39 protein-coding genes, 1 other RNA gene and 1 pseudogene (1 of these 41 only partly in view) are annotated in these 57671 nt (G+C 46.8%); 10 read left to right on the top strand and 31 right to left on the bottom strand.

The genetic code is table 11. The annotated features are described in order from the left end of the window. The 3 genes from L21SP3_RS09105 to L21SP3_RS09095 form a co-directional block, all read left to right on the top strand. Positions 1-76, top strand: the 3' end of a protein-coding gene (locus tag L21SP3_RS09105; protein ID WP_077540806.1) for an LpxI family protein. Its footprint begins 779 nt before the window's first position; 76 of the gene's 855 nt are visible here — the last part of the coding sequence; the start codon falls outside the window, past its left edge; it ends in the stop codon at positions 74-76. A gap of 105 nt (positions 77-181) precedes the next feature. After that, a complete protein-coding gene (gene hisD, locus L21SP3_RS09100) occupies positions 182-1492 on the top strand; it encodes a histidinol dehydrogenase (RefSeq protein ID WP_077540804.1) in 1311 nt (436 codons plus the stop codon). Between the two features lie 24 nt (positions 1493-1516). After that, complete coding sequence (locus L21SP3_RS09095) at positions 1517-2314, top strand: ABC transporter ATP-binding protein (protein WP_077540802.1); 798 nt, start codon at positions 1517-1519, stop codon at positions 2312-2314. Here the strand turns inward: L21SP3_RS09095 and L21SP3_RS09090 are convergent, their stop codons facing one another. Genes L21SP3_RS09090 through L21SP3_RS09075 form a run of 4 tightly spaced genes read right to left on the bottom strand, consistent with a single transcriptional unit; the run spans position 2315 to position 8454 of the window. Further along, entirely contained in the window at positions 2315-3640 is a 1326-nt protein-coding gene (locus L21SP3_RS09090) for a TolC family protein (protein ID WP_077540800.1), read from the bottom strand. It lies immediately after the preceding gene. A 15-nt stretch (positions 3641-3655) separates the two neighbouring features. After that, positions 3656-6694, bottom strand: coding sequence for an efflux RND transporter permease subunit (locus tag L21SP3_RS09085; protein WP_077540798.1), 3039 nt, complete (start codon positions 6692-6694; stop codon positions 3656-3658). Continuing rightward, on the bottom strand, positions 6691-7791 hold the full coding sequence (locus L21SP3_RS09080) for an efflux RND transporter periplasmic adaptor subunit (RefSeq protein WP_077540797.1): 1101 nt from the start codon (positions 7789-7791) through the stop codon (positions 6691-6693). Before L21SP3_RS09080 ends, L21SP3_RS09085 begins: the two co-directional genes overlap by 4 nt. Before the next feature lie 21 nt (positions 7792-7812). After that, positions 7813-8454, bottom strand: a complete 642-nt coding sequence (locus tag L21SP3_RS09075) for a TetR/AcrR family transcriptional regulator (protein ID WP_077540796.1) — start codon at positions 8452-8454, stop codon at positions 7813-7815. A gap of 284 nt (positions 8455-8738) precedes the next feature. On the opposite strand from L21SP3_RS09075, the gene ffs reads away from it, so the two are divergent. Next, positions 8739-8836: signal recognition particle sRNA small type (gene ffs, locus L21SP3_RS09070), an RNA gene on the top strand. Between the two features lie 22 nt (positions 8837-8858). Here ffs and aroF read toward each other — a convergent pair. The 7 genes from aroF to L21SP3_RS09035 all read right to left on the bottom strand — a co-directional run bounded on the left by aroF (position 8859) and on the right by L21SP3_RS09035 (position 16558). Next, positions 8859-9878 (bottom strand): 3-deoxy-7-phosphoheptulonate synthase, encoded by a 1020-nt coding sequence (gene aroF, locus L21SP3_RS09065; protein ID WP_077540794.1) that lies wholly within the window; start codon positions 9876-9878, stop codon positions 8859-8861. A gap of 97 nt (positions 9879-9975) precedes the next feature. Beyond that, a complete protein-coding gene (gene wecB / locus L21SP3_RS09060) occupies positions 9976-11070 on the bottom strand; it encodes a non-hydrolyzing UDP-N-acetylglucosamine 2-epimerase (RefSeq protein ID WP_077540792.1) in 1095 nt (364 codons plus the stop codon). Between the two features lie 4 nt (positions 11071-11074). Continuing rightward, on the bottom strand, positions 11075-11587 hold the full coding sequence (locus L21SP3_RS09055) for a class I SAM-dependent methyltransferase (protein ID WP_077540790.1): 513 nt from the start codon (positions 11585-11587) through the stop codon (positions 11075-11077). A gap of 8 nt (positions 11588-11595) precedes the next feature. Beyond that, the gene (locus L21SP3_RS09050) at positions 11596-12531 is read right to left on the bottom strand and encodes a lysylphosphatidylglycerol synthase transmembrane domain-containing protein (protein ID WP_077540788.1); all 936 of its coding nucleotides are present in this window, start codon (positions 12529-12531) and stop codon (positions 11596-11598) included. Between the two features lie 22 nt (positions 12532-12553). Beyond that, positions 12554-13702, bottom strand: a complete 1149-nt coding sequence (locus L21SP3_RS09045) for an RNA-binding domain-containing protein (protein ID WP_077541921.1) — start codon at positions 13700-13702, stop codon at positions 12554-12556. Between the two features lie 18 nt (positions 13703-13720). Next, complete coding sequence (locus L21SP3_RS09040; RefSeq protein WP_077540785.1) at positions 13721-14722, bottom strand: glycosyltransferase family 2 protein; 1002 nt, start codon at positions 14720-14722, stop codon at positions 13721-13723. After that, complete coding sequence (locus L21SP3_RS09035; protein ID WP_077540783.1) at positions 14723-16558, bottom strand: TIGR03960 family B12-binding radical SAM protein; 1836 nt, start codon at positions 16556-16558, stop codon at positions 14723-14725. It lies immediately after the preceding gene. A gap of 516 nt (positions 16559-17074) precedes the next feature. Between L21SP3_RS09035 and L21SP3_RS09030 the strand changes: the two genes are divergently transcribed. Next, entirely contained in the window at positions 17075-18037 is a 963-nt protein-coding gene (locus L21SP3_RS09030) for a dockerin type I domain-containing protein (RefSeq protein ID WP_077540781.1), read from the top strand. Here L21SP3_RS09030 and L21SP3_RS09025 read toward each other — a convergent pair. From L21SP3_RS09025 to L21SP3_RS08995, 7 genes are read right to left on the bottom strand one after another with little or no spacing between them, the layout of a single operon-like run. Further along, positions 18034-18543, bottom strand: coding sequence for a shikimate kinase (locus L21SP3_RS09025; protein ID WP_077540779.1), 510 nt, complete (start codon positions 18541-18543; stop codon positions 18034-18036). The two genes, L21SP3_RS09030 and L21SP3_RS09025, sit on opposite strands and share 4 nt — an antisense overlap. Next, positions 18540-20429: a family 43 glycosylhydrolase gene (locus L21SP3_RS09020; RefSeq protein WP_077540777.1), complete on the bottom strand. Its 1890-nt coding sequence runs from the start codon at positions 20427-20429 to the stop codon at positions 18540-18542. Before L21SP3_RS09020 ends, L21SP3_RS09025 begins: the two co-directional genes overlap by 4 nt. Positions 20430-20486: 57 nt before the next feature. Continuing rightward, a complete protein-coding gene (locus tag L21SP3_RS09015; protein ID WP_193791084.1) occupies positions 20487-22241 on the bottom strand; it encodes a hypothetical protein in 1755 nt (584 codons plus the stop codon). Continuing rightward, positions 22231-23586, bottom strand: a complete 1356-nt coding sequence (locus tag L21SP3_RS09010) for a Fic family protein (protein ID WP_077540775.1) — start codon at positions 23584-23586, stop codon at positions 22231-22233. Before L21SP3_RS09010 ends, L21SP3_RS09015 begins: the two co-directional genes overlap by 11 nt. A 60-nt stretch (positions 23587-23646) precedes the next feature. After that, positions 23647-24615 (bottom strand): thioredoxin-disulfide reductase, encoded by a 969-nt coding sequence (gene trxB, locus L21SP3_RS09005; RefSeq protein ID WP_077540773.1) that lies wholly within the window; start codon positions 24613-24615, stop codon positions 23647-23649. Next, positions 24602-25912, bottom strand: coding sequence for a hypothetical protein (locus L21SP3_RS09000; RefSeq protein ID WP_077540771.1), 1311 nt, complete (start codon positions 25910-25912; stop codon positions 24602-24604). Before L21SP3_RS09000 ends, trxB begins: the two co-directional genes overlap by 14 nt. After that, positions 25890-27086 (bottom strand): THUMP domain-containing class I SAM-dependent RNA methyltransferase, encoded by a 1197-nt coding sequence (locus L21SP3_RS08995; RefSeq protein WP_077540769.1) that lies wholly within the window; start codon positions 27084-27086, stop codon positions 25890-25892. Before L21SP3_RS08995 ends, L21SP3_RS09000 begins: the two co-directional genes overlap by 23 nt. Before the next feature lie 339 nt (positions 27087-27425). Between L21SP3_RS08995 and L21SP3_RS08990 the strand changes: the two genes are divergently transcribed. After that, positions 27426-28448 (top strand): ParB/RepB/Spo0J family partition protein, encoded by a 1023-nt coding sequence (locus tag L21SP3_RS08990; protein WP_077540768.1) that lies wholly within the window; start codon positions 27426-27428, stop codon positions 28446-28448. 12 nt (positions 28449-28460) lie between these two features. Further along, positions 28461-29222, top strand: coding sequence for a tRNA threonylcarbamoyladenosine dehydratase (locus L21SP3_RS08985; protein WP_077540766.1), 762 nt, complete (start codon positions 28461-28463; stop codon positions 29220-29222). A 648-nt stretch (positions 29223-29870) separates the two neighbouring features. Here L21SP3_RS08985 and L21SP3_RS08980 read toward each other — a convergent pair. Both L21SP3_RS08980 and L21SP3_RS08975 read right to left on the bottom strand, forming a co-directional pair. Continuing rightward, complete coding sequence (locus L21SP3_RS08980; protein ID WP_123785175.1) at positions 29871-30467, bottom strand: PEP-CTERM sorting domain-containing protein; 597 nt, start codon at positions 30465-30467, stop codon at positions 29871-29873. Positions 30468-30649: 182 nt separating this feature from the next. Beyond that, positions 30650-33877 (bottom strand): DUF7901 domain-containing protein, encoded by a 3228-nt coding sequence (locus L21SP3_RS08975; RefSeq protein ID WP_077540762.1) that lies wholly within the window; start codon positions 33875-33877, stop codon positions 30650-30652. A 1561-nt stretch (positions 33878-35438) separates the two neighbouring features. On the opposite strand from L21SP3_RS08975, the gene L21SP3_RS12390 reads away from it, so the two are divergent. After that, positions 35439-36788, top strand: a complete 1350-nt coding sequence (locus tag L21SP3_RS12390; RefSeq protein WP_077540760.1) for an SMP-30/gluconolactonase/LRE family protein — start codon at positions 35439-35441, stop codon at positions 36786-36788. A gap of 74 nt (positions 36789-36862) precedes the next feature. Here the strand turns inward: L21SP3_RS12390 and L21SP3_RS08965 are convergent, their stop codons facing one another. The 6 genes from L21SP3_RS08965 to L21SP3_RS08940 form a co-directional block, all read right to left on the bottom strand. Next, the gene (locus L21SP3_RS08965) at positions 36863-39841 is read right to left on the bottom strand and encodes a UvrD-helicase domain-containing protein (protein ID WP_077540758.1); all 2979 of its coding nucleotides are present in this window, start codon (positions 39839-39841) and stop codon (positions 36863-36865) included. Beyond that, complete coding sequence (locus tag L21SP3_RS08960; protein WP_077540756.1) at positions 39838-43017, bottom strand: PD-(D/E)XK nuclease family protein; 3180 nt, start codon at positions 43015-43017, stop codon at positions 39838-39840. The genes L21SP3_RS08965 and L21SP3_RS08960 overlap by 4 nt, the downstream gene beginning before the upstream one ends. Before the next feature lie 12 nt (positions 43018-43029). Next, positions 43030-43674 (bottom strand): riboflavin synthase, encoded by a 645-nt coding sequence (locus tag L21SP3_RS08955; protein WP_077540753.1) that lies wholly within the window; start codon positions 43672-43674, stop codon positions 43030-43032. Between the two features lie 110 nt (positions 43675-43784). Continuing rightward, positions 43785-44231 carry a nucleoside-diphosphate kinase gene (ndk, locus tag L21SP3_RS08950; RefSeq protein ID WP_077541919.1) on the bottom strand — a complete coding sequence of 149 codons (447 nt, stop codon included), beginning with the start codon at positions 44229-44231 and terminating at the stop codon, positions 43785-43787. Positions 44232-44407: 176 nt separating this feature from the next. Continuing rightward, complete coding sequence (locus tag L21SP3_RS08945) at positions 44408-45241, bottom strand: alpha/beta hydrolase (protein WP_077540751.1); 834 nt, start codon at positions 45239-45241, stop codon at positions 44408-44410. A gap of 77 nt (positions 45242-45318) precedes the next feature. After that, positions 45319-45822 (bottom strand): PH domain-containing protein, encoded by a 504-nt coding sequence (locus L21SP3_RS08940; protein ID WP_077540749.1) that lies wholly within the window; start codon positions 45820-45822, stop codon positions 45319-45321. A 464-nt stretch (positions 45823-46286) separates the two neighbouring features. Between L21SP3_RS08940 and L21SP3_RS08935 the strand changes: the two are divergent. Further along, positions 46287-47509, top strand: a pseudogene (locus tag L21SP3_RS08935) (IS4 family transposase). Positions 47510-47703: 194 nt separating this feature from the next. Here the strand turns inward: L21SP3_RS08935 and creD are convergent. The 4 genes from creD to L21SP3_RS08915 form a co-directional block, all read right to left on the bottom strand. Next, positions 47704-49035, bottom strand: a complete 1332-nt coding sequence (gene creD, locus L21SP3_RS08930) for a cell envelope integrity protein CreD (RefSeq protein WP_077540747.1) — start codon at positions 49033-49035, stop codon at positions 47704-47706. Positions 49036-49270: 235 nt separating this feature from the next. Further along, positions 49271-50227, bottom strand: a complete 957-nt coding sequence (locus tag L21SP3_RS08925) for a substrate-binding domain-containing protein (protein WP_077540745.1) — start codon at positions 50225-50227, stop codon at positions 49271-49273. Between the two features lie 65 nt (positions 50228-50292). After that, the gene (locus tag L21SP3_RS08920) at positions 50293-51288 is read right to left on the bottom strand and encodes an ABC transporter permease (protein WP_077540743.1); all 996 of its coding nucleotides are present in this window, start codon (positions 51286-51288) and stop codon (positions 50293-50295) included. Next, positions 51285-52811, bottom strand: coding sequence for a sugar ABC transporter ATP-binding protein (locus L21SP3_RS08915; protein ID WP_077540741.1), 1527 nt, complete (start codon positions 52809-52811; stop codon positions 51285-51287). Before L21SP3_RS08915 ends, L21SP3_RS08920 begins: the two co-directional genes overlap by 4 nt. A gap of 420 nt (positions 52812-53231) precedes the next feature. Between L21SP3_RS08915 and L21SP3_RS08910 the strand changes: the two genes are divergently transcribed. Beyond that, on the top strand, positions 53232-54317 hold the full coding sequence (locus L21SP3_RS08910; protein ID WP_077540739.1) for a glycoside hydrolase family protein: 1086 nt from the start codon (positions 53232-53234) through the stop codon (positions 54315-54317). Positions 54318-54501: 184 nt separating this feature from the next. Here L21SP3_RS08910 and L21SP3_RS08905 read toward each other — a convergent pair whose 3' ends face one another. Next, entirely contained in the window at positions 54502-57234 is a 2733-nt protein-coding gene (locus L21SP3_RS08905) for a hypothetical protein (RefSeq protein ID WP_123785174.1), read from the bottom strand. Positions 57235-57671: the final 437 nt, after the last annotated feature.

The following is a 57671-nucleotide window of genomic DNA, read 5'->3' as shown; positions in this document are numbered from 1 at the left end:
CAAGACATTCATAATCGATAAGCCCGAAACACTCGCCATGGCTGACAAATTAAAAATCCCCGTGTACGGGCATTGAGGTTTGGTAATGTTTCACAAGATTGCGCCGAATCCGTTTGTTATAATCGGTGTATTTTACCCGCCAGTTGACAAGTAAAAGAAAATACAGTGGGAGTAGATAATTATGTATAACTTCAGCAGCATACTTACAAGCTGGAAAGACAGCGATTTTGATGATAAGCTCGCAAGGCTTCGAAGAGAGCATTCAATGACCGAATACCTCCTTCACAATCAGGACATCGCGGGACGGGTGCGTGATGTGGTTATGGATGTTGGCAGACGGGGCGATAAAGCGGTATGCGAATATACCGAGCGGTTTGATAATATACGTTTCGAGCCCTCGGAGCTTCGCGTGTCTGAGGAGGCGATGCACGTTTCGCATGAGCATCTGCCCGAGTCTCTTCTGCATAGTATGCGTCGGAGCATAGAGAACGTTCGTGATTATCAGAGCCGCATTTTTGTTGGCAGCTGCTCGCAGGAAGGGACAGTTAAATACACCCCGCTCAAGCGGGCGGGGCTTTGCATCCCGGGCGCAAGCGCTCCGCTTCCTTCCACAGTAATAATGACAGCAGTTCCAGCTATTGCAGCGGGGGTGGAGCAGATAGCTGTAATCTCGCCGCCGAGGTTCGAGGGTTCGATTCATCCGGTAATCCTCGGGCTCTGCTGGGAGCTTGGAATCAGCGAGGTTTACCGTATTGGCGGGGCTCAGGCTGTGGCGGCGCTTGCCTGGGGCACTGAAACCATACCGAAGGTGGATAAGATTGCCGGTCCGGGCAATGATTACGTGCAGCTTGCAAAAAAGGAGGTTTTCGGGCTTGTGGATATGGATTCGTTTGCCGGCCCTAGCGATGTTTTGATTATGGCAGATGAGAATGCAAATCCCAGCTGGATAGCTGCTGATATGCTCAGCCAGGCAGAGCACAATCCGGGAGCGGGAATCGTTGTAACTTACAGCGAGAGCCTTGCCAGAGAGGTTGTAAGTGAGGTTGAGGCTCAGTGCAGCAGGCTCTCGAGAAGCAGCGAAACAGCCGAATGCCTTGAGAAATACAGCGCTGTTGTGGTGGTGGAGGATGAGAAGGCCGTTATAGATTTTGCGAACAACTTTGCAGCTGAGCATCTCGAGGTGCAGTTTGGCCGGAGGAGCAGGGAGATTGCAGAAAAAATCCAAAACGCAGGGGCAATTTTCGTTGGCCCATACAGCCCCGTAGCAGCGGGCGATTATTTTGCCGGCCCGAGCCACACACTGCCAACACGTCAGAGCTCCAAATACTTCTCGCCGCTTTCAAGCAATGATTTTGTGAAATCCTCGAGCATTATAGATTTTTCAGAAAAGATGCTGAGCGAGGGGGCGGATGATATAATCCGCCTTGCTGAGATTGAGGGTCTCGATGCGCATGCCAAGAGCGTTAAAATCAGGCTTGGCAAGGCAGATTAAACTTACAGCTCATCAAAGGAAAAGATGGAACTGAAAGCAGAAAACATCAGCTTTTACTACGGCAGCTGGAATATTATAGACAGCCTCAGCTTTGCCCTGCCCGCAGGGGGCTTTATGAGCATAACCGGCCCGAACGGGTCAGGCAAAAGCACTTTGATGAAGCTGATTATGGGTTTTCTTACGCCCGCTGAGGGCTGTTTCTTCTGCGGGGGCGAAAGCCTTTCGGGAAAGAGGGTTGAGCAAATAGCCGGCAGGATAGCGTATGTCCCGCAGGAGTATGTGCCTGCTTTCGGATATACCGTTTTCGAGACAGTTCTGATGGGCAGAACAAGCAGTTTCGATCGATTCGGCTTTGAATCGCCTGAAGACAGAGATGTTGCTATGCATATGCTCGAGATCACCGAAACCAACCACCTTGTAAACCGCCCGCTCGACAAGATAAGCGGGGGCGAGAGGCAGAGGGTGTTCATAGCCCGAGCTCTTGCGAGAAAGACGCCCGTTCTCCTGCTGGACGAGCCCACAAGCTTTCTTGATATGCGCCATCAGGTGGGAATTTTTGATATCCTCAAGCGGCTTCAGGTTGAGGAGGACAAAACCATAGCGGTGATAATGCACGATATAAACCTTGCGATTCAGTATGCAGACTATTCGCTTATGTTCGACGGCTGGGGCGGGATAAAGATTGATTCGCCTGAAAACCTCTTCACAGAAGAAAACATCAGAAACAGCTATCAGGTTGAAACCATAAAGGCCAGCCGAGACGGGATACCAATCTTTATACCGGCCGGCCGGCTCTCCCGAAGCAGCCGCCTGAAGGAATAATTATTCAAACTGCTTTAGGATCTCTCCTGTTTGAGAGCTCAGCTCGACAAGCGATATTCTGTACTGAATCTTTGATGCCTCTAAAGCGCCAGCAGCATTCACCATATCGGTCTGCGCCTCATTGAGCCTCGTAAGAGAAACTGCCCCTGCTTTGTAGCTCTTTTCCACATCATCTCTAATCTTTTTTGTGAGCTCATATATCTTTTTGTTTCGAAGGCAGGTTTGATAATTTATCTCGGCCGTTTCCGCTGCCTGCCTCACAGAAGACTGAATCGAGAGCACCTTGAGGGTTTTCTGCTGTTTTAGCCGGCTGAGCTCAGAGCGTGCCTGATTCACTCTGCCCGTTCTTGCGCCGCCTGTATAAAGCTGCCATACTGCATTCACTCCGATGTAGGAGGTGTATTCATCCTGATCGTAGTCGCCGGCGTTTGTCTTTGAATAATCCACTCCCGCCACAAGTGCTATCTCAGGTGCAAACTCAGATTTTTGTTTTTTGATATTCTGCCTGCCTGCCTCGATCTGATAATCAATCGCCTCAAGATCCGGCCTTGATCTTAAAGACTCAGCTATAAGCTTTTCGGTATTGAGCTTTTTTGATTTCACTTCTTTTCCTGAACGAATGGGGTACATCTTTTCGGGCAGCTCAGAACCCGGTACAGCAAGCAGTTCAGCCAGGGCAGCCGCTATCACTCTGAAATTCTTCTTCGCCTGCAGAAAATCTGTTTCAGCCTTGAGCGCCTTCACTGAGAAATTCATCGCCTCGGAAGCGGCTATGGTTTGTGCGGCTAATTTTTTCTCAGCATCTTCTTCAAGCAGTTTGTTGAAGTTTCTGTTCTGCCTTGCAATCACCATATTCTCAACAGCAAGCTGGGCTCTGAAAAAAGCCGAGCTCACAGCCTCAAGCAACAGCCTCTTTGTATCGTAGAGCTTTTGAGACTGACTCTTGGAATAGCTTTTCGATTCAAGTATTGAGGCCTTCCTGCCGAATCCGTCGAACAGGAGAAAGCTTGCTTCAAGGCTCAGTGATTTTTCATTGAAGGCCTCACGCTGATGGGTGTATGGAGCCCAGCCGGGCTCTTCGGCTGAATTGAGAGCCTGATATCCCGCCCCGCCCTTTACGGAGGGGTAGTTTGAGGCCTTTGCCTGCTTAACGATTGCCTCAGCAGCCTTGATTCTCTCAAGGGCTGCATCAATCTGAGGGTTATTCTCCAAGGCGATTTTGCAGGCCTTTTCGATGGTGAGGCTGCCTGCCGGAAGCTCAAAATCTGCCTCTCCCGCAAAGAGCGAGGCTGTTAGAATCACAATTGCTGAGATTTTTATTTTCATAATATTACCTGTCAATTACAGTTTACTTTCATCAGTCTTTATTCTGTAGAATATGCAGTACTGCACTGGCACAAGGATAAGCGTCAGGAATGTAGCGGCGAAAAGCCCGCTCATTATAGTCGCTGCCATACCTGAATACAGCGGCTGAGGCACGAGCGGTGCCATTCCGAGAATTGTAGTTCCGGCTGCCATTATCACGGGTCTGAAACGGCTTACAGAAGAATCCAGCACAGCTTTGTAGGGCTCTTTGCCTGAGTTGAGGTCTATCTCTATCTGATCAATAAGGACGATTGCGTTCTTGATGAGCATTCCTGAAAGCCCGAGAAAGCCGAGAATCGCCATAAAGCCAAACGGCACATTCATCAGATACAGCCCTGTACCTATCCCTATAACCGAAAGCGGTATAGTTAGAAATATAATCAGCGGCTTTCTAACCGAGTTGAAGATCCAAACCACGATCACAAACATTCCGAGCATACAAAGCGGAAACGCCTTTTTGAGCGGGTTCTGGGCCTCTTGCGTGCTGTCGTATTCGCCTTCCCATTCAAGGCTGTAACCCGGGGGCAGTTCGATCGCTTCTATTTTCTCTGCAATCTCCTGCCTGAGGGCTTCAGTGTTGCCCGAAGCATTGCACTGGGCTTTTACGCTTTTCTGCCTGTTGAATCGCTCGATAATAGGCCATTCCCATTCCGGCTTAATCTCAGTTACCACCTGCCTTATCGGGAAATAGCTTTTGGCAGTGGAGCTCCATACCTGAACCTTTTCTATATTCTCCGCTGAAACTCTCTGGTCTTCTGGAGGTCTGGAGAGGATCGGGATAAGCTCATCCCTCTCGCGGTACAGCCCCACTCTAAGCCCGTTGAAGTTCCACTGCAGAGAGCTGGCCAGATCGCTCCTGCTCACACCGATGCGGTGTGCCTGATTTTCCGAAAATTCAGGCCTTATCACCTGCACCCTCTGACGCCAGTCTTTACGGATATTTTTTGCTCCTGCGCTCTCCCGCATCACTTCAACTGCCTTGTCCGCAAGCCTGTGGAGGACTTTCGGGTCTTTCCCGCGGAATCTGGCTTCTATCTTATAGGGAACTGTCGGGCCTGTCCCGATTTTCTGCACCATCGGATCAGCATTCGGAAAATTATCCACCAGATACTTCTTCACCTCTTCCTTAAGCCGGTCAATTTTCTTGTAGTCATCCACTTCCACAAGAAGCTGGCCGTAGCTTGAGTTTGGGGTTTGATATTCGTAAGAAAGGATGAATCTCAGAGTTCCCTCACCTGCAAATGTGCTTACATTTTCAACCCCGTCTATTGTGGATATGTATTTCTCAATAACACGCATATCTTCGGAAGTCCGATTAATGTGAGTTCCCTCAGGTTTCCAGAAGTTTACGTAGAAGTAGGGCTTTGTGGAATCCGGAAAGAAAGATTGAGAAACTTTACCCATAAAATACAGACCGCCTGCAAGGGCAAGTCCTGCAGCGGCCAGAGTAAGCCAGCGATACTTTATCGCGGCATGTAGTAAACGTCTGTACCTTCTGTACATCGGCCTGCTGTATGGATCGAAGCCTTCCTCAGTGTTTGGAATTCTAAGAAACCAGATGCAGAAAAGCGGTGTAGCTGTAACAGCAAGCACCCAGCTTATCGAAAGCGAAAGCGCCATTACATAAAAAAGGCTCCTGCAGAATTCTCCCACGCTGCCCGGGGCAAATCCGATAGCGGTAAATGCGAGTATTGCCACAAGGGTTGCCCCGAGAAGCGGCATGCCGGCAGTACGCACCATATCAACTGCAGCCTCTTCACGCCTCTCGCCTTTTTCAACCTTCACGAGAATGCCGTCTGCTACAACGATTGCATTATCCACGAGCATACCGAGAGAGAGAATCAAAGCACCCAGCGAGATCTTCTGAAGGTCTATATCCATCAAATACATCCCGAGAAATGTGCAGAGAATTGTCATCAGCAGTATCACGCCTATCAGAAGGCCGCTCTGCCAGCCCATGAAAATCATCAGAAGAATGATTACAATCGCTACAGCCTCAGCAAGATTCAGCAGGAATGTGTTCACCGCTTCGTTTACGATTTTGCTCTGGTAGTATATTCTGTGAAGCTCGATTCCTTCGGGGCGTTCGGATTTGAGGGCCTTTAATTTTTCCGCAACGGCCTTGCCCATATTAACAACGTTCCCGCCGTCAACGGTGGATATCCCGAATCCAATAGCCTTCTCTCCGTTGAAACGCATCATATTTCCTGGCGGGTCGATGTATCCGCGTTTTACCTCGCAGATATCCGAAAGCTTAACGAGACTTTCGGCTCCGCCTATGAGAAGATCCTCAATCGCCTCAACGCTCTGAAATTCTCCCGTCGGCGTTATTCGTACATACTCCCCGTCGATTTCCACCTTCCCGCTTCTTTCAACGAGATTCTGCGACTGAAGAGTGCCGTATATCTGCTCGGGGGTTATCCCGAGTTCTGAGAGCTTTGCCCTGTCGAACTCTGCATAGAGAACTTCCTGCTGTGTCCCCCAGAATTCAATCTTTGCAACATCCCTGCACAGAAGCAGCTCTGTTTTCAGCTGGTCTGCATAATCCTTCAGCTCAGCGTATGTTTTGTCTTCGCCTGTGATTGCGAAAAACAGGCCGTAAACATCGCCGAAATCATCATTTACTACCGAATGTCCTGCCCCGGGCGGGAGCTCGGGCTGTGAGTCTGCAATTTTTTTTCGCAGCTCATCCCATATCTGCGGGAGCTGCTCATGGGTGTAGGTGTCTTTCATATCAACATACACCACCGAGAGCCCCTCTCGGCTGGTGGAGTAAATCTCCTTTACTTCTCCCATCTCCTGAATCGCCTCTTCTATCACGTCTGTTACCTCCTGCTCCACTTCCGAAGGCGAAGCGCCGGGGTAAAGCGTTGATACAAGAGCAGTCTTTATTGTGAAGGTAGGGTCTTCAAGACGCCCGATCCGCTGATATGAGAGGATCCCTGCGCCTGTGAAGAGGATAATCAGCACCACCATAACTGTTCTTCTGCGAAGGGCGAATGCTGCTAAATTCATCTTACCTCCGAGCGGGCTGAACTGTCAGTGTTATCTGCGGATTTGGTATTGCGAAGCTCTGTGTCTTCTGTAATAAAATCAGCTCCTTTTGTTACGATAATCTCGCCGCCTTTAAGGCCGCTTTCTATTACCACTTTAGATGATCCGTAGAGCCTTCCGGACTGAACCTCTTTCTTGGAGGCTTTTCCGTTTTCTTCGCTGTAAATCCAAACTGCGCTTCTGTTATCCCCGAGGCTTACAACCGCGCCGGCAGGGACTAAAGTTTTGCCTGTCTGCGAGTTTGTTCTCAGGCTCAGCTCAGCTGTCATTCCAGGAAGAAGCTGGCTGCCCTCTGGATCGAGTATGAAGGTGAGCTGATACGTTCTTGTCCTGTTCGAAGCAGACGTGTTCCATTCTGAAAGCGATGCGCTGAAGAGCTTTTCGCCGAAAGCGGGAAATTTAACGCTCGCCTCTTTGCCCCTTTCGAGCTCATAGTTTACAATCTCATTCTCCGGAACGTTGATATCCACCTCAAGCTTCGAGATATCCTGCATAGCCATAACCACCTGCCCCTTCTGAATCATCTCGTGATTCTCTGCGAACTGCTCTGTGATTACCCCGTCGTATGGGGCGGTAAGCGAGGCATCCTCAAGCTTATGCCTTGCGATTTGGAGCTGAGCCTGCGTACTCCGGATAGAGGCCTCTGCAATATCATAAGCGCTTTTGGCGGCATCGTAATCTGCCTTTGGTATCACGTTTTGGGAAAACAGTCTTTTCGCCCTGTCGTAATCGAGCTTTGCCTTGTTTTTTTCTGCCTTTGCCCGTTCCAAATTTGCTTCTAATTCGTTAATGCTGTCTTTGTAGTCTCTGGGGTCTATCTGCATAAGCAGCTCGCCCTTTTTTAACCTGTCTCCCGGGGCAGCCTCCACCTTCACAAGAGGCCCGGAAACCCTGAAAGAGAGCCTCGTGTTCTCGCAGGGTTTTACTGTGCCCGGATAACTGTTCCCCGTGTCCAATTCCAGCTTCTGAACTTCTGCAAGCTCCACATTACGGATTTCCTGAGCAAAAAGCACTGCCGCAGATACCAGAATTGTTACTAATATATACTTTGCCTTCATTTTTTCCCCAAGTTAGGTTTTTTATTTATCGGAAGGAAGACCCATTGCGCACTGGGTCTGGTATGTAATAACATCTTCAAGATAGTTCAAATATTCTTCTGAATACTCGTCTTTACCAAGCTTGTCCTTGATTGATTTGCTGTAATCAGCGTGGAAATAAACAGGTATTCCCATAAGCAGGGCATGCTGAAAGGCCTTCTCGTCGGTAAGAGAGGGCTTTACCTTCTTGAAAAATGCCTTAAGAGCAGTCAGCTCGGGGTCTATCATTTCCCTCTGGACGATATCCTTCAAACGCCATTCGGTTTGGAGTACCTGAAATACCGCTCTTGAATGCCATACGGGATTCTCGCTTCGAAACATATTGTCTATGTTTCTTCTTACAAGCTTGCGTATCATCTTGGCCTGAGAATCCTTTGTCTCCAGCTCGCCTCCCTCTTTGAGTACATTTCGAAGGAGGTGTCTTTTCTTTTCGATCACCTCATGCACAACCGCCTCAAGCAGCTTGTCCTTGCTTCCGAAGTGGTAGTGTATCGTTCCAATGTTCTCTCCCGAAAGCCTTGCAATGCCCCTTGTGGTTACATTCGGGAAGCCTACCCTTGCCGCAAGTTCGCCTGCGGAATTGATAAGATTTTGTACTGTTAATTTGCTTGTAGAGTATCTCATTTTTTACCTCGAATTAGTTTGGTCGTCCGGACAAATTTATTCGAACGTTCAACTTTGTCAACCTTAATTATTGTTTTGGAGGAGTCTATTATATTGGCGAGGCCGTTAAGCAAGCATTCAGACCGCTGTAGCAAGCAGAAATTTGAGCAGAATTGCGTTTATAAAACTCTGTCATACAGAGATTTACTGAACAGGGTAGAGGCAAAGTATGCGGGGATTTGTAATTTATTTTTGATGGCGGTTGAAATTTAAACAGATTTAGTGTATAATGAGTCGTTCATTTGTGTCGGGTCCCATGCAAGCTTCGGGACGTGAACCTGGTCAGGCGGGGAACCGAGCAGCCATAAGCGCTTCCGGGCTGTGCGTGGTAAACCCGACACCTTTTATTAAAGGCTCAATTTATTCTAAACAGACCTGCCGAGCGTTTCCGCAATTTTTGTTACAGACTGCACCATTTCCTTCAGAGCATTTGGCGTTATAGACTGCGCCCCGTCGCTGAGGGCGTGTTCGGGGTCTAAATGGCATTCCACCAGCAGTCCGTCCGCCCCCGCTGCAACTGCGGCTCTGCACATTGGCGCAACCATATACGAATGTCCCGTTCCGTGGGAGGGATCAACCACTATCGGCAGATGCGTTCTTTCATTCAGGGCCGGTATGGATGCAAGAGGCAGGGTATTGCGAACGTACTCCTCATACGTGCGTATCCCGCGTTCGCACATAATAACCTGCTTATTGCCTGCATTTATGATATATTCAGCGGCAAGCAGGAATTCATCCAGCCTTGAGCATAGGCCTCTTTTCAGCAGAACAGGCTTATTCACCTTGCCCAAAGCTTCGAGCAGGGGGTAATGCTGCATATTTCTCGCCCCAACCTGCAAAACATCTGCCGTCTGGGCTACTGCATCTACATTATCAAGGCTCACCACTTCAGTAACAATCGCAAGCCCTGTTTTTTCTCTTGCCTTGGCGAGGATCTCGAGTCCTTCATATTTCATCCCTTGGAAGCTGTAAGGGCTTGTTCTGGGTTTGAATGCTCCGCCTCTAAGCCCGATGCAGCCGGCTTCTTTCACCTTTTCAGCGGTTTTCAGCACCTGATCGAGGTCTTCCACAGCACAAGGCCCTGCTATAACACCCACTTTACTGCCCCCGAGCGGGAATTTTTCAGGTCCGATCCTGATCGCCGTTTTCTCCTTCACCACCTCCCTTGAGGCGAGCTTGTACGGAGCGAGAATCGGAACCACCTTTTCCACGTTTCCGGCGTTCTCTATAGCACTCTTTTCAACGTGCCTTTTATCGCCGATGCAGGCGATAACAGTCCTGTCAGTTCCGTATATAATATTTTCTTTCAGGCCGAAGTCGTTTACAAGCTTTACTACGTGCTTAACATCCTCATTCGATGCCTGCGGCTTCATTACAACGATCATACAATTTCCTCTTATTAATTTCAGCTGATATGAAGTTTGCGGGAATTATCAGAGAAATAGGCAGTTTAGTCAAATGTAAATATGATTTCAGCGGCAATTATGCGAGGGTTTTAATAACCTCTGCTGCAATCCTTTCAGCTGCTTTACCGTCCCAGAGTTTCGGGCATCTGCCTTCTGCCTTGAAATTATTCTCAGAAAGCTTTTTGATCTGCGAGGCGGCCTTTTCGGGATTCAGGCCTGTTAAGGTGTTTGTACCCTCTGTTATCGTGATAGGCCTTTCTGTATTTTTACGCAGGGTGATGCAGGGGATTCCCAGAGCGGTTGTTTCTTCCTGCACGCCGCCGGAATCGGTTAGAGCGCAGGCATTAGTGCTGAGGAGCCTCAAAAAATCGATATAATTCAGTGGCGGACAGATAACAAGATTTTCAATCCCTGTGATCCTCTCTTCCAAGCCGGCTTGTTTGAACGCTCTTTTCGTGCGCGGATGCAAAGGCAAAACAATCTTGAGCTGCTCAGAGGCACGCTCTATCAGTTCAGCAGCCTTCAGAAGGCTTTCTCTGCTGTCAACGTTTTCAGGGCGATGGAGGGTGAGTGTGAGGAACTCTTTCTCTTTGAGTCCGAGCCTTTTTAGAATATCTGAGTTTCCAGCTTTGCTCAATCGTTTGAAGAGCGTATCAATCATCACATTTCCAGCGAGAAACACCGCCTCTTCAGGCCTGCCTTCTCTTCGCAGATTTTCAATGCCTGAGGGCTCAGAGACAAACAGCATATCGCTTATTGAATCGGTGAGGATTCGGTTTATCTCCTCGGGCATCGCCTTATCGAAGCTTCTCAGCCCCGCTTCCACATGTATCAGCTTTATCCCAAGCTTCACTGCCGTGAGCCCGCAGGCGATGGTGCTGTTTACATCGCCCACCACGAGAACCGCATCAGGCTTTTGGTCTATCACCACCGGCTCGAAGCGTCTGATTATCTCTGCGGTCTGAAATGCGTGCGAACCGGGGCCTGCCTCCAGATTCACATCGGGCTTTGGGATTTCGAGCTGGTCGAAGAAATTTCTGCTCATCTCCGGGCTGTAATGCTGGCCTGTATGCACGATTGCCCGGTCGATACCCGCCTTTGAGAAGGCATCGACTATCGGTGCAATTTTCATAAAGTTGGGTCTTGCTCCGCAAACGCAGAGAATCTTCATCGCTCTACTCCTCGCCTATATCCCAAGCAAACAGGCAGTATCTGTTGAAGATTATCGTTTTGAACATATCGGGCTTGCCGAGATGATGTTCAAAAACCTTGGGCTGTATTGCCCATAGATGTTCTTTCTCCCAAGTGCCCATACGTGCGAATGTAAACTGCGGCTCGTTAGGAACTGTTATAATCAGCTGTTTTCTTGCCACCCGCTTGAGCTCTTTCATTGCCTTTACAGGGTCTGGAACGTGTTCGAGCACCTGAAGACAGATTACTATATCGAAGCTCGAATCATCAAAGCTTAAGTTTTCGACATTCTCTTTAACGATGTGGCCGTTTCTCGGCTCGCAGTCTGCAAGGGTGACATCGTAATGCTCCTTGAGCTGGTTGTAGAAATACATCTCCTGACAGCCAATATCAAGCACCGTTTCGGCATCAGGCTTCATTATGCCCATCACATCATTGCACCGGAATATCCGTATAAAGCGGTATATCCCCATCTTTGCTTTCTTTAACAATCCCATATATCACTCTAAACTGTTTTATCGATGGAAGTTATAATTTTCTTTTTGATATTCAAGATTACAAGCCCGGCCAGCCCGGGAATAATCAAAAGAACGACTCTGTAAAGAAGAGCCGCTGCTAACACGTTTTCAGCCTCCAAGCCGCTTGAAAGAAACAAGAACCCAATCACGGCCTCATCGCTGCCGAGCCCGTTTAAAGCAAACGGAAAAAGCCTTGCAAGCGTGAGTATAGGGGAAACCGAAAACACGTAATATAACGAAATTTGACAATCTATCATCCTAAAACATATAAAAAAAATAAAATATGTTACTGTCCAGCCGAGTATTGAGAGAAAAACCGCAGAAACGAGCTTGCCCCTGCAGGAATTGAGCTGGTGGAAGAAAAGCTCAAAATCGAATCTGCCGGCGGCACGGTCTTTTATGAATTCCTTCGCTTTTTCGTTTCGAGAGATCCAGCCGGCAAAGAAAAAAACAAAAATCAGCGGAATGCCGGCAAGAAGAGAAAGGCCGGCAAATATCGGGCGGGATGTGATAAGCGAGGCAGCAAGCCCGGGTATGGATATCGAGCTTACAGCGATGAGCTTATCCAGAAAACTTATCGAAACCATCCTCTCCTTCACTCCAGACCACCTGTAGCCGAAATAGGCCTTTGCGATATCCCCGCTGCCTGAGGGCATAAAGAGATTCAGCCCCAGTCCTGTAAAAAGAAGCAGGGTTGAATCCTTGAGGGTGATTGAATGCGAGCTGTTTTGAAACAGGACCTTCCAGCGGTACGCCCTTAGAAGATAGTTTGGAATCAGCAGTACAAAGCAGATAAAAAGCAGCCCCGCACTTGCTCCGCTTATAGCAGACCCAAGCTCCTGCAGGTTTATGCGGGAGAGTATAAACCCAATCAGCGCCGCTGATACAGCAGCCTGCAGCGTTATCTTCGTTTTTCTGTTCATTGACCTGCCCGCTGTAAGACGTTCAAATTTGTTTTCTAATCAATTGGCATTTGAATAAATTGCCGTCTCTGTCGTCTTCGAACTGAATACCGGGATATGCTTTCAGCGAACGCCTTATCCCGCTGCCTAAACCTCTATATGGAAGGAGTTTTGCTGCGAAGGACGCAAGGATCGGGTTTCTTATGTTGGAATTTCCGTTTTTAATATTTTCCACTGTAAGATTATTCGGCAAATGCCCGGGACTTATAATCTCCACTCTGTCTGAGAAGATAAAAATTCTTACAGGGGCGGAGATAAAGTAGTCTCTGTGTATCAGGGCATTAACCACCAGCTCCACTAAGGCAATTCGCGGGATCTCGGGGTCTCCAATTGAATTTATATCTTTGCCGTTCTGGATCCATCGAATATTTCTAAGCAAAAATGCTGTTACTCCCTCAAACATCTGCGGGATAGTTCCTTTAATATCTTTGCTTTCTATGTAGTTGTTTGCAGATATCTCTTTGCCCGGGTAGCAGACGCACTTAACTATAAAAGCCGGAAGCTGAATATGCGGCCTTTTACCGAACAAAAGAGCTCCTGCAAGATTCAAAGACCCGTCCCTCATAAGGTTTAGGTTTTCGAGTGAACGTTCGAGATTTTCTGCTTCAGGGGCTATATCAAACTCCTTTTCCATAAATTCTGCGAAGGCCTCTTTGTCAATATGCTTTGAATCCATCGATTTTATCAAAACCTCATCACCGTGGATTAGGCTTGAGCTCTGAAACATCCTTTGAATTTCCTCTCTGGATGTAGCTTTTCTCTTGTCTGGCCCGCTTTTAACCCAAATCACTCCATCCTTGTCAGTATAAGGTTTGGAAATGCCTTCTTCGATTTGGGCAGCAATAACAAAGCCGTTCTCACATTCTATATTTTCTGTTATGGGGTTTACAGCCGGCCGCAGCCCTTGAGAACAGGCGTTTGAAACCATTCTTCCTATTCTGTTTACATCACTGCTGGAGAGGCCTTTAATCTCACCGGTATCTGACACGCCAATTAGAAGTAAGCCGCCTAAAGTGTTAGCAAAGGCCGCAATCTCAGCCGCTAAAGATGTTTCGTTGTTGATATTTTCTTTGAACTGATGTTTCGTGTCTTCGCCGCGCCTTATAATTTTTTTTAGTTCTTCGGTATCCATAAGCATATTTCCAATCAATTAATTAGATATCCCCTCATTTTCCCTGCCGCATTTTTTGTGGAGCAGAAGCTGGGTTTTGAAAAGCTCGGTCTGAAGGGTTTTGATCTGGTAGGCAAAGAAGCAGAAAAGAAACATACTGAACCCGCTGCTGAGCAGGAAAATCGTAACGAGGATGAATATGATTCTGTCTCCGATTACCTCGCCCCTTATGAAATATTCAATCCCGAGATGAAATCCGAACACCGCTCCGATAATCAAAAGCGCAAATCCGAGAGTGCCGAAAAGCATTACCGGCGCCTCGAACATACTGAAGAGCAGGTGGGATTTGATCAGCCTTCCCGCCTTGAATTTCGATTTTCGCTTCGGGGCGTTCGTTTGGGGTTTCTGCCATTTCAGAACTGCGGGCACCTCGCTGAACGCGAGCCCGAGCATAACGCATTTGGAAACTATCTCCAAATGAATCTCTTTTCTGTCCTGCTCGAGAGGCAGGCTGCGGATAATATCGCCTTTGTAGCCTCGGGTCATCCCACTGAGCATTGAGATCGGTGCGGGGACGGTGCGTTTGAGGATTTCATTGCCCATTCTGCTAAGGAAAGCCCGCTTAGCAGGAACGTTTTCCAGCCTTCCGCCCTTTGTGTAGGGCGATGCTATCACTACATCCGCCTCGCTGCGTACAAGCTCACTGTAGAGCTTTTCGATTATATCTTTCCCCCAAGTGAGGTCTGATTCGGTTGTGATAACGTATTTGCCTCTACTGGCATTGAATCCTGAGCGAAGGGCATACCCTCTGCCTCTGTTGCGTTTATAGCTAACCACACGAATCCGCTCATCCTCGCCTGCAGCCTTCTCTATTATTGCAGCGGTATTGTCTGTGCTTCCGTCGTTTACGAGAATCAGCTCCCAGCTTGCTTCGAGCTTTTCAATCGCTTCTGCTAACCCTCGAACGCTTTCTCCAATCACAGCCTCTTCGTTGTACATAGGAGAGATAACGCTGAGCTCTACTGCATAATCACCGCACACTTAAACCTTCCTTTCTAAGCATTCTTCAGAACGCTCCCCGCTTTGTGGCTGCCCTTCGCTGCTGATAATATCCAAGGCCTTTTCCCAATGCCGCAGGAGCAGCTCTCTGTCTGGGCCTCCCAGATGCTCCCAGGGCAGAACATCTTCAAGCTGATAATCGCTCTGGGCAATCCTTTGATAATCAATGCCGCTCTGTGCGAACTTTTCCTGCCATATATCAAAGCGGAAATGTTCATGCCATAGATCGAACATCCCGCCTGCACGGTAAACATCTTCTATAACCCCGCCGAGCTCTCTTGTACCCCTTGCGAGGACAGTTTCGAGGATGCTCTGGCTTATATCGTGGAATTTGAATGATACTTTTCGTCCGAGGCCGAGCTCTTTTTTCCTGCTGAGGATAATCTGCTTTGCGTTTTCGAAATATTCTCCGCTTTTCTGCCCCTGCCATTGGAAAGGCGTATGAGGCTTGGGGACAAGCCAGCTTACCGCAGCATTAACGGAAGCTGTTTTGCCTGTAATCTGTTTTGCCAGCCTGCTCACCTCGCCTGCAAGGTCTGCAATCTCCCGGAGGTCCTGCTCTGTTTCGCCAGGGAAGCCTGCCATAAAGTACAGCTTCACGCGCTGATAGCCTGCTTTGTATGCCTCTTTCAGACCTGCAAAGAGCTTTTCATTTGTAATCGGCTTGTTTATAAGCCTTCGCAGCCTCTCGCTGGCTGCCTCAACTGCGATAGTAAGCCCGCTCTTGCGCACTGCTGCTCCGAGAGCGGGAATCAGCTCAAGCTGCTTTTCCACTCGCAGACTCGGCAGAGAAATTCCCACTTTTCGAGGAGCGAAATATTCATTGAGCCTTTCTGACAGCTTTTCCAGCCAAGGGTAGTCTGCTGTTGAAAGGCTTAGCAGGGATACGCTGTCAAAGCCTGTTGCCTCATAGCTTTTTACGGCGGCATTGAAAACCCGCTCCACGCTTCTTAGCCTTACGGGGCGCTTTGTGAAATTCGCCTGGCAAAACCTGCACGCATTCGGGCAGCCCCGCATAATCTCCACACTCACTCTCTCATGCACCGCCTCCACAAACGGGACAATCGGCTTCTCGGGTATGCAGGCGTTCTCGAAATCCTTTACTGCGGCATTCTCAAGCTTAGCCGGCAAACCGCTCTTTGCAGGAGTTATCCCGCCTTTTTCAGAAGGCTCATAGAGCCTCGGCACATACGCCCAGCTGAAACGCCTGCCCGCTTCAAGGAGAAAATCCTCTTTGCTTATGCCCTGAGATTTGCTTTCCCTCAAAAGCTCAAGCTGGGCGGGAAGGGCGTCTTCGCAGTCTCCGAGTATAAAAATATCAAAGAAATCCGCCATAGGTTCGCAGCAGTTGGCAATCTGCCCGCCCCCGAGGATTATCGGGTCGTTCTCGCCTCTGTTTTTGCTTCGAAGCTCGAGGCCTGCAAGATCAAGCATAGCGAGAATATTAGTGTGGCACAGCTCTGTAGTTATTGAAAAGCCGAGCATATCGAATTCTTTTGCGGGAGTTTTGGATTCCAGCGAGAAAAGCTCAATCCCCTTTTCCCGCATTATTTCAATCGCATCCGTCCAAGGGGTGAAGAATCGCTCGCAGCCCGCCCATTCAAGCCGGTTTAAAAGCTCGTAGATTAGCGAAACGCCAGTATTGCTCATGCCGATTTCGTATGTATCGGGAAAGCATATACCAAAGCGGACATCGCAGGCATCGAAATCTTTTCTGCAAGAATTAACCTCGCCGCCGATATATCTTCCGGGCTTTTCAACGAAAGGCAGAAGATCCTGCTGTATCCCGCACCGGTTTGTTTTGCTGTTCTTTTCCATAAAGCGGGATTATATTTACAAATCTCTGTCAGGCAAAGATTTATTGGAGCAAAGGCTGCAGGCAGGGCAATATTATGAATTGAGCTGCTCTTTGCATTTTTTGGATTTCTTGACGCTGGTATTGCTCAACTTTTCTGGACTTTTTAGTGTTTGGCGATGAGATTAATTTTAAACCGCGGGTAATTTTTTTAAACCTCGTGGGATTGGTTTAAACCGTGAAGGGCTCGAAGGGCACGAAGATTTCTGTTAGTTATTTAATAGAAGGGCTTTACATTCATAAAAATTATCTGTGCCATCCGTGCCATCTGTAAATAATAAAATCAATTAAAACCATATCCCCTTCGTGTGTTTCGCGGGCTTCGCTGTAAAAAAACACAAAAACTGCGTGATCCGGGGGAATCTGTGAAATTACTGATGCTGCTTGCAGCGTATAAAGTTTTTCTTAGGCAAAAGCGGTTTACAAGTTATAATTGATTTTGCCGGATACAACAATCACTAAGCAGAAATGATTATATTATGAGAAATTGTACTATTGCAGTTATTCTGCTGTGCTCTTTTGCTTCAGGTATAATACTTCATCCCGATTATGAACCGCCTGCAAGCTGGAGCGGCAGACCCCCCTCTTCAGTTCTGGGCAGATGGAATTCAAACGCCTCTTGCGTTGCTGTTTCGTCCGGGTGCATCATTACCACGCGGCATCAGGGAGGCGGATACGGAAGCACTGTTGAAATCGATGGGCAGGATTATAAAGCCGTTCGAATAATTGAACACCCTGATTCAGAGGCTGATATAAGGCTTGTAAGGCTGAGGTATGCAAATTTTGACGAGTATGCCGGCATAAATTCCTCAATAAACGAACGTGGCTCAGATGTAGTGCTTGGCGGATACGGCAAATACAGAGATGACGATCCGAACAACCAGATTGACTACGGATATGAATGGACTGGAGACAATTCCCAAATCCGCTGGGGAACAAACGAGCTTGGCTGGCTGGACTGGAAGCAGGAAAACGGCCAGATAGATCTTCTGAAGCTGGATTTTGACGGCCCGGGAGAAACAGATTACGAGTGCAGTATAGCAGAATACGATTCCGGGGGCGGGGTATTCTACAATAACGGTAAGCAATGGCTGCTCTTTGGAGTTTTTTATTCGGTTGACACAGAATACGGCAGCAGGGCATATTACCTCAACCCCGCCACAAAACTGCCCGAAGCTCAGGAAATTTATGCCCACAGAACGCGAGACTTTTACTCTTGGGCAGTGCAGACGCTATCAGATTTATCAAACTGCGGTTCTAATCCGGCAGATATCGACGAAGACTGCCTGATAAATCAGGCGGATATAAAGGAGCTCTCGAAAAACTGGCTGAAAAACCCGCCAACTGGAAACGCTGCTGAATCGGATGTAAACTCCGACGGTGCTGTTAATATGCTTGATTTTGCAGAGATTTTTCAGCACTGGCAGGAAGACTACTACTAATTCCGCTTAAACATCTCGGCAATACACTGGGCATTTTCTTCTTGGGTGCGGCTGCCGCACTGCACTTCAACATCTGCAAATTTGCGATACAGCGGAACGCGCTCTTCGTATAGCTGGCGGATAGACTGCCCTGAAGAGATCACAACCCCCCTTTCAGCGGTGCATTTGATCCTTCGTTCTATCTCCTCCACGGCAACATCGAGAAACACCGTAATCCCGCTCTCCCTGAGGCAGCTCATCGCCTCATCATCGTAAACGGCGCTTCCGCCGGTAGCGATTACCGCATTATAGGCCTGGATTTTCTTGAGGTGCTGCTTTTCGATTTCAATAAATCTTTCAAGCCCCTCAGAAGCAATTATCTCTCGCAGTGTTTTCCTCTCGAGAGACTGAATCAGCACATCTGTATCTATAAACCACTTGGAGAGGTACTTGGCCAAGAGGACTCCGATTGTGCTTTTTCCCGCCCCCGGCATACCGATAAGAATGATATTCTGTGCTTGTTTCATTGTTTCTGCTCCAGCTTCTCCAAGCTTATATTATCTAACCAGATCTGCGATTCCCCCTCAATATTGATGCTCAAAACCGCATCTTGTGTACTGTAAACCGAATAAAAGGTATCATCGAAGGTATTCCATTCAGGCTTGAAATTGTCTAACACGGCATTAAAAAGCTCGATCTGCCCATCTTTTACGCTTACAGCAACATTATCAGGAGAAGAAAGGCCGAAATGAAATTTGCCGGCGAGATTTTTGAAGGTTTTTTTGGAAACCCGCACAAATGAACCCTGCCGAATGCTATCAGGGCAAAAGATTTCATCTGAAATATCCTGCCACTTTTCAAGATCGCAGCTTTTAGCTGCACCAAACTCAGAGGCCATATATTTCTCGTAAAACACATACCAGCAGCCGCCCATTTTCAAAATAGAAGGCCCCTCCGCCCAAAAACTGGTATCGTGGATCGGCTCGCTTAGAGGTGAATCCCAGTTTTCAATATCATCAGAAACCATCATTCTTATATTTTTCTCTTCAGGCCAGCGCGATTCATTTTTAACAAACATCACGTATTTTCCGCTTCGGGTCTGCTCGATCTTGGGCGTAATAACGTTTGTATTGTTATCAAACATAAGCTTTGCTGGTGAGTATGTAATAAAATCCTTTGTGGTTGTGTAGAAAATTCTATGGTTTCTCCCGTCCGGAGTGGTGTTGGCGGTTTTGGGGAAGCCGCCTTTTATGCTCGACGCCCAATATATGTAATATTGCCCGCTTTTTTTATCGTAAAATATTTCCGGACTCCAGCAGTTTTGGATGCCTTTCTTATGAGCCATAACAGGAAGCGCCTTCTGCAAAGACCACTCATAGAGGTTGTCTGAATGGGCAATCCCGATGCTGTGCTGATCCCAGCCTATAGTCCATACCATATGGAAACGCCCTTCAGGGCCTTTTATGATGCTGGGGTCCATAAATCGTTTTTCCTCGCCTACATCCGGATCGAAAAGAGGCTGTTCGGGATTTAGCTTTTTCCAGTGCATCCCGTCGAGACTGTAGGCATATTTAGGGCCTTCCCGACCCTCCCAACTATAATATACAAAAAGATATATTTGTTTTGGAAGACGAACCATATCAACCGCTTTGTAGTCCATTTTGAGACGATAGCCGTTAGCTTTATCAAGCCTTAAACCTGTCTGAGAGAGACGAAGCTTCGAGTCGCTGTTAATGAAAAGACAATTTGAATCGTTTGCTCCCTCCCTTAAAACTTCAGCGTTTCCTTCTCCTCCAAGGTTCCAGCCGGTAATATTGCTCATTTCTTTCTCAAGGGAAGGATAGAAAAGCACATTGCCTTCAAGGTCTTTAACTGTGAAATTTCTCATCTCTATGGACGAATCAAAGCTCCCAATACCCACAGAGTTATTAGAAATTATAGGACTTTCAATAGTAACAGAGCTGAATTTACTGCCGTTTAAATAAGACTGAAATTCATTATCCCGGCACACAACTTTCACCCTGTACCACTGCTGTTTTGAAAATACCCTGTTAAAGTTTTTGGTTAAGTTGTGGATTTTCTTGCCGTCTATAAACTGAAAAATCCCGTTAGATTTATTAGGAGCCGGGTTCAGGGCATAAAATTTATCAAATCCTTCTGCCCTGAATATAATCATAGGGCCGTCGGAACCTTCAAGTTTTTTTAATTCAGCTGTAATCTGATAGTTTTCCGGGAGATTAACAGGCCAGAGAGCCCTGGCAAGGCCGTTTGGCGAGGTTTGAAAGATTGACCCTTCCGAAACAGACCACTTACCCCCCTGCCAGACAAGAGAATTTTCGAAGTCTGCGTTTCTTAAAACCGTCGCAAAAACTGCGGACGTTAAAAGAACTGCTGCCAGGGTTAATATTTTCATCTAAATTGTGCTTTCTTTACTGAACATACAATAAGACACTGTAATCTGAACCGGTTTTTAATCTGCTGCGGCGGCCTGAGGCAAGAGCGGGGCTTCATAAGCATCAGGTTTAATAGAAATTTTCTTGTATATTTCCTTAGACGATTCAAATTCATAACTATCGCCCAGATAAGACAGAGTAAGGCAGCAGCTTTGAATATTGATTTCCAGCTGGTCTTCAAGCCCTCTTGAATTAAGAATGCAGGCCATGGTTACAGCCTTTTCAATTCCATCACCTCGCATATAATTTGCCACTTCATCAGGATGCGCGAGCCTTGATGAATCGTATATTGATCCCTCATCCATATCTTTCAGCCAGTGGTAAACAGCCGATGGCGAACTCAAATTTCCGGCCTTTTCCAAACACACGGGGCAACGCTCTAAAGACGCCTTCAGGAAGGGCTCCCACATACATTTTTTCATATCACGATATGCATAAAATGCCAAATCAACAGTTTTATTCGTCTCTCTCAGCTCCTCTAAGTGCTCGATTACCTCTTCTCGAAGCATATCGGTCGTGAGATTAATCTCTGACTCTGGCAGAAAATTTTTCCTTTCTGAGGGCAGAGCCGGAACAACATTGAGAAAATTCCACAAATCTTCAATGAAATCCTGCGGATTTTCGAAATAATCAATCAAATATTCATTAAGCCTTGAGATGTCTTGATAGCTGGTAAAATCTATGTCGAGTTTTCTTACCAGTTTTATAAAGTCATTTATGCATATTATCTCCTTACCGCCCTTGCAGCAGCTGAAATCGTCATCCGCCACCTCGTCAAACAGCTTATCTATAGTATCTGCGGCTATCTTGAACTTGCTTCCGTGTTCATAACGGAAAAATGTGCGGGCATCTATATATTTATGTTTGCCGTGATGGTGCCGGCAGAAGGCAAAATATTTCATATATTCGTGTTTGCTTCGAAGGAAATTGGCAAAGATGGTTAAATCAAGGCCGGATTTCAGGAAGGTTTTGAGCTTAGCTGCAAATTCTGTATAGTTTTCATGGTTTATCGTGGCATCTTCGTACATAAAATGTACATACCCGCTGCTGTGAGAAACTATTGTTACCTGCTCATTTCGAAGCGCTCTTTGTGCCTTGTTTGTGATTTCAGTTCCGTTAAACCACATTGATTTCGTGAGTATTCTGCGGTTGTTTGTGATAACACCTTCATTTACATCGATATAATTCTGGGAATGCAGAGGGGTAAGGATCATATACATATCCTCCAGAGGGATGCCGCAGACCACGAAGCCGGCAGCTATATACAGCGCCGCAAGCGATACGCACTCCCCCGCTCCGGTGGTGTAGCTCTGCTTGTAGCGAAAGGCATCCATCGCCTCTACAGTTTCAGTTTTCCAGTACGGAATGATGTCGCCGTCGTATTCATCTAGACCGAAATGACGCCTGATATCCAGATCAAAATAATATTCATCACCGTGATAGCCGAAAAGGGCATTTGATTCGGCTATCTTACGGGGCGATATATATGGGGAAAAACGCTCAAGCTCTTTATCCTTGTGCGTGAGTCCCCATGTGTTCAGGTCGAGGTTGAATTCGTATTCATCCATTATAAACTGACGCATACGCATCAGCTTGCGATACGGGCTTTTGCCCTCAAGCTTTTTGAATGTCTCATTTTCACGCCATTTCCAGAGCGAAGGGCTCATAATATTAGCAAGCACTAGGCTGTACATCAGCTCAGGAAACACGAATATTTCCATATCCGAAAGGCTTACCGCTGATGAATATTTCTCTAACTCTTTAGGCTCCATTACTCGTCTCTCCTTTGGTTTCGATATATTTCTTTCCCTTTTCCGTTAGTCTGTACTTTTGAAGCCGGCTGCTGGGCTTATCTGGAATCGTCATTTCGATAAGATTTTGGTTTATGGCTTGTATTATATATTCTTTACGAAAATGCTCAGCATTTTTCAAGTTCATTTTTTCCTGTATCTCCCAGCGGAACATTTGACCTTTTATCACCCCCAGCATCTTTTTGACTTCCGTGGCGACTTCCGTGGTGCGACGATCTTTGATTACATTTGCTATATTATAAATAGTCATTCTAAGGAAATGATTCGTAAATTTAAAACATTCCCGCGGGTAATACTGCATAATTCGCGGCATCCCCGAACCAAGGTATTCAACCATATCAAGGTCTTTATAGATTCGCATAAGTTCTTTGTTTCTCGGGATTGAATATCCTTCAAAAAACTCATCCTCATCAATACCGAGTATCAGCCCTCCTGCGGAAGTGATCTCCAATCTGTCCGAGAAAATCTCAAATTTCGGAGGCACGTCATGGCTGTAATCATTATGCACTATTGCATTGATAACCGCCTCACGCAAAGCAATTGGATTCCAGAGCGGTTTATTCTCCCGTTCACGAGGAGTTATTTTTGTCGAAATCCGATTTTCAATATTCAGCTTTTCAAGCACGCTTTTAGTTGCCTTCACTAGAGAGCAGAAGCCGTATTCATTGCTCTCTATCAAATCCACTCTGTTTCTGCCTGAATATTTCGCTACCTTTACAGAATTGCCGTTACTATCTGCAAGCAGGTATGCGGCATAGTTAAATTTGCCCTCTTCGGTAAGCAGTTCCAAATTTTGAGCAAATTTATCATTGAGGCCGAGCCCCCGCTCATTGTAATATATTTTCAGCTGCTCGAAAGTTAGATCCTGCCTGCTTGCCTTAATTTTCCCGAGAGAATTTCGGGTGCGTTTTGAATAATACTCCTCAATCATTCGCAATGTCATCGGCTCTGCGGCAGTTTTAATACGAATAAAACATCCCTTCTCGCTCATTCCCCTGCTTTTTAGGTGGTAAGGTTTTTCCAATCCGCCAGCTATATTAACCCTTATAACATCTTTGCCTTCATATTGTTCATGCAGGACATCAAACAGTCCTAAACAGGAAGGCTTTATATTGTTTTGGAGCCTGTCCTTTACAGCCAGCTGCATTGAATCGGGATCGGCCAAGCCAACTGCGCTACCGTCATCTGCAATACCAATATACACATTACCCCCCTCCCGACAGTTCAAAAAGCCTATAACCTCTTTCTCAAGGTTATCTGTAAGGTCTCGTTTTAATTCTATTCTGTTGGTTTCTTTGAGAGGCATTTTTAAATTTCACGAAAGCAGCATACTGCCGGCCAAATAAGGGATTTAACTGAACCTCTGCTAACCCTGCCACCAGTCTGGATCCATAATATGGTGCTTTATATTGAGCGCTGCTACTACACCGTCGGATATTGCGGTAACCAGCTGCATCGCAGCCCCTGTCCGGCAGTCTCCAGCTACAAACACCCCTGGCATACTGGTTTTTAGCGTTAGCGGGTCGCTTTTTATAAACCCGTCATCATCAAGATCCACGATTCCCTTCAAAAATTGCGTATTCGGCACCATTCCAACGAATATAAACACCCCGTCGCAGTAGAAATCTTCTTTCTCGCCGGTTTTTACATTATCAAGCACCGCTTTTTCTACCTTCTCTCCACCTTCGATAGACTTAAGAACTGTGCTGTATTTAATATTTACATTCGAATCGGGATTTGAGGCGGCCTGCTCGAGCTGTTCAGCAAGTATCTTCTGCGCTCTGAATTGATCCCTTCTGTGAATAACTGTAACCTCGCTGCAGAACTTGGCCAGATGTAGCGCCTCCTCCACAGCAGTATTCCCGCCGCCGACAGAGAGGACTTTCTTATCCTTGAAGAAAGGGGCATCACATGTGCCGCAGTAGCTCACGCCCGCTCCTGCATTCCTGAACTCCTCTTCCCCCGGAACGCCGAGTTTTCTGTAATTGCTGCCCGGGGTGAGGATTACGGTTCTTGCAAGGAAGGATTCCTTCTTGCACTGCACATCGAGAAGGCCGTCTTCTGTACGAACGATATTCTTAACCGCCCTGCCCATCTTCATTTCAGGCTCGAAGCTCATTGCCTGCTCATAAAGGCGTGTTACAAGCTCCTGACCGCCAATTTCCTTGAAGCCCGGATAGTTTTCGATTTTATCGGTATTGTTAATCTGTCCGCCCGGAAAGAATTTCTCAATAACGAGAGTTGAATATCTGTCTCTTGCGGTATAAATAGCTGCTGCGAGCCCTGCCGGGCCTGCTCCAATTATTATACAATCGTAGATCTTAGTTTGCTGCATCGAGTCTCCACCTGTCTTTCAAAAATTTATTGATCACATTTTCCTGTTCGGGAAAAGTTTTTATAACCTTATGCAAATTCACCTTTCTGGTGTTATTATTATCACTGTCACTGAAGTTAATTATATTCTGATTTTTATCAAAGAAAACATTGATTGCAAAATCAGGCTTATGTGTGTATTTCAGCTTAGCGGACAAAAGCCCTTCATCGGTTCGCACCCTCTCGAAAATCACCGGCACAATCTGCCCCTGCGGCATAAGGGTATCGACTACGCATTTATCGAGGTCCGTTTCGAAAATAAAAAACTTCACGAGGTACATTTGAAAAATTTCAGGCCAGAATACCTGAGTTATGCTTCTTCTGTTCACTGCAAGAGTTTTGAGGTCTATAATTTCAACGTTCGGGCCTCTGTTTTCCATTATTATCTCCCGAACTTTTCCCTTCTCCGTTACCCTTTTTCTCTTCCAAGAAAAGCGTCTTGTCCGCTCGTCGAATATTATGTCATTGTAATTAAATACCTTGCTGAAACCGAAATCAGTAACAGTAAGCTCCTTTTTTTCACCTCTGTGAGCTGTAACCTTAACCCTGTTTATCATAATCCCCTTATAAACATTAGGCGATTCCATAAGAAATGAGTTAGTGTTTTTATTTGGTGTATAAGAAAACTGCGATTTCAGCCTTACTCTATCTAAAAGTTCTATTCCCTGATTGATAAAAGGGTTAGGCGAGTAGCTTGCCTGTTTTATCAGCAGCTCGAAAAGCTCGCTGCACTGCTGTTTTTCCGCAGCCCGCACTTCCAGCTCGGCAAATCGCTCCGAACCAAGCTTAATCAGGCCGTATTTTGAATAATGCCCCCCGTCCTGCTCGTTTGGGGCACATAATGCCCAATGCGTCCCGAAACCGCGGGAGATAATTATCCCTCTGCGTACAACAGAGCTGCCGCTTTGCTGTGCATATCTGTTCTGCATAGCTGTGGGCAGATACTTCAGAGGGCTGATATAATATCTCCACTGAACCGAAGCAGACCGTACATCTGAAGAATTGGTTTGAACCGCACCTGCGAAGAAATAGTTGGATTCGTAGTCAAATTCCCAGTTCTCTGTCTTGGTGCTCCAGAGCTTCCCGTCGGGCAAACGTATCTTCAAGCCGGAGGCAGGGATCTGAAAGGAATCGGTAAGGTTAACCTGAACCTTGCGCACAGTCATAGCCCAAGCAGAAAACAGAGCTGTCAAAAGAATTATAAAAAGGGCAATTTCATGCCTCGGTGTAGTTGGTTTATTTTTCTTCTTGTCCTGCATTTAGCTTCGCTTTTATTCTTTCCTGCATAGAACCGGAAAAAAGCTCGTATTTGAGCAGTCTGCACTCAACATCTGCATTATAAAATACTATCCTGCGCGAAGTTCTCAAGCCTATTTTTTTGGCAAGCTCGAGGTTTCCTGTAAAAATGCAGCCAACAGAGCCCGGGCAGCACTGTTTAAGATAACCACCAATTCTTTTATATACAGATTCTAATTTACGTTTTTCACCCATTCTCATTCCGTATTCGGGATTCATAAGAATGATTGCACCTTCTGATTCAGGTACTGTTTTGGCAAAATCGCATATATTAAAATCTATTAACTCATCAGCACCGGCGGTTTTTGCATTTTTTTCAGCAGCCTTAACTGCGTCAGGGTCTATATCGCTTGCCTTAATAACAGGTTTACTGCTTTTCTCTGCGTTTATCCGCTGTTCTTTTCGCATCATCTGCCAAATTTCATTGTCGAATTTGTTGAAGTGCATAAATGCGTAATTACTTCTCAAGAGCCCTGGAGCTCTATCTTGAGCAATCAAGGCAGCTTCAATAGCTAAAGTCCCGCTGCCGCACATTGGGAGAATCAGTTCCTGAGTTCCGTCGTACCCTGCGGCATAAAGCACAGCAGCAGCCAAAGATTCCTGCACAGGTGCCTTATAAGGTATTTTCCTGTATCCCCTGTCGGAAAGCTTTCTGCCGGTAGTATTGAGATAGACGTAGCATTTTCCGTTGTACCAATATATATTAACCACAACACCGTCCTTTTCAGGACCTGAGTCTGGTCTTCTGCCTGTTTTGGTTTTGATTCGGTCAACTATGGCGTCCTTAGCAAGCTGATTAACGAACATTGTGTTGTTTACAACCTTGTCATCCGCCCTGCTGTTTACGGATAGATACTCGTCCGGAGGGATAATTCTCTCCCACCAAATCTTGCGGATTTCCTTGTAGAACTTTCGCTCATCATCACATTCGAACTCGCTCAGGAGCATCAAAACGCAGTATGCGCATCGAAGCTTGAGATTTAAGAGCATGGCGTCTTCTATATTGCCTTCAATTTCGATGCCGCTTTTCCGCTCTTCAAGCACTTTATAGCCGAGGCGATTCAGCTCAAGCTTACCCCAAGGTGCAAGCTCTCTGGCAAAGGTAATCATTATTCTGTGTTTATTTCTTAAATTCATTACAGGATTGTAACAGAAACCGGCAAATTTGCAACTGTTTCACGTGGAACAGTTATATTGTATCAAACAGAGCTTGGCGTTTCACGTGAAACATCCCTCAAAAATAGAAACTTGAATATACCAAAGGAGAGTAGAAGTGCCTATCTCCTGCTTTTCAGGTATGACCTTTATTTAATTTACGAAGGGGTATTAAATGACAAGCATTTAAGACGATCAAATCAGTTACCCTGTAAAAATAAATCATAATCTAATTAACGCCAGAGAGGTAAAACAAACTTAAGACGAGCTGCTTAACTCTATACAGCTATCCATTTTTCACTGTTTCACGTGAAACAGTTCTTGATTAAATATTCTCACATATTACAATGCAGAAAAATTATATGGGAGCGTAATTATGGCAAAAACAACAAAATCTACAAAGACCAAAAAAACGTCTGCTGCCAAGAAAAAGACGGCAGCAAAGAAAAAAACCTCAAAACACCTCGGCAGGGGCTTCAGTCTCTTATGACGCCCGCTCAGCAGCAGGCCGCTCAGCAGGAAGCAGAGGGGAAAGGGCAGCTCAGAGACCTGAAAGTGGGCGAGATTACTCCAAACCCATATCAGCCGAGAACTGAATGGGATGAGCAGGAGCTCACTAAACTCGTTGATTCCATCAAGGCCAACGGTATTGTTCAGCCCATTGTTGTAAAGAAGGTGAACAGGGGATATCAGCTGATTGCAGGCGAAAGACGATGGCGTGCGGCTAAACTCGCCGGCAACAAAACAATACCTTCTATAATAAAAGAGGCCAGCGATGAGCAGATGCTCGAAATGGCTCTTATTGAAAATATCCACCGCTCAGACCTCAACCCTATCGAAAGGGCAACTGCATACAAAGAATATACCGATAACTTCGGCCTTTCTCAAACGCAGGTTGCCGAAAGACTCGGTGAGAACAGGTCGGTTGTGGCAAATCATATAAGACTGCTCGAACTGCCCGAGGAGGTCAAAGAGATGCTCGTTAATAATGCCTTGTCTATGGGGCAGGCAAGGGCGCTTCTTGCTCTGCCCGATGAAAACTTGCAGAAAAAACTCGCATACAGAGCGATGACAGGGCGGCTTACAGTGAGAGAAGTGGAACGATTAGTAAAAAAACAAATTGAATCACTCGAAAATCCTGAACAATCTGCTGAAAATAAAGAGGATGCTAAATCTGCCCATATAGCGGATCTGGAATCAAGAATAAGAGAATCATTAGGGACAAAGGTTAAAATAAAAACCAACAAGACCGGCAAGAAGGGCAGTATAACGATAGATTTCTATTCACTCGAAGAATTCGACAGATTAACTAACATTTTTGGCGTAAACTTAAAAGATCAGTAGAGAGCCATATTTATGACCGGCCGGCATAATTTCCGAGAAAGGCTCAAAAGAACAGAGCTGCTTCTCGGCAGAGAAAACGTGGAAAAGCTTGCTTCCAGCTTTGTTGCAGTTTGCGGGGCAGGGGCGGTAGGCAGTTTCGCAGCTGAGGCTCTGGCAAGGGCGGGCGTTGGCAAACTGCGCCTGATAGATTCGGATAAGATAACCAAGAGCAACATAAACCGCCAAGTTTTTGCACTCACAAGCACGGAAGGGCGGTACAAAACGGATGCAGGCAGGCAGAGAATTCTCGATATTAACCCTCAGTGCAAAGTAGAAACGCTGAACGAATTCATTCACACCGACACGCTCGAGAGCTGCCTTGAAGGCCGCCCGGATTTTGTGATCGATTCAATAGACCCCCTCAACCCAAAGCTCGAACTCATTACCGAGCTGAGCAAACGTGAAATCGCCTTTATTTCCAGCATGGGAGCAGCGAGAAAAACAGACCCATCCAAAATCCGCATCTCAGCAATGCGAGAGGTAAGATACTGCCCATTAGCTGCAAATCTTCGCAAGCGACTTCGCAAAAGGGGGGTTAGCCTGAGTTTCCCGGCAGTTTATTCCAGTGAGCAGCTGAAGAAACAAAGCGCCCTCGCAACGCCCGAATCTGAGAATCCTATTAAACGAGGCCATATTCAGGGAAGAAAATGCTATCTAATGGGCTCACTGCCCACCATCACAGGCATTTTCGGCCTGCTCGCAGCCGATTACGCCATTAAACAGCTTACTTATTAAAATTATTGCACAATCCAGGTGTTCTCACTGCATTCATAAAAATTAACTGTCCATATTAGTTACTATATGACTTTACCCTGAAAACTTAAAGTTCAATGATAAATACATTTCTGCATTATTGAGGGGACAAATTGCTTAAAGTTTCTGATTTCTAACTTCACATTCGAATCAGCTTCGATTCTAACAGGCTGACATGCGTATGTACGCTTTACGGTTTCGCTGCTTGTTGGGTGTTGTCTCATATTATATATATTTTAAAAATAGTTATAGAAGTAATAGGAGCTGTGTGTTTGTTGGATATTTATTTGAAAATTATGTAAGATAGTATATAACAAGAGCTTACACTTATAAAGTTTTCTACAATTATTGTGGGTAAGTTGTTAATAAACTTGTCGCATTCAATTCAGTTTTAAACACAGCTTTTCCGCAGGCGTTATGGAAAACTGCCGGCCTGTTGTTATCGGTAAATCCATATACAAGTGTTTAACAGCTTTTCCGCATATATCGCAACCGCAAAATAACAGGTTTTCCACTTACCTAATAACAGCTTATCCCCGGCCGGCCAGAGAAATTTAATCTCAGGGGTGATACAGGGTCTAATTTGCACGCTGTGAATTATGAAAGGGATTAATCCTTCTTGGGCTGTTTTTAAGCGTTTCTTCTTCTCAAGACGAATCCGCCAAGTCCAAGCAGGGCAAGGGTTGCCGGTTCAGGTGTAATGGTTATTTCAATCTTTTCGCCATCGGCAAAATTGGAATCGTCGTCTATTGGGTATGTTCCCTTGTACATCATGAAGTCGGCGAGTGTTTTGTTTTGGAAAGTCATTGAACCGTTTACAGTTAAGATATCGTTCTGATCAACATTCTCCGGAAGGAAATGCAAATCATTTTCGCCTGAGCCTTCTAAATTGAAATAATCTCCGCTTGCGCTGTCTGCTAAAGCGCCTGATCCAAACCCAAACAACACAGTTGTTTCGAGATTGATTTCTCCTTCTGTGTCTCCGGCGGATATTCCGCTGGCATTGCAAATATAGCCGTCACGAGGATCTATCATACTATCATATCCAGAAGATCCGACTTGGGATTCGGAATAAGAGCCCTGTCCCTTGAAGCCGGAGATGTCTAAGCTTCCGCTGTGGGATACTATAACATCATCACCCTGTTCGTAGATTTTTATGCTTATATAGTCCGCACAGACTGAACCGCAAAAAACGCTTAATAAAATCAGCAAACAGTAAAATTTCACAACTCTTCTTTTCAGCTATATGTTAATATGAATACTTTGAATATCATACTATCAAAATAAATTTTCTATTTCAAGTTTTTTTACTGTAAAGTAATTGAATCAAGCAAAAAAATCCCTTGTATCGGAAAATTAAAAGGATTGGGGCCGGCCTCTGCTGGCCAGCCCCAATGGTTAATATAATGCTACTGGCTTAATGTGCTTTCCAGCCAGTTTGAAGCGAGCATCTTAAGGTCTAACAGATTAACGCTGCAATCTTCGTTGATATCGCCTTGCAGATAAACCGTACAGCTGGGAGCCTGAGGCATCTGGCTTGCCGGCGTAATATCGCTTGCAGGATAAGGCACGCGCCCGTCCCAGTTTAGCGATATATCCATCGGTTCGCCTGAGCTCAGTTCCACCTGCTGCGGCGATACAGTCATCCAGTCGCTGAACTGCCATAGTTTCTGTTTACCGGGTCTTCCGTAGCTGTGGCCGAAGCGGAAGTTGCCTGCTGTTACCGTTCTGCCGCCAGACCCGCAGCCCGGGCATAGATCATCGATAAACAGCTCCTGTCCGCCTATCTTGAACTGATTTATCGTGCCCTGAATTTGCAGGCTGCCCTTATCGTTTCCGTGGCCGTTTGTAACGTAAATACTGCAGCCGCCGATAGTGTAGCCGTTTATATCGGCAAAGTTGTCGAAATTCGAGAACACCCCGTTCACCTCGAGGTTGATGTTGCCTCCGTATTCGCCGAACAGCACACTGAGACACTCTATGGGATAGTTGAAGGTGAATTCTGCGTTAATATTATCCAGCTCGAGTTCACTTCCAGACCCGCCTGCCTGCCCAGAAGCATCCACCGTTGCTGTACCGCTTGTTGTGCTTCCGCTTGGGAGCCAGAAGAACTCCTTGAAATCAACATCATAGCCCTGAGTATTGAAATAACCGCCTACAGAGTATGAACTCGGGGATTTAACATCGTCGAAATCAGCACATGGAGCTGATGCACTGTCCGGTCCGCCCTGTATTGTGAAGGTGTGGGTTTCAGGGTCTTGGGTGTATGGATACTGATGCACGAATCTGTACTGTCCGAGAAGCCCTTCATCGCCGAACAGATCGAATGCTCCCAATACGTATCCGCCTGAAATATCGGGTATGTCAGTGTTGTCCAGCTCTGCTGTAACGATGTTCCAGCCGAACTCAGGCATAAACCAACCCTGGCTGTTGTCTGGTCCTGCAACGGCGAAAGACATATCCACAGGCTGCGAAACGAGCTCGTGATTGTCTGGATACACCAGAGGCTCCCAGTCCTTGCCAATAGAGTAGGCCTGCATTGATGTGATTTGAATATCCCCGTCGTAATCTGGGTATGTATCTTTGATCTTTATTTCAATCTCGCCGTCGGCAGTGTCGCCTGACATATTGGTAAGCATAATTTCCTGCCATAAGCAGCCGTCTGATACGAGATTGCCCTTGTATTCTCCATCTACAACAAGCTCTGCACCTATCATCCCTGCTACTGCTCCTGCCCAAGGGATCTTGTATCTGAGCTTTACCTGCTCAGAATTCGGATTTACGTTCATAATCAGATATACAAAAGCGCCGCTGTCGTTATAGCCGATTCTCAAAGCCTGATCACCTGAACAGTCGTATGCGCCTTTAGATACGGAGCCGTTTTCCTGATATGAATGGCTGGAGCGGTCTTCCCAGAAGTCAAACTCATCGGTTTTTACAAGCGTATCCTTCCAAGCTACTGCCTTATCGTTCCACCCGTTTTCGGGGCTTGTGGTTTTCCAGCCAAATTTTGCGCTGCTGTAGCCGTCTATATCTGCCGAAACACCGAGCCAGTAAACAACAGGTTCTTCTTGAGAGCCCTGCTGCTCGAAGGCCTGAGATTCGGGTATATCGATTTCATACTGCCAGATCCTGTTGTCCCAGCTTATAGGCGAATTGGTAAACGGATCCCAGAAGTATTCCTGCTGGACAACGCTGTACTGGCTTGTTGTGAAATCAGTAAAACTGCCTTCCCAAAGCACCTCTAGCGGCTTTGAAGCCTCGTTATCCGGGTCGTCATCGGGATTTTTCGGGTCATCGCCCACAGGGTCGTCGCTGAATATCTTGAGACGAAATTTCTGAACGTTCCCCGGAGGGTCGCCTTCTCCATAATCCTGATCCCATGAGCCCCAGAGATAGATTTTGCTGATAATCCCTTCTTCAGTGCATTCGAAATCATCTGCTAAGAGCCTCGGAATCTCGTCGTAGCTGTCGCATCTGATGTCTGTTCCGAGCATGGAATCGTAAGGCGGCTGAAGATATTTTGTCTGCTGCCCGCCCGGGTATGTGAAATACACGTCGTCATACCATACCCCGTTCCAGTTCTGCAAAACGAATTCTGTGGTTATCGTTACATCATTGCAGTATGGTACCGGGTTGTCTGAGAGGTCCCAGTCTGCTGTGATATCGGATCTTGTCAGGCCTGGAACGTGATCGCTGCTTTCTGTAATCACCGGCGCATTGTCGGTGTGCCAGTCGATGTCTGTGTTGTAGCCGAGGATGTCGTAGTCTGTCCAAGCGGTGTAATGCAGATCGGTTGCAGATTCGAGCTCGTCCTGATGAATCTTATACGAACCAACAACAAGCTGAGTAGGCCCGTCTGATGGGTCAACGGGGTTATCGGTAGGTGTTAGGGTTGCGATATGCTTGATAAACCAGTGATTCGCTGAGAAATTGAAATACCAGCCGCTGCCTTCATTATACCCGCCCGGATTTGGGTTTGTATAGTCGTCGTAGGTGTAGGTTTGGAAGTCTGTCCCGCTGGTGTCGCGGTCTGAATCGGCCACAATAACCTCATCCGGATTGCTCCCGAGCTGTGCAGACGACCCGTCATCTCCCCAAGCAGCGATAGCGTGCCCGCCGCTGGGGCTTCCGCCCGGGGAGGTGCGCGGCCTGCTGATGCTCAGCCCCACCTGCTTGTAATCGCGCAGCATATTGCCGATATCCTTAGCGCCGCTGGAATTAGACCACGGAACTTTGGATTTATTCCCGTACACATTCACAACGGTATATGGATTTGACGGCCATACATTGTTCGATGAGCTAAGCCACCATGTAAGAGCTGTATCAATCCAGCCCCCGTCCTGTGTGCCGTGGGTGTTGGAGGGATTTATAGATTCCTGCCATGTGAGCATATCCAAATAGATATCTTCCGCTCTTTCCTGAATGTTCCCGCCGTTTCCGTAGCCCGCTCCTGCGAGCAGATTCGAGGCTGAAGCCATCCAGCAGCTGTTGTCTGTGGGGGGAGTGCCCGAAACGAGCCCTTCATTCCCCGAGAGGAACTCCTTGTCAACATCGCTTGCCGGGTCTCTGCGCCATTCGCCGAAAACTAAGCCCGCCAAGGACATAATCAGAATTGTAATAATAGCTTTTTTCATAATAAAACTCCTTGCAAAAAACTTTAAATATTTCCCCTGCCAAAAGGCAGATTACGCACTTATTTGCTTAAATTTAAGGGTAATTGTTACAAGTTTTTTGATATGTGCATCGAGGAAGTTTAGCTGTGCTTGAAATTTTAACCCCATGATTTAAAGCTGAGCGTATCATTCAAAAAACGCATTTTCAAGTTAAATAAATCTATCGGCTCAATATGGCGGGAAAAAAATAAGAAAACCGTAAATATACTTATTTTACAAATGGTACAAATAGGGGACAGTTACCTATTTTTAACAGTAATAAGCTTTATAAAATAATGAGATAGGGAATTGGCCGGGATAAGAATTGGGCTGAGATGAGGCGGCAAGTGGTTCGTCAAGAGCAGCTGCCGCGCAACAAGCATATTTGCTCGGTTTAAAGCCTTGATGAAGCAATTACACAGAAAAAAAACTGTCGAGTAAAAGCCTGTGAATAATCAAAGAAGCTGCAAACTCACATCAGTTGAAAACAATTATTAGGTAACTGTCCCCTATTTTATAAAAGAATGTCTAGCGGGTCCGCCACGACGAACACCGCTGTAGTACGTTTACGGACAGAGCCAGCGGTTCGCTGCTTAATAATGTAGCGTCATACAGCGGAGGAGCGCAAGCTCCCCGCTAGGATAGCGAAACGTGAAGAGCCGGCGGTAAGCGAAAAATCTTTTCTAAAAGAATGCCTAGCGGGCGACTTGCGTCGCTCCGCTGTAGTACGGGGAATGTTAAACAGCGCAGATATTTTTATGAATGTAAAGCATTTCTGTAAAACAACTTACAAAAAATCCTTCGCGCCCCTTCGCTCCCTTCGTGGTTTAAGAAAATTACCCGCCGAAAAATCCTGTCAATCCTGTAAATCCCGTCAAAAAATTCTCCCCTCCGTTTCCTTCGATACCTCTGTGTAAAAACTTCAGCCCCCGCATTGGTGGAGAATATCAAATTGCGGGGCAGCTCTCTGGCCGGAGATGAGCAAAACAGCCTCAATTAAGAATAATTTAACCACCGATTTAAAAGGAATGTTAAACATTGAGCCTGTCCGCCGCAGGCGGAGAGTTATCGGAGGTTATCGGAGAAGATATAATATTGGACAGGATTATTTTAAATTTGAGATAGGGGTTTTTTAGACAGGATTAACAGGATCTACAGGATGAGATGGATAAATTGCGCAGATTTAATGTTTTTTTTACCACGAAAGGCACGAAACACACGAAGGGGATATGGTTTTGATTTATTTTTTTTTGTCCACAGATAACGCAGATAACACAGATATTTTTAAGAATATAAAGCATTATTATAAAGAATTTATATCATAATTCTTCGCGTCCTTCGCGTCCTTCGCGGTTTAAGCACATCCAGCATTAAATTCGAGTCGTAAGTTCTGCACTCTGAGATTCACAAAAGCCATTTTTTAATTTTCTTGACCTTTAGCTGTTCATCTTGTAGAATTGCAGATATGTTTGGAAGAAAATTTTGCAGCCGAGTAAACCGGAGATGTCAGATTAAATAACCAAGCTGAAAAGAAAGTAAGATTATGCTAATCAGAAAACTTGCCGTCCTAACACTGTTTGCACTGCCCGCCGCTTTTTTATCTGCTGAAAACTCCAATCAGCACCCGCAGCCATACCAGCTTAAAAAGCTCGCAGATTCTTTCGCCTTCACCGAGGGCCCTGCGTCAGATCCAAACAGCAGCATCTTCTTCACAGACATCCCAAACAACAAAATTCATATCTACACCAGCGAAGGCGAACTGAAAACCTTCCTAAAAGGCAGCAAAGGTGCAAACGGGCTTGCCTTCGATCAGTCCGGAAAGCTGATTGCGTGTCTTGGGTCTGCAGGGGCAGTTGCATCAATCGATCAAGATAAGAACATCAAAACACTTGCCTGTGAGTACAAATCAAAGCCCTTCAACAGCCCGAATGACCTCTGGCTAACCCCCGAGGGCGGAATATACTTTACAGACCCCCGCTACGGCCGCAGAGACAATCTCCCTCAAGACGGCGAACACGTTTACTATCTCCCTCCAGACAGCAGCAAAGCCGTTCGCGTAATCGATGATATGGTGCGTCCAAACGGGATCGTAGGCGACACAAAACGAAATCTTCTCTACGTTGCAGACGCAGGGGCAGGGAAAACCTACCGCTATACGCCCAAACCAGACGGCACACTCGAAAACAAAGAGCTCTTTGTGAAATTCGGCTCAGACGGCATGACTCTCGACAGCCGAGGGAATTTGTATATCACCAACAAAAACGTAATGTCCTTCAACCCTGAAGGGCGGCAGATCCTCACGATTGAAACCCCGCAGCGCCCGTCAAATCTCTGCTTTGCGTCTGAAAAAGAGAAAAAGCTTTTCATTACCGCCCGCAGTTCGTTATACTGTGCAATTATGGAGAATAAACTATACTCATTTACTGTTAATGATATCGATTCAAATCCGACAGCTCTGTGCGAATATCAGGGCAAGGTGATTCTGATTGTCAATGTTGCGAGCAAATGCGGCTTCACACAACAATATGCCGACCTCCAAAGTCTCTACGAGAAATACAAGGACAAAGGCTTCACTATACTCGGCTTCCCTGCCAACAACTTCGCCAATCAGGAGCCGGGCACCAATGCCGAAATCAAAAATTTCTGTACTACAAAGTTTAATGTTACTTTCCCGATGTTTTCAAAGATTTCGGTAAAAGGCAAAGACATCCACCCACTCTACGATTACCTGACCGACAAAAACCAGAGCGGCGAGAACGCGCACAAAATAACTTGGAATTTCAACAAGTTCCTCATAGACAGGGCAGGAAACACAATAGCCTACTTCGGCTCAAAAACCAATCCGATGGAGGAAAAGATCATTCAAAAAATTGAAGAAGCTCTGCAGGAATAGCTGTAAAATCTTTTATGAGAATGTCTTACATTCAGTAAAACTCCGTGAAATCTGCGTAATCAGTTGATAAAGGCTCAGATTTCAAGGAGGCGGCCCTGTTTTAGGAAGTAGAGTTTTTTAGCGGATACGGGTTTTTCGAGTATTTTTTCAGCGGCGATTGCATATGCTGTAAGCTGGCATTTATATACTTCCGCCCTCTCGCGCACCTGCTCTTCAGATACGTTATCGGTTTTGAAGTCTATGATTTGTAAGTCGTTATCCCGCTCTATGAGCAGATCGATTACGCCCTGGACAATAAGCTTATGATCCCCTTTTTCGCCCAGCTTTTCAGCCTCTATGTATGCGGTAAAGGGCCATTCGCTCCGGCTCTTGCTCTCAAGCGAGCATCTCCCCTCAGAGGTTCTGAAAAATGCGCAGATGGAGCTTAGGTCGCTGCTGGATAGCATATCTTCGTCTATAAGTTTCTCGCGGGCAAGTTCCTGATATACCCTGCGTGCATAATCAAATCCTTCAAACCGGCCTGATTTTATAATCCTCTCGAATACAAGGTGCACAGCAGAGCCCTTCAGCCTCGGGTCTGTTTGAGTTTGCTCTTCGTTTGCATCCGAGCTGAATGCATGGGAAGGCTTGAATTCTTTATGCCCAACCTGCGAGGCAGATATCTTTACCGGCCCGCCCTGCGGATTAACAATTTTGTCTGTAATTGAGCACCGAGCAGTGATGTCTTTCAAATCCAGCGGCCGGCTTGAAGCGGGCTGAGCTGCCTGCCCTCTGAAGCTTTCTGTAATTTTTTCGACCTCGCTTTTGCTGATAAACTCCGGCTCGATGCAAAGATAAATCCAGCTCCAACAACTCTCTTCCGGTGTTTTGTCTTCCTGTTTTCCCGCCCCTATAAGCACGAGCTTTTCTTTAGCCCTTGTTACCGCCACATAAAGCAGGCGTTTTGCCTCATCGATCCGAGCGAGTTTATTTTCGTTTTTAATCTGTTCGTAGAGCATCGTTTTACTGTTTTCTGTGATGTCTGAGTTGATTGCGAGCCCTGATTTCTCGCTTACAATCACCTGTGAGGTGTTGTTTCTGGGAGCTTTTTCCAGATCCGGCATTATTACTACCGGGAATTCGAGCCCTTTGCTTGCATGCACAGTCATCAGTGAAACGGCCTCGCCCCCGGGCGGGGTGCCGGCATCTATATCCTTATCCGTAAGCTTCTCGAGGTAGTCCAAAAAGCCGGGAAGGCTCGCAGAACCGAGCCAAGAGCTTATATCCTGATAATCTGAGGCGAGGCTGTGGAGCTTGAGGAGATTATCCCTTCTGAAGCCTGCCCCGCTGATGGAAGATGCAAAGGCAAGGTAGTTTTTGTGGTTTATGATTTTCCAAACCAGCTCTGGGATTTCTAAAGAGAAAGCCTGCTCTCTGAGGGCTTGTGTTTCTTCGAGAAATTCTTTGCATTTTTCAGCCAGCTCACCCGAGCCTTCTGCAAACTGCTCTACTGCCTGAGCGGTAAGTTTTCCGCCTGCCGATAAAATTGCGGCCTGAAGCAACTGATCCTCTGTGAACTGATAGAACGGGCTTCGCATAACTCCCGCCAAAGCAACCTGATCAGTCGGGTTGTTGAGGTATTTGAGCATTGAGAGAATATCGATGTATTCGATGGATTCTTTCAGCTCGGCTCTGCCCAAAACCTTCAGCTCTATGCCTGCACGTCTGAACTGCTCTACATAGATGCTGTAATCGTTTTTGAGGTCTTTTTTGAGGATTGCGATATCGCTCTTTCTAATCTCTCTGGGGGTCTGCGGGAACTGGCTGTCGTAAATCTTTCCCTCGCTTAGAATCTGGCGCACCTTTTCGGCAGTGAATGCCGCAGTAAGCTCTTTTTTCTTTTGGGCATTTGCGTCTGCAGTGATGAAGTACTGTTCGCAGGGCTTCCCGGGCAGGCTGAAGGGCTGAAATTCAGCAGCAGCTTCGAGCTGGTGGTCTTTGCTGTAGTCAACGAGTGATTCAGGCGGCTGCATAATCTCGCTGAACACCTTGTTGGCAAAGCTGATTATCTCCGGCCTGCACCTGAAATTATTCGAAAGCGATTTTGCTGCTTCGGGTTTCTTGCGTATTTTCTCATTAAATAGATCAGGCCTTGCGTTTCTGAAGCCGTAAATGCTCTGTTTTATATCGCCCACAAGGAACATATTGCTGTTTTCGAGCAGGTCTATTATTCTGTTTTGGATGCCGCTGGTGTCCTGAAATTCATCCACATAAATCTGCCTGTACTGCGATTTGATTTGTCTGGCAGATTCTTCATCTAAGAGGATTTTCAGGGCGAAATGTTCGAGATCTGAATAATCGAGCACATTTAGCGTACGCTTCTTCTGGGCAAACTTTTCGCGGTATATTTTGAGTATCTTGCTGAATGCGAGACGGGAGATATTGCTTTTTTCTGCAAAACCGCCCTGCGAGTTTTCCTCTGGCAGGCTGCAGCTTTCAATCCATTTCTCCGGTTCGGGAAGACTGCTGCAGAAATCGCTTACCTGCGAAATTTGGCCTAAGATTGAATATTCGCTCGAGATATCGGCGTTTCGATTTTCAAGCATCTCGGCGGCAGGGTCTGCGAGCTGGTCATCCCCCCAAACCTCTTCCATAGTTTCCTGCAGGGCATCTGTTTTTAGAACCTGTATCTCAGAGCCGTGGGCTATTCTGAACGATGCGCTCACGCCGGCTTTGAAGAAATAATTTCGCACAATCTTTGAGCAGAACGAATGGATAGTGCTGATCTGGGCGGTATCGATAAGCTGAAGCTGAGATAAGATATGCCTCTGTTTATCCCCTACGGCGCTCTCGGCTCTGTGCCTTAGCTTATCAAAGAGCCTCTCTTTCATCTCGCCCGCAGCGGCGTTTGTGAATGTTATCAGCAGAATCTTCTCTATACAGCCTCCCGAGGATATAAATTCCAGCACCCTTTCAATAACCACAGCTGTTTTACCCGTACCCGCTGAAGCGGTTACATAAACGTTCCCCTCAGCGTTTATGATATCCTTCTGCTGACTTGTCCAGCTGCTCATTGTTTGCTCATCCTCTCATTGAGAATAATTTTCAAATCGTCAACCCTGCTCACTCCCGTGAGGATTTTTGGAGAATTAAACAGCTCTTCGTATCTGCATACCGGACGGAAATTGCAGTATTCGCAGGGCAGGCTCCCCTTAATCGAAGCTGGAGTAATCTTAATGTCAGCCTCTGCTATTTTTGCGGCAATCCTCTCAGCGGTTTCCAGAGACATATTGAGCAGCTCTTTGAAATGCCCCGGGCTGAGCACATCTGTATTCTTGGCAAGATTTCCGTCTTTTTTAACCTTGAGATTGAATACATCGCTGCTCTCACCTTCGCCGAGGTTTTCAAAGCACCTCCAGAAGCTCTCGTTTATAAAGCCGGAGGTTTTGAATATCTTCACCTGCCTGTCCTGAATTTGTTCGATTGAGATTTTGCAGCCTGATTGTGGCTTTGTGCCTACATACAGGAAACCTGCCGGCGGAAAACCCATCTTCTCGAGAGCCTTGCAGTATAGGGGGAGCTGAATATCAAGCCCGTGTATGATTTTTGATAAGTCTCGTTTATAGTTGGAAAGCTTGTAGTCAAGAGCAAGGGCAAGTTTTCCCCGAGAAGGGTGCTCGTATAAATCGCAGCGGTCTATAAAACCTTCCATATAGATAGAAAGCTCTGAATCTTCATAGAGTTTGATGGAGTTTGTCTGGCTTGAGAATTTCTTTTCAGAGCTTGCAAGCTTGAAGCTGCCCAGAGATGCCATTTTGCCGCAAAGCAGGACTAAGTCTTTCGCATTTTCCTTAAGCGTGTTAAGCACGAATTCTGAGTGCCTGTCCGCAGCTTGGAATTCACTGCCGGCCTCAAGGAGCTTTTTTATGCAGTCATCCGCAAGGCAGAGCAGATCTGAAGCGGGGCAGTCGAAGCCTTGCCCATTTTCAAGCAGTCTTTTTGAAACCGAATCCATAACTTTATGTATAAAGCTGCCCTGCTCGAGCGGGTCGAAAGCGGCAAATCTCTTCGCTTCAATCCCGAGAAGCCGCCCGCAGAAAAACATAAACGGACACTTTGCATAATCCTGCAAAGCGCTGACGGAGATATCTTTTTTCCCCTTATAGAAACTCCGCACAGTTTCGGCGGAAAGCTCTGTGCTGTTTGACCAGGAAGCAGCCCTTTGAAAAACCTCCAGAGATTCGAGCTGGCCTGCAGCATCTGCAAGAGAAAGCCTTTCCGAGGCTATAAGCGCTGAGAGCCTTTCCTGCAATACTTCGCTGGGAATGCGGAGCTCGCAGAGAGCTGTATAATTTTTTGCGGGCCTGCGGTTTTGGCCTGCAAGGGATTTCAGGATATCAGCCGGCCCTTCTTCGCTCGCTGAAGGGAAGCTCACGAAAAGCCTTTCGCTTGCCCTTGTGAGGGCTATGTAGTTGAGGTATTTTTCGGATTCTGCCATTTCCTTCATCGGCTGGGGAATATCCAGCCCTTCATCAGCAGCATTCTGCCTGTCGAGCTCGCTTAAAACCCCTTCTTGAGGTTTGCAGGCGGGAAAATCGCCCCGCAATGCGCCCATAATAAACAGAGCCTTCAGCTCCGGTTTTCTCGCGCGGCTTACGTCTCCCGCTGTAACTTCTTTTCTTTCTGCGGGTATTTTGCCTGTATTACAAACCACAGCCTCGCTTCGGAATATATTCAAAAACTCCGCAAACTCGCTTGCAAAGCCGCTGAAGGCGATGTTCATCTCCCGCAGTATTTTTTCGGCGGCTTCTGTGAATAAACGACTCTGCTCGGGAGCAAGGCAAGAATGATAGCTGATGAAGCTTTTTACAGCCTGCGTAAACTCTTCAATCGAGATTTTTCTTGAGTTGCGCCAGAGCTCGGCAAAATTGAATAGCGGCTCAAGCTGGGGATAATTTCGGATGCTGCCGAGCAGAGCCTCGCTTTGAACACCTGTTTTCATAAGCTTATTCTCTATCGAAACAGCCGTATCGAAATCTGCCGGCGAGCAGGGGTTTTTCAAATACGCTGAGAGGTCATATGTTTTCAGCCCTGAGCTGATGAAAGCAAGGGCAGTGAGTATGCATTTTGCGAATACATCATCCTGAAGCGGCTGGTTTTTGTCTATAAACAGCGGGATGCCGTAATCGGCAAACACCTCTCGCAGGTGTCTTTGGTATTTCGAAATTTTTGGTGTGATAATCCCGATATCCTCAAAATTCATCTCGCCTGCCGCTGCCATGGAAACAATCTTCTCAGCAGCAATCACAACCTCATCTCTTATCGATTCGGGATTTGCTGTTTTTACAGTCTCGCTTTCAATCAGCACCTGCCTGTCGGCAGCAAGGCTCTCCTCGAGCTTTCGAAGCTCCTCTGAGCCGTTTATCCATCTGCCCCCGCTGGAGAGCTTTACATATTCAATATTAAAGCCGCCTGCTTTTTGAAAGTCTTTCTCAAGCTGGGCGAGGGTATTGTTAGATGGGGAGAATACAGGATTGCTCGGGTTTTGCGGGTCTGCGCAGAAGGTTATTGCGGTTTGCTCTGCTCTTGCTGCGAGCTGTTTGAGCACGTCCCTTTCTGCTGCGCTGAATCCCGAGAAACCGTCCACCCAGATAAGTGAATTTTCCGCAAAGCTGCTTTCGGGTATCTCGCTTACGAGCTCTGTTAAGTATGCGTCGGGGTCTCTGTATCGGTTGTGAATGAATTTGGTGAACTCATCGTATATGAAGGCGATATCCGAAAACTTCTGGTATGTGTAGAGGTTTTGTTTTTCCCTGAGATTTTCGGCTGCGGTTTTGAGATTCAATGGCGAGAGATCGCTTGCGTAGAATTCGTCTATAAGCTTTTCCAGCTCTTCTGCATTGAGCCTTGAGGAGGAGATATCCGAGAAGATGCTCAGCCTGTCTGAATTCTGCTGAAGGATGCGAAGAAGAATCATACGTTTTGCGGATTTGCTTATCGTCTCAAGCGTCCTGTTTTCGCGAAGGATCCAGTAAGACAGCCTCGAAAATGAAACAACGCTGAGTTTGTTGTATGCCTGCGGGCTGCATCGCTTCAGCACGGCCTCTTCCATCTGATAACTCGCCTGCTCGGGCACGAGGAAAATAAGCTTCCTTGAGTCGTTTTTATCTTCAAGAAGGCTTACTATTTCCTCAATGCAGAGCCTTGTTTTCCCTGCCCCGCTTCTCCCTGTTATGAATCTTATATTCATATAACAATCTGCCTAAAAGCCCATCTCCCTGAGCTTTTCTATTGTAAGTCCGCTGTCTTGTGTTCCTGTAAGAACTTCAAGCTGCTTTCTAACCGCACGAACTATCATATCCGTTTCGATGTTTACAGGGCTGCCCACGCTAAGCGTTTTGAGGTTAGTTCTCTGCCAAGTTTCCGGGATAACAGCGCAGCTGAACCCTGCATCTTTCAGTGATGCTGTCGTTAGGCTTATCCCCTCCACGCTAACCGAACCCTTTTTTAGGAGCATTTCTGATATTTCACGGCTAACGCTAACCCATATTTCATAGAAATCGCCCTTTTTCTCAGTACGTTCAAGTCTGCCGACTCCGTCGATATGCCCCTGCACTATATGTCCGCCAAACCTGCCTGAAGCGCTCATAGCAAGCTCGAGGTTTACCTCGCTGCCAATCCCTTTCTCCCGGAGGTTGGAGAGCCTGAGGGTTTCACTGCTTACATCGAAACTCCAGCTGCTGGAGCTTCTTTTCGCTGCGGTAAGGCATACCCCGCTAACTGAAACGCTGTCTCCTTCGGATATATCCTCTGAAAGCCGGCCGGTGTGAACTTCCAGTAATGCCCCGCCGGAAGTTTGGGAAAAACCTTCTATCCGGCCTGTCTGCTGAACTAAACCTGTGAACATATTTGCTGATTCTCTCCTAAATAATCCTGCTTAACAGTATAAAATATGCCGGCGGAAGCTCAAGGAAATTGCGCATAAAAAAAGCCGCCGAAGCAGCTTTTATGTTTTTATTATTCCAGCCAGTCGTCTGTGCAGAGGTCGTAGCTGAGAACCTCATCCTCAGAGAAGAAAAGCGGGATCTCGTATTCGGCCGTCTCAACCGAATCAGACCCGTGCACAAGGTTGCTGGTTTTGCTCATCGAGAGATCGCCTCTTATTGTTCCCGGAGAGGCATCGAAGGGCGATGTGGCTCCGATAACCCTTCTGGCAAGCTCAACTGCATCTTTCCCCCGCCATACCATCACAAGCACAGGCGACGAGGAGAGATATTTGCAAACCTTATCGTAGAAAGGCTTTTCTTTGTGTACAGCGTAATGCTTTTCGGCAGTTTCTCTGCTCACCAGCATAAACTTAGAGGCGGCAAGCTTCAGCCCTTTGTTTTCAAAGCGTTTCATTATCTCCCCGCACAGGCCTCGCTGCACAGCATCCGGCTTTACTATTATTAAAGATCTCTGCATTCGGCTGTCTCCAAATTTAATCCCGAAAAGTAAAAAAGCGAGCTTGTTTTTATCAAGTTTTCGCATAAGCTTAATTTCCTGCTATTATGCACGAAGACGATTTTTTTTCAAACAGATAATTTTCTCTCCATTGAATCAAAGCACCAGATAACTTAAAAGTTTTTCGTCCTATTATATTACTGCTGAATTCTCTTTACGATCTCTTGGATTGTCTCGAGCAGGATCTTGAATCCTGCATGGGGCATTTCTCCGTGGTTGTAGCCCTCGAGTTCGTAGATGCTGGTTTGCTGATGCCCGCAAACCTTCATCATCCTCCACATATATGCGTTTTCTTCGTATCGGCCGAGCATTTCCAGATCTCTGTCTCCGGTAATGATCACGTATGGCGGGGCGTCTTTGCGAACGTGATAGAGCGGAGCCATCTCATCCGCTATTGGGCGCGTGCCGGGGATGCCGCGTTCCTTGCGAACGGTAAAATGGGTGATTGTGTGTCCGCTGAAGGGAATTAGGCCGGCGATATCATCTGCATCAATCCCGAATTCCGCCAGATAGCTCTTATCGAGCCCTGCCATACTGGTGAGATAGCCGCCAGCTGAATGGCCGGAAACGAATATCTGCTCACGGGAGCCGCGGTATCTCTCGATATTCTCAAACGCCCAGGCGATTGCCGCTGCTGCGTCTTGAATATATACCGGCGATTTAACTTGCGGATAAAGCCTGTAATTAACGGCGGCAATGATAACACCCTTCTCCTTGAGCTGAGTGGGGATGTATTTGTTCCCGCCGGTAAGCCCGCCTCCGTGAAACCATACCACAGTGGGGAAAACACCTTCCTCATCGGGGTAGTACAGATCAAGCCGGCAGCGCTGCTTGATATAGCTGTCCGCCTCGGCCTGAGCCGGATTACGGTAGAGAATGTTGGTTTCGGTTTTATAGTTTTCCGCTGCAATAGCGGGCAGTGAACAAAAAACAGCAGCGAGAATGATTGCAAACTTCGGTGCAGCTTTCATAGAATGTCTCCTTTGGGTCTTTTTGAACATTTTATTTTGAATTAGGAGCTGTATTCTAATCAATCAGGGAGCTGAGACTATATTTTTCTGAAATTTTTGATTTGTGTTACAAACTCCTCCGGCTTATCCGGCGAAACCACCACCGTGCGATTTGCAAACTTCAAAACCACTGTGCGGCTTGTGTCTGTAACAAATGCACGATAGGAACCGAGGGCTTTATTGTGAAATGCGCCGGCGAAACAAAACAGCCCTCCATTGCCGAATGTACGAATCGATTTTGACATTGCTTTAGGCTTGGCCTCTGCGGAAATAAGACCCGTTAAATCTAATCGTGTATTCCAGACCAGACGCCGGATGATAAGTGTGTTCTTTGTAAGAACATAACCGCGAATCGTAAATAAGGCGGAGATGAGGAGTATCGCAAGAGGTATTGCTGTCATGCTTACTGCCCCTTCGAGGGCTGTTTCGGAGGCTGTAAAAATCCCAATAAGCGCAATGCCGGCAAGGATAACTGCGAACACACCTGTCATAAATTTCAAAGACTTGCTCCAAGGGGCGTTAAATGAAGCAGATGATTCCATATTAACTCCTTTATATTACTTGTGATAAATGCCGAACAAACGGGACGAACATAACCTATGCCGCGGGCAGTATCCCATTAAAATTACGGCCGAACTGTTCTGAACAGCGAAGGGCTACTTGATGGTTAGAGAGCATTTGCCACTTGTTTTTATTCTACCAATCAAATATCCTTATGCAAGAACGTTGGCAGTCCCGCCGTTTTTCCCGCGGCAAGAAATAGCTTACCCTTTAATTGCAATATTCAAAACACCTCAGTTGCTTAACTTGAACTTTGTTGAATACAAAATTTAGAATAACGGCTTATATGCCAATAATTAAGGTTGCTGCCTATATTATTTTGTGCTACAAAAAACTGTCATTAAATAAATTCACAGCCATCCCATAGGCTATTAGTTTCGAAGTATTTATTTCCAAATATAATGACATAAGTTACACTGTAATCGCAAAAAAACAGGAGTAACTTATGCCACCATGTAAGCACAAATATACCATACTCAAACAGATTTGTCAACATATTCCTGCACATCTTGTTTCAAAATTGTCTCGGTCTTTCGGTATTGACAAGCAATCACGAACATTTTCTTGCTGGTCGCACATTGTATCTATGCTTCATGTCCAGATTGCTCACAGTCTCTCGCTCAACGACGTTTCCGACACATTGCGTAATCATTCTGGAGCTTTGACTCCTATCCGCCGTGCAACCCCTCCAAGCAGGAATGGGCTTTCTCATGCAAACAGGGTTCGAGATCCTCTTATGGCAGAGACTCTCTTCTGGGAGGTGCTGTCCCATATCCAGAACAAACATCTTGATTTTGGGAGAGGCCATAAGTATTCCGGCCTTCCGAGGCGTTTTAAGAGAGCAATATATGCGGTTGACTCAACCACGATCCAGCTTGTAGCCAACTGTATTGACTGGGCTAAACATCGCAGACGAAAAGCGGCTGCAAAGTGCCATATGCAGCTGAATCTCCAGACGTTCCTGCCTCAATTTGCTATTGTAAAAGAAGCCTCAACCCATGATTCGACAGAAGCTTATCAGCTCTGTCAGGACCTTAAAAGCGGCGAAATAGCGGTTTTTGACAAGGCTTACGTGGATTTTAAGCATCTAGCAGATCTTGACAGGCGAGAATTATTCTGGGTTACCAGAGCCAAAGATAATATGAAATATCGTTTTGTTAAACAGAATACAGAACCAAAAGGTAATATCCAATACGATGCTTTAATTGAACTTGAAATGCCGAAAAGCCGCGAGGCATACCCGAAGAAGCTCCGTTTAGTTAAGGCTTATGTGGAAATTAACGGCGAGAAAAAGCTTATGAAATTTATCACGAACAATATGCAGTGGGCGCCGAGCAGTATTTGCGACCTATATAAGTGCCGCTGGGGTATAGAGGTGTTTTTCAAGCAGATAAAACAGACTTTGCAGCTAAGCGATTTCCTAGGGCATAGCCAAAAAGCAATTCTATGGCAAGTATGGACGGCTATGCTGGCTTATATTTTAATAAGGTATATAGGTTTCCTCGGTCAGTGGAAAGGAGCATTCAGCCGATTGTTTACTTTACTGAGGGGTTATTATTCAGCCGGCTGGATGTTTTTAGCGTTATGGCTGCCTGTGGGACAGCACGTGGTTCACCGCGTATGGTTGGCAGCCCTCAGCAGGCTTATTTGCCGGGTTTTAATATGTAGCAAGATTTTACGAAAATAAAGAGGTGAAAAGAGAGCGGGCAGTATTGAGCAAAAAACTGCCAATTGAACAAAAGCAAAAAAAATGCAAACTGGGGTAATTCAAATCCTTCAAGAAAAGGGCGTTTTAATACAATAAACAAGCCCTCAACGATAAATTTATGGACTTATGGGATGGCTGTGCTTTCGGAAGTATTTTAGAATATCCTGCTTTTTCGCGTTATAAACATAATCGCAGCGAGGATTATGAAAAGTCCCCACGAGCAAACGAGCAGAGCGGTATCCTGCAGGTTCAAAACGAAATACCAGAATCCGTAGAGCAGTGCGAGAGTGATGAACATAGCCAAGGCCGCCTTGCCCTTTCTGGATATTGCCCAGCAGTATGCCGAATTCAGAATCGTCATAGCAGACGCGGAAATAAGGAAGGCTGGGGCGTAGCTGAGGTGTTCGCTCGTTGCAAGAAGGATTATGTAGAAAAGAGTTGAGGCAGCTCCCACAAGCAAATAATGGAAATATTGAAAACTAAAATCGCAGGCCGATTCAATCAGAAACATCGCAATAAATGTGAATATCACGAAAAGAATCGCATATTTCGCAGTCCGCTCATACTTATGATACACATTCACGCTGTTGAAAAATTCCACGCCGAAGAACGACTCGCTGATTCTATACTCGCGATTGTTCCATATCTGGGGGTATTCGCGGTTCATCCCAAGCAGCTGCCACTCGGCCGAGAAGCCCGAATCGCTAATCTCTCGCTGTTTCGGGAGAAACTCCCCGCTGAAGCTTGGATTCGGCCATGAGGATTGGATTTTAACCTTTGTTTCACTGCCCAGCGGAGCGAAGGAAAGGCCGCCCGCACCCTTTACGTTCAGATCAATACTGAACTGCACTTCATCCCCGAGCTTCTGGTTTATAAAGCAGTACAGATCGCCCTGAGGGAATGTTCTTATCTCAGTTGCCCCGCGTTTGAATACCTTTGAAATGCCGTTGATTTCCGCCTTAATCGTTTCGCTGAAAGACTTGGTGCTGTTGACAAAGAACGCCAGCTCGGGCTTGCCGACAGTAACATTCTCTTCGCTGATCTTCAGCTGCTCTGCTTCGGGGAGAACGAACTTTCCCGAAATGCTGATATCAGAATTGTAAACCACCGCCTCGTATATGCTTCTGTATCTCACGTGCGCATCGGCCTGCGAGTCGATATTCAATGTTTCGGGAAGCACGACGATTTTGCCGTTTGCTGTTTTAACTGTGGTGCCGGTTTTGGTGCCCGTTTTATCGTACTCCGGGACAAGCTCGCGTTCCTGATAAGGCAGAATGACCACCGGGCCGGCGATTGTCTGCCTGCCTCCGCTCCATTTCTCGCTGATCTCCATCTTCACCTGCTCGCACCTGCTTCGCCGGCTTCGCATAATCCCGTCGAACATACCCAGAGGAATCAGAAACAGCAGAAGGGTGATTATTATCGCTGCAAATTTGATAATAGCATATTTGGTGCTCCATGCTCCGGGAACGCTGTATTTCTGCATTTTTATGTTTCCTTGAAGATTTCGGATTTAAACAGCTCAAAGGCGGATAAAATTAACCAGATATGCAAATATAATATATCGTTCCGAATTATTCAACAACAATTAGAGCAGCAGAATATTTTTCAACAAAAAACTGCTGAGCTCACCTGAGCTTAAAAGCTTTCATCTGCATAAATGCGGTATTTTGAGTAATTAAATATCCCGGGGCATTGCTTTTAATTCTTTATCAGATTGCTTAATTCGCTTCGAGCTCACGGCCGCCCTTATCAATGTTAGCGGGAGTAAAAAAACGTGAATCAAGCGTTATTTCTTTGTCAACTTTTTTGCCGTTGAGAATTTTGAGGGCAGTTTTAATGGCTTCTTCCCCGCCGGTGGGATATTCGAAACTTGCTGAGAGAATGCCCTGTTTAACATAGGCCTGGCCTTCCTGCGGCAACCCGTCGATTCCCACAAACATTATTTCATTCGCTCTTCCGGCAGCTTTTGCGGCCAGATAAGCCCCGTGAGCTCCAGGGTCGTTATGTGCATACACCAGATCTATATCTTCGAACCTTGCCAAAGCAGATTCCATCTCTTTTCTGGCATTAGGCTCGAGCCATTTCATATCAGCTTCGAAGATCACGTTAATCTCGCTTCCATTTATTCCTTCTCTAAAGCCAGCGTGTCTGTCCTGACCGGGCGTGGAAGTCATCAGTCCTTTGAGCTCTACAATGTTTCCCTGTCCGTCAAGTTTGTTCACTATCCATTCCCCTGCAGCCTTGCCGATTTTCCTGTTATCTGCGCCGATAAAACAGGTGTAATTGTCTCCTAATATTCTGCGGTCTAAAACGATTACCGGGATTCCCTGATTGCAAGCCTGAGATACTACAGGGGTTAAAGGTGCGGCTTCTTTAGGCGAGATAATTATTAAATCCACCCCAGCACTGATAAATTCCTCCATCTGTGCCTGCTGTTTTAGAGTATCATTTTGAGCATCTTTGAAAACCACTTCAATTTTCGCTGCCTCATCGGCAGCAGCCTTGATATCTGCATTCATCTGCACTCGCCACGGTTCGCCCAGATTACACTGGCTCATTCCGATTTTCCAGCTCTCAGAGCCCGATTCATCGCCTTGGGGCGTGTCTTTTTTTGCGCAGCCGATGGTAAACAGAATTACAGCAGCTGCAAATGCAAGTATGTTAAGCGTTTTCATAATTATTTTTTCCTTTCTTAAATTTATAGGTCAGCTTAAAACAAGCTGAAGCTGATTCAAAAGCGTTATTTGTTTTTCTGCAGCAGAACCGCAGCGATAATTATTATGCCGGTAAGCATCAGACGCTTGTCTTCGCCTACGGCATTGATGCTGAGAATCTTTTCGAGATAACCGATAGTCAGTATTCCGATGAGCGTAAGCCAGATGCTTCCCCTGCCCCCTTGCAAAGTAGTCCCGCCTATTACCACCATTGCAATGGCGGACAATTCGTAAGAAATCCCTGCCTCCGGGTCGCCTTGGAATTCCTGCGAGGCTTGGCATATTCCTGCTGCCGCAGAAAATAATCCGCTCATACCGAAAGCCAGAATCTTCATTGATTTCACAGGCACGCCTGATAGACGAGCGGCTTCTTCATTGCCTCCGATTGCGTATATATAGCGGCCTTGGCGGAGCTTTTTGAGCAGAATCCATGAGATCAGGATACAGCCCAGAAGTATCACCGTTACAACTGCTATGTTCCCGCCGAGTATTTTGGCGTTAATGAAGTTGAATATTTCCGGGATTTCGCCGTATTCATAGCTTCCGTCAGGCTGCTGAACGGCTGTGGAGACCTTCTGCCCGCCTGAGAGCCACTTAGCTACACCTCGAGCAAAAACCATCATAGCAAGTGTTGCTATAAAGGCCTGCACCTTAAACTTGCCGATAAAAAAGCCGGACAAAGCCCCGCAGCACGCCCCAGCAATTAGACACAGCACAATCGCCAAAGCAGCTCCCCACTGCCAGTGTATTGAGATCAGCGAGAACAATACCGCTGTAAGGGCTAATACACTGCCCACAGACAAATCTATCCCGCCTGCAATAATCACAATAGTCATCCCGCAGGCCAGAATGCCGTAAACCGATACCGCACGAAGCATATCCCTATGCGTGCCCCATTTAAGGAAGGCGCCGTCAGCGTTGAAAATAAGCCCCAGAACGATCACCACTATCAGCGCCCCGAGGGCGCGGGTTGTAGGTGAATGCAAGAAATGAGCCGATGATTTCGTTAAATCCTTTGTCATACTTTAAGTTCCTCTGTTTGTCCCAAAGCGGCGTTAAGTATCTTCTCCTGCGTCGCCTGTTCACGGGTAAACTCTGCAGTTACCCTTCCGCGATGCATTGTCAATATCCGATCGCTCATGGCCAGCAGTTCCGGCAATTCGGATGTAATCAGTACTATCGCAAGCCCTGCTTGAGTCCATTGGTTCATCAGATCATATATTTCCTGTTTCGCCCCCACATCCACACCTCTAGTTGGTTCGTCGAGCAGAAGCACCTTTGGTTCGGTCTGAATCCATTTGGCCAGCACTACCTTCTGCTGATTGCCGCCGGAAAGAGAATTTACCGGCTGATGAAGGCTCTCGGCCTTCAGTCGAAGAGACTGAACTGTTTGGGAAACAGCTTTTCGCTCTGCTGAGGGATGAAGCCAGCTCTTACTGGAAAACTTTTTCAGCGAGGCAAGCGAAGCATTTCGAAGGATATCCATTTCTATCACAAGCCCCGTGCTTTTTCGGTCGTTGGTGAGCAGGGCCAAACCTTTCTGAATAGAGCTTGCCGGATCGGTAATCGGTTTTGGGACTCCGTCGATTTTCAAAGCTCCCTCTGCGGCTTTTCCGAAGGAACCGAAAATACTGTGAAGCAGCTGTGAATTACCGGATCCCTGCAAGCCTGCAATGCCCAGAATTTCCCCTGCACGCACCTCAAACGAAACATCATCCACAACCGGTACGGGATTTTCCGGAGGGCCAGGAACAGTAATCCTGGCTGCTTCCAGCCTAACATCGTCTTTGGCCGATTGCGTGCGAGCAAACTGCTTGTTTAACTCGCGCCCCACCATCCATTGCACCAATTTATCTGATGGCAGGTTTTCGGCAGTTTCTGTGCCGATGTAACGACCGTCTCGAAGTACTGTAATTCGATCTGCAATTTGATATATCTCTTCCATTTTATGCGAAATATAAACTATCCCGCAGCCGGACTGTTTGAGCTGGGCGATAATGGTGAACAGTTTTTCCACTTCCGGCTCGGTCAGGGCGCTTGTCGGCTCGTCCATAACGATGATTTTGGAATCACAGGACAGTGCTTTGGCTATTTCCACCATTTGCTGAAGACCTATAGGCAGCTGGTCTGCCGAATGGCTGACATTTATATCCAGCCCCAGCTCGGCAAGCAGTTTGCGAACTTCCTTCTTCATTTTTTCATGCTGCACCCAGGAAAAACGGTGCAGTTCTCTGCCGAGAAAGATGTTTTCATAAACGCTCAGCGACCCTACGAGGGATAATTCCTGATGGATGATTGAAATACCGTGGGCAGAGGCTTCCTGAACCGAGCTGAACCTCACCGAAGCGTCTTGATTCATACGTATTGTGCCGGAATAATCAGTAAGAATTCCGCCGAGAATTTTCATTAGTGTGCTTTTGCCTGCCCCATTCTCGCCTGCAAGAATATGCACTTCCGATGGGTGCAAGTCGAACTTGGCATTTTTCAACACTTGCACAGTCCCGAAAGACTTGCAAATATTGTCCATTTCCAGCAATGCAGTCATAAAACCATTTCTTTATCTCAGGATTTTACAGCTTTTGCGGCAGAGCATAAATTTACAACACAAAACCGCTGCTCCGCTTCTAAGACTCTAATTCACTAATTATTAACGCTTTCATATATTGCCAAAGCCTCGTTTAGATTGTCAGTATAGTGTGGTAATGAACATTTGTCTATCCCAAAAGGATACACCCGTTACCGCATACCATACAAGACAGAAATCAACTGATTCAAGAGAAAGATTATATCTTCAGCATAGTCAGTTTCTAATCTTAATACAATAAACAGCAGCTTTTTTCAAAGAATTTTCAATTTTTTTGTTTTCTTCGGAGAAAATCACAAATTCAGCCTTATCAGGATATAATACTTTGAGCAGAGTTTTATAAGAGACAAATAATTCAGATGTTAGAAAGGTGTAAACAGTATGTTCAAATCAGCAGCAAAAGTCTTTCCGGTTATCTGTATGTGCGTTTTTTTGGCTGCGGCGGGAGCTGCGGGCGCAGAATTCAGTATTGAGCCGATACCGGCAGAGGCGAAGGAGAATTTCCTAAAAAGCAAAACAGCGAAAAACGTTATCGCTAATGATAAATATTACGTTTGGGGGCTCAGCGTTGCTAAATGGAAAGACGGCAGATATCACGCTTACTACAATCGCTGGCCAAAATCAAGGGGTTTCGGTGCATGGCTTCACAGCAGTGAAATAGTCCATGCAGTTGCCGAGAAACCAGAAGGACCGTTCGAAACTAAAAACGTGGTATTAAAGAGCCGCAAATCCAGCGGATGGGGGCTTGTGAATTCCTCGAATCCATACGTATGTCTTGCGAATGGGAAAATCTGCCTGTACTATATTTCGAATGACATTTCAGAGATAAAAGCCGGCGTTGAAGAGTCTGAGATTTTAAGCCAGAGCTGGCTCAGCCAAAACGGCAAGACAGTAAGAAACACCCAGCGGATAGGCGTTGCAATTGCAGACAGGCCTGAAGGGCCGTTCCGCCGCAGTGAATTTCCTGCTGTTGTTCCGCACGGGAATTTCAAAAATATAGCGGTTAATCCTGCGGTTATTTATCAGGACGGCAGTTATATGATGATTATGAAAGGCGATGATGCCCGAAGAGAGGGCTGGTTTAGAATACAGCTTATCGGAGAATCCGAGACTCCCGAAGGACCGTTTAAGTTTGACCAGAAGCCGGTTTTCGCTAAACGGCAGACAGAAGATGCGTGTATATGGTATGATAAAGGCCTTGAGGAATACTTTATGGTATGCCATGTTTTGGGAGGCAATGATCTTCGGTGTTTCAAGTCCTCAGACAAGAAAAACTGGGAACCGAATTCACAGCCCGTTTTTACGGAAAAACACATCAAACTTGATAACGGAAAAATCTGGAATCCAAGACGTATGGAAAGACCGTTTGTTCTTACAGATTCGCAGGGCAATCCCGTGATGGCGTATTTTTCGGTATTATATGAAGGCAGAAGCGGGAATGTTGCCGTGCCAGTAACGAAGGAATAGCTCTCTTGAGTTCAGCGGTAAATTTTCATAAACCCTTGTCAATAAAGAACTCGATTTTTCTCGAAGGCACTACAAACCTCTTTTTGAAGTTTTTCAGAGGGTGCGTTGCAGTCTCATAGCTTCAGTAAAAAAACACTGCCGGTTTGTATGCCGGCAGTGTATTGGGGATATGAATTTTGTAGTTTTATTGTCTCGAAAGCCTTCCGAGCCAGTTCTCAGCGAACTTAGCGAAATCAAGCAGGTCTATTATGTCGTTATCCGCATAATCGTATTCCTGCGGGAAGTTCTCTTCGCTTGAATCAGCGAGCCAGAATTCCATCATCGCATTCAGCTCGGGTTCGTTCAGATAGCTTGTTGTAACCTCATGGGTGTAGTAGTCATTTGCCTCGCCTGCTGTTTCATTGTGGTTCTGGTTCATCAGGAGGTCGTTTTGCGAGGATATATTCGGCCCTATCTGGAATGTATAACTGCCCTCTGCTGTTTGTACGGGGAAGTTAATGCTGTAAACAGGCTTACCGGAAAGCGAGGTGGTTTTCGATATACCGCTTACTGCAATCGCCCCGCCAGGCCCAGTTATGCTCACATCTGAGGGCTGGAATGTGCTGTCTTGAATCGGCGAGGAGAAGCATATCTCTAAGGAACTCAGATACCCGTCCAAAACGCCATCCGGCGAGGTTTCATCCAAAACGAACAGGTCGTCTGATGGGCTGTGGGTGTAGATAGTGCCGTTTTCGCCGTTTTCATAGCCGCTCCCGCCTAAAACAAGAATATTAGACATAGGCATTGTGAGTGCTGGTGAGTACAGAGCGATTCTCCCCCCCGAGCCGCCTCCGCCGTCTTGCTCGCTTACGATTGGCCCGAACCCGCCGTTTGCGGTTATCAGCCCTGAACCGGAGATTGACCCGGCAGTAATCCAGATGCTTCCTCCTGCTCCGCCCCCTGCTGCCCCGAATGAGTGTGAAGGGCCGTTTTTTCCGTTGGAGCTTAAAACGCCGCCGACGCTGAGCTCTCCGCCCACTTTCACCCTAAGCGAGCCGCCGCCCGAACCGCCAAGCCCTGCGTATCCATCGCCTCCGCCTGAGCCGTAATCGCTCGGGCAGTACATTTTCCCGTAGGGCGCGCCGCCAAAGTATGAGCTTTGGGGGTTACCGCCGAAGCCCCCGTAGGCTCCGCCGCCGCCTCCGGCAGGTTCACCTCTCACACCGCTGCCTGCTCCAGGACCGCTTTCATTCGAGTATCCTTTATAATCAGCGGTGAGATAACCGTCCGATTCGACCGTTAAATCTCCTGCTGTTTCTATAACGGCATTGGCATTTAATTCTCCGCCGCTTTCAATCAGCATATTGCCTCCGGCCTCGAGCTCCACAGGGCCATTGCCCTGTAATGATAAGATTTCTCCTCCATCAGCAATGGTAATATTTTCGGCGAATATTTTTTCAGCAGGCACGGCTTTTCCGCCGTTTTGAACCAGCAGATTGAATGATGCAGGCGTATCGAAAAGCGTGTGTCCCTGGAGAATGCTGTTGTTATCCACTGTAACGAGCCCGTAAGTTTGCCCTTTGTTTTTGGCGTAGATTGTGCCTGCCCCTCCTGCATTTCCGCTATTGCCGTGGCCTGAGAAGGCCTCAATATTCCCTGCGAATGTATTACTGCTGTAATAAAGGGCGATTCTTCCGCCTCCGCCTGCTCCGCCGTCTTCTTCTGTAACCACATTTCCTTCTCCGCCGTTTGCCTGAATAAGGCCGCTGCCTGAGAGGTAATCGGAATCAAGCCAGATGCTTCCGCCTGCGCCGCTGCCCGCTGCGCCCCAGTAATGTGAAGCTCCGACTGCGCCGTTGGCTTTTACAGCTCCATCGACAGTTATTGCCCCGCCTGCCTGAATCTTAATGCTTCCGCCGCCTTTTCCGCCTGCGCCGCCTCGTCCATCTCCGCCTCCTGAGCCGAACTGAATGGGCTGGAGGATTGAACCGTAGCCAACCCCTCCGGAATAGATGCTTCCAGGCTCGCCGCCATTGCCTCCGTAGGCGCCGCCTCCCCCCCCGCCTTGAGAATCATTTCTTGTGCCAGTGCCTGCGCCGGGGCCTTCCTGATTGGCGAAGCCGAGATAATCAGCACTTATCTGCCCCCCTGTTTGCACAGTTACGTCTCCGCCAGCATTGAAATAAGCATTTGCCTGAATGATTCCGTCCGCTTGAACTTCAACATCCCCTGCTATTGATCCTTCGGAATAATGCATTCCTTCAGTGTTTATAACAATTCCGCCGGCTTGAACAGTGAGATTGTTCAATGTGAATAGATTCACAAGGGCAGCCTGCGCTCCGTTGCTCAAGCTGAGGTTGAACGGTTCAGGGGTGTGAATAATAGTAGGTGTATTGGTGTTTGAATTGTTGTCCAGCACCACTAAGCCTTCTGATTCATTTTTGTTCTTGGAGTAAATCGTTCCTGCCCCGCCGCAGCCGATTGAGCTGCCCGCTCCGCCGAAAGCTTCAAGCGTTCCTGCGAAACTGCTGCTTGAATAATACAGAGCGATTCTTCCGCCTCCGCCTGCTCCGCCGTCTTCTTCTGTAACCACATTTCCTTCTCCGCCGTTTGCCTGAATAAGGCCGCTGCCTGAGAGGTAATCGGAATCAAGCCAGATGCTTCCGCCTGCGCCGCTGCCCGCTGCGCCCCAGTAATGTGAAGCTCCGACTGCGCCGTTGGCTTTTACAGCTCCATCGACAGTTATTGCCCCGCCTGCCTGAATCTTAATGCTTCCGCCGCCTTTTCCGCCTGCGCCGCCTCGTCCATCTCCGCCTCCTGAGCCGAACTGAATGGGCTGGAGGATTGAACCGTAGCCAACCCCTCCGGAATAGATGCTTCCAGGCTCGCCGCCATTGCCTCCGTAGGCGCCGCCTCCCCCCCCCGCCTTGAGAATCATTTCTTGTGCCAGTGCCTGCACCCGGGCCGCTTTGAGATGGATAGCCTTTCCCGCTAACGTTGATCACTGCGCCGGAGTCTATTGTAACATCGCCGGCAATTGTCAGGTCGATTTTGTTTTCCGGCAAATCGCCTTCAGGATGAGTGAGAACGCCCCCGTTTTCGATATGGAGGCTTGCAAAGCTGTGCTCTCCGGCTGTTTCCAGAATTCCTCCGTCTTTGATTACAACATCCTGACCCTCAAGAGTTGCGTCTTCTGGCGAAAGATATGATGGGTCTATAATGTCATACGCGTAAACAAATGAACACAGAGAAAAACTTGCCAATACAATAAGCGAGATGAACCATTTCATTTTGATTACCCTAAAAAATTAATGGTTGTTAATGTTTATTTAATTATAAGTCGATTTGATTAAAAGAACGAGAAAAAAATAAAAA

Origin of the sequence: Sedimentisphaera cyanobacteriorum (assembly GCF_001997385.1) — a bacterium.
Taxonomy (GTDB): Bacteria; Planctomycetota; Phycisphaerae; order Sedimentisphaerales; family Sedimentisphaeraceae; genus Sedimentisphaera; species Sedimentisphaera cyanobacteriorum.
This window is presented reverse-complemented; position numbering and strand designations above follow the sequence as displayed.

Excerpts from the sequence above, each read along its gene's own strand:
- wecB (WP_077540792.1), bottom strand. The coding sequence starts at position 11,070 with ATGAAGATTCTCTGCGTTTGCGGAGCAAGACCCAACTTTATGAAAATT.
- L21SP3_RS08965 (WP_077540758.1), bottom strand. The coding sequence starts at position 39,841 with ATGAGCAGCTGGACAAGTCAGCAGAAGGATATCATAAACGCTGAGGGG.
- L21SP3_RS09080 (WP_077540797.1), bottom strand. The coding sequence starts at position 7,791 with ATGAAGGCAAAGTATATATTAGTAACAATTCTGGTATCTGCGGCAGTG.
- L21SP3_RS09085 (WP_077540798.1), bottom strand. The coding sequence starts at position 6,694 with ATGAATTTAGCAGCATTCGCCCTTCGCAGAAGAACAGTTATGGTGGTG.
- L21SP3_RS09045 (WP_077541921.1), bottom strand. The coding sequence starts at position 13,702 with ATGGATACCGAAGAACTAAAAAAAATTATAAGGCGCGGCGAAGACACG.
- L21SP3_RS09090 (WP_077540800.1), bottom strand. The coding sequence starts at position 3,640 with ATGAAAATAAAAATCTCAGCAATTGTGATTCTAACAGCCTCGCTCTTT.
- L21SP3_RS09075 (WP_077540796.1), bottom strand. The coding sequence starts at position 8,454 with ATGAGATACTCTACAAGCAAATTAACAGTACAAAATCTTATCAATTCC.
- L21SP3_RS08925 (WP_077540745.1), bottom strand. The coding sequence starts at position 50,227 with ATGAAAACGCTTAACATACTTGCATTTGCAGCTGCTGTAATTCTGTTT.
- L21SP3_RS09015 (WP_193791084.1), bottom strand. The coding sequence starts at position 22,241 with ATGGAGCCTAAAGAGTTAGAGAAATATTCATCAGCGGTAAGCCTTTCG.
- L21SP3_RS08940 (WP_077540749.1), bottom strand. The coding sequence starts at position 45,822 with ATGGAATCATCTGCTTCATTTAACGCCCCTTGGAGCAAGTCTTTGAAA.
- aroF (WP_077540794.1), bottom strand. The coding sequence starts at position 9,878 with ATGATCGTTGTAATGAAGCCGCAGGCATCGAATGAGGATGTTAAGCAC.
- L21SP3_RS08975 (WP_077540762.1), bottom strand. The coding sequence starts at position 33,877 with ATGAAAAAAGCTATTATTACAATTCTGATTATGTCCTTGGCGGGCTTA.
- L21SP3_RS08945 (WP_077540751.1), bottom strand. The coding sequence starts at position 45,241 with ATGAAAGCTGCACCGAAGTTTGCAATCATTCTCGCTGCTGTTTTTTGT.
- L21SP3_RS08915 (WP_077540741.1), bottom strand. The coding sequence starts at position 52,811 with ATGACTGCATTGCTGGAAATGGACAATATTTGCAAGTCTTTCGGGACT.
- L21SP3_RS08910 (WP_077540739.1), top strand. The coding sequence starts at position 53,232 with ATGTTCAAATCAGCAGCAAAAGTCTTTCCGGTTATCTGTATGTGCGTT.
- L21SP3_RS09030 (WP_077540781.1), top strand. The coding sequence starts at position 17,075 with ATGAGAAATTGTACTATTGCAGTTATTCTGCTGTGCTCTTTTGCTTCA.
- L21SP3_RS12390 (WP_077540760.1), top strand. The coding sequence starts at position 35,439 with ATGCTAATCAGAAAACTTGCCGTCCTAACACTGTTTGCACTGCCCGCC.
- L21SP3_RS08920 (WP_077540743.1), bottom strand. The coding sequence starts at position 51,288 with ATGACAAAGGATTTAACGAAATCATCGGCTCATTTCTTGCATTCACCT.
- L21SP3_RS09000 (WP_077540771.1), bottom strand. The coding sequence starts at position 25,912 with ATGCAGGACAAGAAGAAAAATAAACCAACTACACCGAGGCATGAAATT.
- trxB (WP_077540773.1), bottom strand. The coding sequence starts at position 24,615 with ATGCAGCAAACTAAGATCTACGATTGTATAATAATTGGAGCAGGCCCG.
- L21SP3_RS09095 (WP_077540802.1), top strand. The coding sequence starts at position 1,517 with ATGGAACTGAAAGCAGAAAACATCAGCTTTTACTACGGCAGCTGGAAT.
- L21SP3_RS09010 (WP_077540775.1), bottom strand. The coding sequence starts at position 23,586 with ATGCCTCTCAAAGAAACCAACAGAATAGAATTAAAACGAGACCTTACA.
- hisD (WP_077540804.1), top strand. The coding sequence starts at position 182 with ATGTATAACTTCAGCAGCATACTTACAAGCTGGAAAGACAGCGATTTT.
- L21SP3_RS09050 (WP_077540788.1), bottom strand. The coding sequence starts at position 12,531 with ATGAACAGAAAAACGAAGATAACGCTGCAGGCTGCTGTATCAGCGGCG.
- L21SP3_RS08960 (WP_077540756.1), bottom strand. The coding sequence starts at position 43,017 with ATGAATATAAGATTCATAACAGGGAGAAGCGGGGCAGGGAAAACAAGG.
- L21SP3_RS08995 (WP_077540769.1), bottom strand. The coding sequence starts at position 27,086 with ATGAATTTAAGAAATAAACACAGAATAATGATTACCTTTGCCAGAGAG.
- L21SP3_RS09055 (WP_077540790.1), bottom strand. The coding sequence starts at position 11,587 with ATGGGATTGTTAAAGAAAGCAAAGATGGGGATATACCGCTTTATACGG.
- L21SP3_RS08905 (WP_123785174.1), bottom strand. The coding sequence starts at position 57,234 with ATGATTCTCAAGGCGGGGGGGGGAGGCGGCGCCTACGGAGGCAATGGC.
- creD (WP_077540747.1), bottom strand. The coding sequence starts at position 49,035 with ATGCAGAAATACAGCGTTCCCGGAGCATGGAGCACCAAATATGCTATT.
- L21SP3_RS08985 (WP_077540766.1), top strand. The coding sequence starts at position 28,461 with ATGACCGGCCGGCATAATTTCCGAGAAAGGCTCAAAAGAACAGAGCTG.
- L21SP3_RS09035 (WP_077540783.1), bottom strand. The coding sequence starts at position 16,558 with ATGGAAAAGAACAGCAAAACAAACCGGTGCGGGATACAGCAGGATCTT.
- ndk (WP_077541919.1), bottom strand. The coding sequence starts at position 44,231 with ATGCAGAGATCTTTAATAATAGTAAAGCCGGATGCTGTGCAGCGAGGC.
- L21SP3_RS08955 (WP_077540753.1), bottom strand. The coding sequence starts at position 43,674 with ATGTTCACAGGTTTAGTTCAGCAGACAGGCCGGATAGAAGGTTTTTCC.
- L21SP3_RS09025 (WP_077540779.1), bottom strand. The coding sequence starts at position 18,543 with ATGAAACAAGCACAGAATATCATTCTTATCGGTATGCCGGGGGCGGGA.
- L21SP3_RS09020 (WP_077540777.1), bottom strand. The coding sequence starts at position 20,429 with ATGAAAATATTAACCCTGGCAGCAGTTCTTTTAACGTCCGCAGTTTTT.